The sequence below is a fragment of the Bradyrhizobium murdochi genome (assembly GCF_000472965.1).
Taxonomy (GTDB): domain Bacteria; phylum Pseudomonadota; class Alphaproteobacteria; order Rhizobiales; family Xanthobacteraceae; genus Bradyrhizobium; species Bradyrhizobium murdochi.
Genome location: NZ_AXAU01000033.1, coordinates 1 through 45,076 on the forward strand (window position 1 = coordinate 1; position 45,076 = coordinate 45,076).

Here is a 45,076-nt window from a genome sequence, read left to right on the forward strand (position 1 = left end):
GCTTCATCCAGACAAGCCTGCGCGAGTGGGCTTATGCCCGCGCTTACGACACCTCAGACGAACGCGCCGCCGAACTGCCACGCTGGCTTCACCGCTACAATTGGCACAGACCTCATGGCAGTATCGGATCAAAGCCACCCATCAGCAGACTCGGTCTAACCGGGAACAACCTGTTGAGGCTCCACACCTAGAGCCTTTTCGGTTCTGATTAAATCAGAACCGGGCTCTAGGTTTTTGTTTTGACGCGTTTTCTTGACGCGAACCGGTGTCCACTTCGCTGGAAAACGCTCTAGGGCATGATCCGGAAAAGTGCGAAGCGGTTTTCCGAAAAGATCATGCTCAAACAAAAAGATGAGATCATGATGCGATTCTACGAAATCGCATCATGATATGGACGCTTTCGGTGAAGACCGCAGACTATTTCGGCAGCACTGCGTGGAAGATGGACTTCGCAGTCGACAGCGCGTCCTCGGCAGCCGCCGTGGCGCGTTCGCGGACGGAAGGCGCCGCAACTTCGGCACGCAGATCGAGCGGGCGCGAGACTGGAATTTCGGCGGGCGGGACTGGGCGGTTCGGGTCGATGGCCTCAGCATAAGGCGGCCGTGGCTGCGCCGAAACCTGACCATTGGGTTCGCCAGCGGGTGGGCCCGAGACCATGACCGGCGGCGGCAGCGGACGAAGCGCGGGCGCATTCACGGCAGCAGGCGCATTTGCGACCCTGGATGTTTCGGGGGCACGGGGTGCTTCAGGAGCACGGGCCGTCTCGGGGGCGCGCGGAGACGTTTCGCCGTTGGCGCGCAGGCGTTCGATCGCGGCGCGCGCCAAATCGTTGGCATCGCGCCGTTCATCCGGCGTAGCCGCAGTCTCGACCGAGGCGGCCGGCGCAGCCACTACAACCGGAGTGGCCTGGGACGCCACAGGCTGCACGGGCGACGGCAGTATGACCCTGATCTTTTCCTTTTCGCGCGGCGCCGCTGCATGACGGCGCTGGTCGGCCGGATTGCTCGCAGCGTCAGCCGGGCTCTCGGCCGATTTCACGTCGGCCTTAGGATCTGAAGACTTGGAATCGGAGGATTTGGCATCGGCTTTGGCGTCAGCCTTCGCTTCGGACTTTTCTTCCGCTTTCGCTTGGGCCTTTTCAGCCACCGCCGGTCGTTCGGCAGCGGTCTTCTCCATGATGGCCTTCTCGGAGATACCCCTCGCCTTGACGCCTGCGGCCGGAATATTGCTCACGCTGGCCGTGGTCTCGGACGTCTTAGTATCGGACGTCTTGGTATCGGATGTCTTGGTATCGGATTTGGCTGCAGCCTTGCTGGGATTGGCGGCCGCCGACGCCGCCGCGGGAGCGTCCGCGCTGGGCTTTGTCACGATGTAGTGGTTGACGATGTACGCCCCGATGACCGTCGCGGCCACCGAGGGGAAGATGTCCACCGCAAATTTCTTGAGGTAATTCAGCATTCCGGCCACTCCCCGCGGCCCTCCAATTGCCGGAACTTTGAGGCACATTGAGGGATCAACTACGACGGATCGATGGCAATTCAGCAGTTCCTGTGCAGGTGCAGCGACATCTGCCAATCGCCCTACGGGTTCGTCCCAGAGCCGTAGGCGCGGCACCCGCGATCAAGCTGGAACCCGAGAGAGGCTCAGGGCTTCAGTTCAACCTCTAGAAACACAATCTCGCTTGCGGTCTCGTTGAGCACGTCGTGCTGGACGCCGGCCTTCCGGAAATAGGATTTGCCGGAGGCGAGCTGCGCCTTGGTGCGTTCGCCGTTCGGCGCGACGATCGTCATCTCGCCCGAGGTTATCGGCACGATCACGTAGTCCATTTCATGGGTGTGGTGGCCGGTGGCGCTGCCCGGCGCCAGCCGCCACTCGGTAACGCGGACTTCTGATGTATCGACCTGAACATCGGATTTGGCGGCAAGCATGTCGGCTTTACTCCAGTGGGATTACGGCACGAATACCAGGAACAGGAACACGGCGAATACCAGCATGTGCACGAGCCCAAACAGGATGTTGGTGCGGCCGGTGCCGAAGGTGAGAATGCTCAGGAAGAACGTGAGCAACAGCAACACCATGCCCTGACCGTTGAGCCCAAGCACAAGCTCCTTGTCGAGCACGTAGGTGGCTAGGCCGACGGCGGGAATAGTCAGCCCGATGGTCGCCAGCGATGATCCGAGCGCGAGATTGATGCTCTTCTGCAGATCGTTGTTGCGTGCGGCTGCGATAGCGGTGACCCCCTCCGGGAGCAGGATGAGGATCGCGACCAGCACGCCGGCGAACGCCGGTGGGGCGCCGATCATCGCGGTCACGACATCGACCACCACCGAAAATTTCTTGGCTAGAAGCACCACGGCGAGTAGGGAGACAAGCAGCAGCGCGATGCTGAGCGCCAGCATCCGGTTCGACAGGGATGATGTTTCGGCGGCAGAACCACCGGCGCCTCCCTTGATGAAATAATCACTGTGCCGGATTGTCTGGGTATAAAGGAACACGCCGTAGAGCATGAGCGTGACCAGGTCCACAAAGCCGAGCTGCGCCGCCGAATAGATCGGCCCCGGCGCCGTCAGCGTATAATTGGGCATGATCAGCGTAATGGTTGACAGCACGAACAGCACGCTGAGATAAAGGTTGGCGCCGGAGACCTGGAAATCCTGCTCGCGGTAGCGCAAGCCGCCGATGAAGATGCAGAGGCCGACGAGGCCGTTGCACACGATCATCACCACCGCAAACACGGTGTCGCGCGCCAGCGCCGGCTGCGGCTTTTCGCCGAGCATGATGGTGGCGATCAGCGCGACCTCAATGATGGTGACGGCGAGCGTCAACAGCAGCGTGCCATATGGTTCGCCGATCCGCTCGGCAATCACCTCGGCATGGTGCACGGCTGCGAACACGGTGCCGAACAGGATTGCGAGCAGCAGCACCGCAAACACGAACCCGCCAACTGACGGCGTGAAGTTGAGCCCGAGGCCGGTGGCCGCGGCAAACAGCACCATCGCCAGCGCGGGGAATATCCAGGCCGATCGCGGCATCGGTCCATGTGCGCTCATGCAGTCAAGTTCCCAACCGGTTGGTGGACGGAAGATATGCCCGTCCATGCTGCGACCATCCCTGCGCAAGATTGATAAAATTCCGCGCGATTTCAATCGCGCCGAAATTGTCCAGATCGTTGTGACTTCCCCGGGCGAGGCGGACAAACCGTTTCGGCTCGTTCGCCAGCGCGAACAGCCGTTCGCCAAAGGCAACGGGTATCGTGGGATCGAGCGCGCCATGCATCATGAGCAGCGGAACCCTGATCCGGGCGATGTGCCGGTCGGAGTGGAATTGATCGCGCATCAACAGCCGCACCGGCGCGAACCAGAACGCGGACGCGGCGACGTCCACAATGGAAGTAAAGGACGATTCCAGGATCAGCTTTCCGACCGGCTGCGCGCCCGCCAGCGCAACTGCGACGCCGGTGCCAAGCGAGAATCCCCACGCAACGATTCTGTCCGCGCTGTATCGCGCTGCCGTGAAAGCATAGGCCGCCGCGGCATCCTGCAGCAATCCCTGCTCACTCGGCTGCCCGCTCGAGCCGGCATAGCCGCGATAGGAGAGCGCGACGATTCCTATCCCGTCGGCGATCAGGCCGCGAAAACGGCCGAAGAAGCCGGCGAGATAATCGCCATTGCCGTGGAAGTAGAGGACGACCGGACGCCCCGGCTTGGCCGGAACATGCCAGACGATGACCTTCTCACCGTCGGCTGTGGCCAGGATGTGTTCTTCTGCTTCGGGAAAGCCCGCCGCTTGCGGTGCCGTGCGCGCGCCTGTCGGCGCAGGAAACAGCACGGCACGCTGCGCGAAGAACAGCGCGAGCAGGCCACAGATATAACCGGCTGAGATGATGATGAGCAGCCATTTCAAGGTCGTCATAACTCTGCGATGCTTACAGGCAACATTGCCTATCGGCCAGTGTGATCTCCCAGGTTATTACAAGATGCTCGCCAGCACGACTTCGCGGATTACTCGGATCGGCGGCATCCACTGATTCCCATCATTGTAGTTACCAGCCATAATTGCCACTGAAAGGTCGAGTTCGGGAAACACGAACAGTCTCTGACCCCCGTAACCGAATGCCCCGATCCAATGAGCGATCGGACGGTTTGGCGGTTTACCGTACTGGAGATCGCCAGCGTACCAGAAATAGCCATAGCGGCGCGTCTCGTCGACGGCGACGTAAGCCTTGAAAGATTGCTCGAGCCAATCCGCAGGGACGATCTGGCGTCCGTCCCATTCTCCGCGATTGAGAATGAGCTGGCCAATGCGCGCGAGATCGCGCGGCGTCATTCGCAGGCCCGAAGCGGGCGCGGGCGCGCCGTTGGAACCTTTGGTCCATTCGATCCGCCCAATGCCGATCGGGTCGAACAACGCTGTGCGGGCGAAATCGGGCAGCGATTGACCCGTGCCCTTGACGATGAGCCTGCCTATCAACGTGGTCGCGGCGGCGCCATAGATCCAGCGAGTGCCAGGCTCCGCAATGAACGGCCGACTGAAGATGTAGCGATAACGATCCGGCGAGGCTTCCATCAGCACCTCGCTGTTGTTCGGGTCTTCGTAGGGAATGTCCTCATTCCATTCCAGTCCGAGCGTCATTGTCAGGGCGTGCGCCACTGTCATGCGCTTATTCCGCGGGTCGGCAGCGAGATCCGCGCATTCGGGGAACGAGGCCAGTATCGGCTGATCGAGAGTCGGGACCTTGCCGGCCGCCAATGCTTGGCCGTACAGCAGGCCGAGAATGCTCTTAGTGACAGAGCGCAGGTCGTGCAGCGTGTCCGGCCCGAACGCGGTGTGGCCGATGGGGCTACCCCAGTTCTCGTCTTCGCCTTCGAAATAGCGCTCGAACACCAGCCTGCCGCGACGCGCGATAATAACACCGTGCAACCCCCAAATGCGCCGGTCGGCGATCAGTCTGTCGAGGCGCGATTCGATATCGGGCGCAAAGCCCGTCTCAGATGGCGGTACTTTGTTCCATTCGAATGCTAGTGTGGGGAGCGGACAGATGGCGGCGTTGCCGATAGTCGCCGCGGCGCCGATGATCATCTGACGACGCGCGAACATGGTGCCCCGATCCGTTACATCCCCTTGACGATGTTCTCGGTGACCTTCTTGGCATCACCGAGCAGCATCATGGTGTTGTCGCGATAGAACAGCGGATTGTCGATGCCGGCATAGCCCGATGCCAGCGAGCGCTTGATGAACATCACGGTGCCGGCCTTCCAGACCTGCAGCACCGGCATGCCGTAGATCGGCGAGGTCTTGTCTTCTTCCGCCGCCGGATTGGTGACGTCGTTGGCGCCGATCACGAAGGCGATGTCGGCCTGGGCGAATTCGGAGTTGATGTCCTCGAGCTCGAACACCTCGTCATAGGGCACATTGGCTTCGGCGAGCAGCACGTTCATGTGGCCGGGCATGCGCCCCGCGACCGGGTGAATGGCGTACTTCACCTCGACGCCTTCCTTCTTCAAAAGATCGCTCATTTCGCGCAGCGCGTGCTGGGCCTGTGCCACCGCCATGCCGTAGCCGGGCACGATGATGACCTTGGAGGCGTTCTTCATGATGAAGGCGGCGTCGTCGGCCGAGCCGAGCTTGGCGGGCTTCTGTTCGCCGGAGCCGCCGCCCGCGGCCGCCGTTTCGCCGCCGAAGCCGCCAAGGATGACCGAGATGAAAGAGCGGTTCATCGCGTGGCACATGATGTAGGACAGGATCGCGCCCGAGGAGCCGACCAGCGCGCCGGTGATGATCAGCGCGGAATTACCGAGCGTGAAGCCGATGCCGGCCGCGGCCCACCCCGAATAGGAATTCAGCATCGAGATCACGACCGGCATGTCGGCGCCGCCGATCGGGATGATCATGAGCACGCCGAGCACCAGCGCGATGATCGTGATCAGCCAGAAGTCGAGCGCGCTGCCGGAGCGGACCAGGCCAAAAATGAAGAACACCAGCGCAAGCGCGAGCGCGATGTTGATGATGTGGCGGCCGGGCAGTATGATCGGCGCGCCACTCATGCGGGCGGAAAGCTTCAGGAACGCGATCACCGAACCGGTGAAGGTCAGCGCACCGATGGCGACGCCGAGCGACATCTCGACCAGGCTCGAGGCGTGAATGGCACCGGGCTTGCCGATGTCGAAGGCTTCGGGCGCGTAGAAGGCGCCGGCGGCGACCAGCACCGCGGCCATGCCGACCAGCGAGTGGAACGCCGCGACCAGTTCCGGCATCGAGGTCATCGGCACGCGCCGCGCGATCACTGCCCCGATCGCCCCGCCGATGGCGATACCGAGGATGACCAGCACCCAGGCAACACCGTCCGCCGGCGGATGGCTCGCCAGCGTGGTGGCGACCGCGATCGCCATGCCGATCATGCCAAATAGATTGCCCTGGCGGGACGATGCGGGACTGGACAGCCCGCGCAGCGACAGGATGAACAGCACACCCGCCACGAGATAAAGAACTGCTGCCAGATTGGCGTTCATCTCAGGTCCCCATTTGACTTTGTCACCACGAGGTGCACGCCGCTCACTTCACCTTCTTCTTGTACATCGCCAGCATGCGCTGGGTGACAAGGAAGCCGCCAAATATGTTCACGCAGGCGAAGATCAGCGCGATGAAGCCGAAGCCGCGCGCCCAGCCCGAGCCGCTCGAGATCATGCCGACGCCGACCGCGAGCAGCGCACCGACCACGATCACCGAGGAGATCGCATTCGTCACCGACATCAAAGGCGTATGCAGCGCAGGCGTCACCGACCAGACCACGAAGTAGCCGACGAAGACGGCGAGGACGAAAATCGACAGCCGGAATACGAAGGGGTCGACGACTTGGGCGACATGCTCCATGGCTTCTCTCCTTAGGCTTTCGGCTGGAAGTTCGGATGGATGACGGCGCCATCCTTGGTCAGCGCGGTGGCTTTCACCAGTTCGTCTTCCCAATTGACCGCGAGCGCCTTGTTTGCCTTGTCGACCAGGGTCTCGATGAACGAGAACAGGTTGCGGGCGTAAAGGCTCGAGGCCGATTGCGCCACGCGGCCGGCGACATTGGTGTAGCCGACGATCTTGATGCCATCGACATCGACGACCTCGCCCGGCTTCGCGCCTTCGACGTTGCCACCGCGCTCGACGGCGAGATCGACCAGCACCGAACCCGGCTTCATCGATTTGACCATCTCGGTGCTGACGAGCCTTGGCGCGGGGCGGCCCGGGATCAGCGCGGTCGTGATCACGATGTCCTGCTTCTTGACGTGCTCGGCGGTGAGTGCGGCCTGCTTTGCCTGATACTCTTTCGACATTTCCTTGGCGTAGCCGCCGGCGGTCTGGGCGTTTTTGAACTCCTCGTCCTCGACCGCGAGAAATTTGGCGCCGAGCGATTCGACCTGCTCTTTGGTGGCCGGACGCACGTCGGTTGCGGTAACGACGGCACCGAGCCGGCGCGCGGTCGCAATTGCCTGCAGGCCGGCAACGCCGACGCCCATCACAAATACCTTCGCCGCCGGCACGGTGCCGGCCGCCGTCATCATCATCGGGAACGCCCGGCCAAAGGATTCGGCCGCCTCGATCACCGCGCGATAGCCGGCGAGATTTGCTTGGCTGGACAGCACGTCCATAACTTGTGCGCGCGTAATGCGCGGCATCAGTTCCATCGCAAATGCCGAGACGCCGGCATCCGCGATCGTCTTCAGCGCCGCCTCATTGCCGTAAGGGTCCATGATGGCGATGACCAGCGCGCCGCGCTTGTACTGCGCCAACTCGCTCGCTTCAGGCCGCTTCACCTTGATGATGATGTCGGCGTCCTTTAGCGCGTCGGCGCTGACGGTGGCGCCGACGGCGGTGAATTCGGAATCCGGCAGGCCCGACTTGACGCCCGCACCCGGTTCGATCGCGACTTCGGCGCCCAGCGCCTTGAATTTCTTGATTGTGTCCGGGGAAGCGGCAACCCGCGGTTCGGACGGATCGATTTCCTTGGCAACGGCAATTTTCATGAGGCCTCCCCGGCGCGGCGGGCGCGCGCAAGCAAACTAGCGTCTTTTTCGCTTAGTTGGATACCGGTTTCGCAACCGGCATGCGTGCGAATTTTCTGGCCACCGCCGGGGCCGGCGGTGCAGGCAGCGACGCGTCAGGTCAGGAAATAACCCATCAGGGCGACAATAATTACGACGGCGAGGGTGCCGTATTTGACCAGCATGATGAACCCTTCATAGGTCTGCTCATGTGCCGGATAGTCGTTGCCGTCAGCGGTCGTGTAGGCCACTTCGTTATGGTCTGCCATCGGTATCCCCAGTCAAAATCCGCGTTTCTCGCGTGCAATTACCGCAAAGCGTTTGGGAGGGCAACGGCCCCTTGCCTATCGGGTCATTCGGAAGGCCAATTATCCCGGATCCAGCGGGCCAGGCTTTCTTCGCTGACCTCGCCTGCGGCGAGGGACAGGATGATGGCGGTGGCGTGCGCCGGATCGGGCGCAAAGGGTATGTCGTTGACGCGCAAGAAGACCATCATGGCGTGGAACGCGATTCGCTTGTTGCCATCCACAAACGCGTGGTTACGGGCGAGACCGAACGCATAGGCTGCAGCAAGTGCAGCCATGTCCGTCTGCCCGTAACTCCACTGGTTGACCGGCCGCAATACCGCCGACTCGAGAAGACCCCGATCTCGAATGCCTTCCGGTCCCCCGAATATCGCGAGTTGCTCGGCATGCATGTCGATAACTTCATCGACGTCGAGCCAGACTGGCTCACTCATTTTGCAAGCGCGGCGAACGTATCGCGATACTCGTGCATGACCTTGCGCGCGATTTCCATGGTCCGCGCGTGCTTGGGGTTGAATGGCGAAAGCCGCAGACTGCCATCGGGTTGTTCGACCGGATAGAACTTGTCGCCCTCCTTGAGATTGAGCCGGGCAAGAAGCTCTTTCGGCAGGATCACACCGACCGAGTTGCCGATCTTCCGGATTTGAAGGGCGGTGTCCTCGAGTTTGTATTCGCGAGACGCCTCTTCCATTCCGCGGGGGGTTTTGTTCATGGCACAGCTCCGTTATACAATGTGTATAACACGCCGTCGCGGTCCGTTCAACAAATGTTTTACGGCTGGCTCTTATGAGCCGCCCGATCCCGGAAAGCGAGCCCGCCCCTTAGCCGATCACGAAATCGAAACGCCCCGCGAGCCAGCCGGCGTTCTTGGCCGTACGCATCAGCAATTCTTTGCGAAACAGGCCGTCGGTGCGGTTCAGCGATTCGCCGGGGAAATAGAGCTGCGTGGTCAGCACGCGGCCGCCGCGCGGCTGCACCTTCACGTGGATATGGCGTGTACGGCCGACATAGGCGCCAGGCACGATGCTGCGCAGCCGGTAGCGCCCTTCCGCATCGGAAAACTGATGGCCGCGCAGGCGAAAACCGGAATTGTCATAGCGGCCCTTGTCGTCGGCCTGCCAGAAATCCAGCAGGGCCCCGGCGACCGGCTTGCAGGCGCGGGTAAGAACGAAGCCGACCAGTTCGATCGGCTGTCCCGCCATGCCTTCTTCAATCAGCTCGACGCGCTCGGGCGAAGAGGGCTTGAAGAACGGCCCTTCGGTCTGCGCCACCGTTGCGGCGTCGCCGTCATGGCATTCGGGGGTGGGGGCTAGCGGGGCCTCCGCAATGCTGGCGTCAATCGTGAGCAGCGAACCGGCGGCGAAGACGCCCGCTCCAAGTACCGCGCGCCGTGTCGGGGTGTCGATCATGGGGCACTCCCCTCTTGTCGCCCCTATCATGTAGGGTGACAGCGGCGGAAATTGTATCCGCGCCCATCACAATTCCGTTTCGTGCCCGGGGCCGAACCCGTCAGCCCATCGCTTCCAGCTCGTCGATCATGCCTGCGATGACCGACAGCCCGCCGTCCCAGAATTTGGGATCCCTGGCATCGAGCCCGAACGGCTTGAGCAGCTCGGAATAATGCTTGGTGCCGCCGGCCGCGAGCATGGCGAGATAGCGCTCGGCGAAACCCTCGGTCGCGTTTTCGTAGACGGCGTAAAGCGAGTTCACCAGGCAATCGCCGAACGCATAGGCGTAGACGTAGAACGGCGAATGGATGAAGTGCGGAATGTACATCCAGAAATTCTCGTAGCCCGGACGGATGTCGATGGCCGGCCCGAGGCTTTCACCCTGCACGCTGAGCCAGATCTGGCCGACGCGCTCGGCGGTCAGTTCGCCGTTCTTGCGCTCGGTGTGCACGGCGCGCTCGAACGAATAGAACGCGATCTGCCGCACCACGGTGTTGATCATGTCCTCGACCTTGCCGGCCAGCAGCGCCTGGCGCTGCTTGGCGTTTTTGGTCTGCGACAATAGCCGTTTGAAGGTCAGCATTTCGCCGAACACGCTTGCCGTCTCCGCAAGCGTCAGCGGCGTCGGCGCCATCAGCGCGCCGTTCTTCGCGGCCAGCACCTGGTGCACGCCATGGCCGAGCTCATGCGCCAGCGTCATCACGTCGCGCGGCTTGCCCTGGTAATTCATCAGCACATAGGGATGCGCCGAGGGCGTGGTCGGGTGCGAGAACGCGCCCGGCACCTTGCCCGGCCGCACCGGCGCATCGATCCAGCGGTCGGTGAAGAAACGTTCCGCGATATCAGCCATCTCGGCGGAGAAGCCGCGATAGGCCGTCAGCACCATCTTCTGCGCCTCGGGCCAGGCGATCGTGCCGGCGGCCGCGAACGGCAGCGGCGCGTTGCGGTCCCAATGCGCCAGCTTCTTCTTTTTGAACCAGCCGGCTTTCAGATTGTAGTAGCGGTGCGACAGCCGCGGATAGGCCGCGCGAACCGAGCCGACCAGCGCATCGACGACCTCGCGTTCGACGCGGTTATTCAGGTGGCGCGAATCCGCGACGTCCTGGAAGCCACGCCAGCGATCGGAAATTTCCTTGTCCTTGGCGAGCGTGTTGGTGACGAGGGCAAAGGTCCGCTCATTCTCCTTGAACGTTTTCGCCAGCGCCTGCGCGGCGGCCTTGCGCTTTTCCGGCGCACGGTCCTGCAGCAGATTGAGCGTCGGCTCGATCGCGAGCTCCTTGGTCCCGACCTTGAAGCGCAGACCGGAGATGGTCTGGTCGAACAGCCGGTTCCAGGCAGCGTAGCCGCTCTGCGATTTCTCGTGAAACAACTGCTCGACGCGATCTTCGAGCTGATATGGCTTGTCCTTGCGCAGATCCTCTATCCACGGCCGGTAATGCGCGAGCTCGGGCGTTTGCATCGCGCGCTCGATCACGGCGTCTTCGATGCGGTTAAGTTCGAGCGCGAAGAACAAGAGATGCAGCGAGGCCGCCGTCAGCCGCTCGGAGACGTCGCCGTAGAATTTGGAAATCACGGGATCGACGCTGTCGCCGGCATGAACGAGGCCTGCATAGGAGCCGAGCCGGCCGGCCAAATCGTCAATCGCCTCGTAGCGCCTGACCGCCTCCGCTAGCCAAAGACCGCCCTCGTCGCGGGCAACGCCTTCCGCCAGCTTGCCCTTGTAGTCCGTTTCAAACTCGACGCAGTCGGTATCCATCTTCTGCAGATCGCGTGCGATTTCAGGCGCGTCGATGCCGGAATAAAGATCGGCGAGATTCCATTCCGGCAATTTGCCGGTTTTGGGTTTGGCTGCGCTCGCCTTGCTGCCCTTGACGGGCTTACGGGACGTCTTGACGGCTCGGGAGGTCGCAGATTTTGCGCGCATGACACTTTCAAAATTGCGAGGTGATCAGGAAATTGGGTGAGATCAGGCAAAAGCCGAAAGCTGCGGCGCCAATTGGACAAGCAGTTCCTCGCTTTCGGCGAGCATCGGCTCGACCTTTTCGTTCATCACGCTACGGACCGCGCACCACAACACAATCACGCGTACCATGAGCCACGACGTGCTCGGGACTGCCGCCCGCGCGTGCAGCGCGACGAGGTCGAGATTTCGGTGCTCGAACAGCAGCCGCCCCAATCCATCCTCGAGGATGTAACGTCCGCCGATTCGCGACACGCACAACTCGCAAGCCTGATCCGGAAGCGGTCCCAGCAGGTAGAACTGGGCATCGCGCTTCTCCGTCATGCCGGTTTCCCATTCGCGTCCGGTGCTCGGCGCAAGCGCTGCATTCAGAGCTGTGAGAATGGTGCTGAGTTCTCGCTCGCTCCACTCGCCGGCGTCCTGTTTGCGCTCGAACGCGACCACGCTCATGTGCTTTCCGCTCCGAACAGCAGCCGGTGCAATTCCGGCTCGTAGTACCTTAACAGATGCCTAGCGAAGACGGCCGGTTCAAGACCCAATTCGCCGGCCCAAGCTCCCATAATTTCAGTTGGAACTCGACTGAATCCGTTCTCGACCTGAGAGATGAACGTGTAATATTTCAGGCCTAGGCGAGCAGCGAGATCCGCCTGCGACAATTCGGCATCCGCCCTTCGCTGCTTCAGCCAATCCCCGGCCAGTTTCCGCAGCTGCTTGGCGTCCGGCGCAGCCTTAGCCGGCTGACGTTCAGCGGAACCGTCTTGATGTTTTACTCGTTTCATGATTACTAAACTATCTGGAATGAATGACCGGGTAGGTAATGTTCCCTACCACATCTCAGCTCGCGAATAAGAATCCGATGGCCTTCTTGGACCGCAGTCAGATTGTTGAAACGACCGCCCGCACCCCTGCGGCTCGCGGCAAGGAGTTGTTCGCCGGCATCCTGCTCGTGGCGCTGATTGCGACCGCGGGAATTCGGAACGTGGTGCCGGCGGAGGCGCTGGCGCCCGCGATCGTCACCCTACTCTTTGGCGTCGCCGCATTGACGGCCGGCTTCGCGCTGCTCTGCCGGCGCGACCGATTCCGCATCATGTGGTTCGACCTCGCCGGAAGCCTGACGTTCATCGGCGTCGTCCTGTCCGTTCTGATCGAACCGGATCAACTCGTCGAGCTCTTCGCCCTTTCCGACCAACCTGAATAACGGAAGCAGTTTTTCGCAGCCTGACTGCGCCCTTTTACATGTGTTCGTCCAAGCCCGGGCCCCTCTGGCAGTTCACCGCGAACTGCGATGTCGGATTGGACACTTCAACGGAGTGGCCCAAATGCTGGAACTAATCTCCTCGCAACACCTGACAGCGCTTTTCCAGGTCATCATGATCGACCTGGTGCTCGCCGGCGATAATGCGATCGTCATCGGACTTGCGGCCGCGGGTCTTCCTGAGGGCCAGCGCAGGAAGGCGATTGTGATCGGCATATTGGCCGCCACCGCCCTGCGCATCGGCTTCGCCTCCGTAACGGTCCAGTTGCTACAAATCATTGGACTTCTGCTCGCCGGCGGCGTTCTGCTGCTTTGGGTGTGCTGGAAGATGTGGCGCGAGTTGCGTACATCGCATCACGATGAACCGAAATTGCAGAGTCTCTCAGCCGCAAGCACGATCGATGCGTCCGCCCCTGAACGTCATCGAAAAACGCTTGGCCAGGCCGTCTGGCAGATCACGCTCGCCGACGTCTCGATGTCGCTCGATAACGTGCTCGCCGTCGCGGGCGCAGCGCGCGAACATCCGATGATTCTGGTTTTCGGGTTGGCGCTCTCCATCGCGCTGATGGGGCTTGCCGCTAACTTCATCGCGCGCCTGCTGGAGAAGCAGCGCTGGATCGCCTATGTCGGCCTCGCCATCATACTCTATGTGGCTCTCGACATGTGCTATCGCGGCGCGCTCGAAGTGTGGCCACACCTTAACGTCTGACCGCTTCTCAACAACGCCGTTTTCAACGTTTAAGAGAACGTTAATCGGCATCGGCGAAATTGCCCCGATTCGGTACAATACAGTAGCGTGCGGGGAGAGCCATGGCTGCCACCATTTTGATTGCCGACGACGACGCCGTACAGCGCCGTTTGGTTGAAAACATGGTGCAGAAGTGCGGCTATGAGCCCCTGGTCGTCGACAGCGGCGATGCGGCCGTGGCCTTGCTGACGGCTCCGGATGCGCAAGCGATCGACGCGGTCGTGCTCGACCTCGTAATGCCCGGCCTCGACGGACTCGGCGTGCTCGCAAAAATGCGTGAGGCAGGCCTGACCATACCCGTCATCGTGCAGACCGCGCATGGCGGCATCGACAACGTGGTTTCGGCGATGCGCGCCGGCGCGCAGGATTTCGTGGTCAAGCCGGTCGGCTTCGAACGGTTGCAGGTGTCGCTGCGCAACGCGCTCAACACCTCAGCGCTCAAGGGCGAATTGCAGCGCATCCGTCACAGCCGCGAGGGACGGCTGACCTTTGCCGACATCATCACGCGCAGCGAAACCATGGCAGCCGTGCTGCGCACCGCGCAGAAGGCGGCAGCTTCCAGCATTCCGGTGCTGATCGAAGGCGAATCCGGCGTGGGCAAGGAATTGTTCGCCCGCGCCATTCACGGTTCCGGCGAACGCAAGGCAAAACCCTTCGTCGCGGTCAATTGCGGTGCCATTCCCGACAATCTCGTGGAGTCGATCCTGTTCGGCCATGAGAAGGGCGCCTTCACCGGCGCCACCGAACGGCACATGGGCAAGTTCGTCGAAGCTTCCGGCGGCACGCTGTTTCTCGACGAGGTCGGCGAGCTCCCGCTCGCGGCGCAAGTAAAGCTTTTGCGCGCGCTACAGGAAGGAACCGTCGAGGCGGTCGGAGGCCGCAAGCCGGTGAAGGTCGACGTCCGCATCATTTCCGCGACCAACCGCAAGCTGCTTGATCTCGTGAAGAGCGGCGCGTTCCGCGAGGACCTGTTCTACCGGCTGCACGTGCTGCCGCTGACCATTCCGCCGCTGCGGATGCGGCGCGAAGACATCCCGCATCTGTTGCGGCATTTCCTGGCGCGCTTTGCCGCCGAGGAGAACCGCACCATCACCGGCATCAGCGGCGAGGCCGTGGCCCATCTCGCGCAGCTCGATTGGCCCGGCAACATCCGCCAACTCGAAAACACGGTGTACCGCGCCGTCGTCATGAGCGAGAGCGATCAGCTCGGCCTGTCTGATTTCCCGCAAGTCCTCGGCCAGGGCGTACCGGACGGCCAGCTAACGCACAGCGAGCCGCTGGTCGTCGCGCCATCGACGGCGCCTGCCATGGTATCGGGTAGCGAAATACCAATTGCCCCGCTCGCCACTGCCGGCAACCTTTCGATGCTGACCGCCACCGGCGAGGTGCGGCCGCTCGAAGACATGGAAAACGAGATCATCCGTTTCGCGATCTCGCATTATCGCGGCCAGATGTCGGAAGTCGCGCGCCGGCTCAAGATCGGCCGTTCCACGCTCTACCGTAAGCTCGATGAAGCCGCCGCCAGCGATCCGGCCGAAGGCGGCGCACAGGACGCCGGTTGAGACGCGAGCAACGGGCGCTTACGCGATTACGGCGCCCGCGTGGCAAAGATCGTGGCAAACCAAGGACGTCGGTCGTTCGGAAGCTTTTGAACCGTGGCTTGGCGGTGACAGACAAATGACGGGTCGCGTGGCAAAACCGCGTGACCCGAATGCAAACGGGTAGTTTGAGGTCAGTTTGTCGTGAGTGGTCCCGCATGGCGCTGGCTGCATGAAAGGGGCACATGTATCGTCTGCGTTTGAATCGTGGCGTGCAGGCGTACGACAGAGAAACCGACCGAAGCCGGCGCTTTCCCGCGCAAGCTATGAACCATTCCAACGACTGTTCCAAGCCGGGGCAGTTTCGCCCAAGGGGGTGTGACGATGCGTGACTGTTCGAATCGTGCAGGATTTGACCGCGTGCTGATGGCCGTCGCGGCAACCTTCCTCACGGTATCAGCGACCTCAGCACTGGCGGCGCCGTCGGATACGCCGCGCGCCAGTGCCGCCGAACTCGCGATCGACGCAGCCATTCCCCGTCCCGAGCCCGCCAACGTTCCGCCTCCCACCATCGGCGATTTCAAGATGGACTCGACCGGCGCAGTGCCCGATGCGGCCAAGGCCATAGAGAAGCCGGCCGAACTGGGGACAGCCCCGAAGGCGGCTGAACCCAAGACGGATATCAAGCCGACGGAGAACGTCACCGCGCCGGCGGCCAAGCCGAACGACGCCGCCACAACCACGCCTCCGGCTGCGACAGCCACCGCGCCCGCCCCCGAACCCGCCAAGGAGCCGGTGAAGGTCAGCACCGTCGCGCCGGCCGACCAACCGGTCGCCGATCGGTTGCGCGACATGCTCGGCGCCAAATCGCTGCGCTATTTCGACCGCAAGAACGAGCGCGCTGCCGTCGAGAAGTTCTACTCGACGCGGGACTATGCGCCGCAATGGACGCAAGCCGGCAAATTGACCGACAGCGGCAAGGGCGTGATCGCCCGCCTGAAGGACGCCGCCGCCGAAGGCCTCAATCCGGCCGACTATCCGGTACCAGATTTTGCCGCCGCTACTTCGCCGGACCAGCTCGCCGAAGCCGAACTGAAACTGATCGCGAGCATGCTCGACTATGCGCGGCAGGCCCAGAGCGGCCGGATGCACTGGTCGCAGGTCGCTGCCGACATCCAGTACCCCGAGCACCCGACCGATCCGGCCGAAGTGCTCGCCAACATCTCGACCGCCAAGGATGCTTCCGCGGCGCTCGACGGTTACAACCCGCCGCACAAGCTCTACAAGGATCTGAAGGCCAAGCTCGCCGAACTGCGCGGCCACGGCGACGGACCGATGATCCACATCGCCGAGGGTCCGGCGCTGGCGTACAAGGCGGCCACCAAGAAGCAGGGTGAGGTCGCGCCGGAGGACCCGCGCGTGCCGCAACTGCGCGCCAAGCTCGGCGTCACCGAAAATCCCGACGGCACGCATTACGACGCGAAAGTTGCCGCCGCCGTACGCAAATTCCAGGAGAGCGTCGATCTCAAGCCCACCGGCGTGCTTGACGACCGCACGGTGAAGGCGATCAACAGCCCGAAGCGCGACCGGCAGATCGATACGGTCCTCGTCAATCTGGAGCGCTTGCGCTGGCTGCCGCGCCAACTCGGCGCTGCCTCGCTCGGCAACGCCTATGTCATTCTCAATGTGCCCGACTTCACGCTGAAGGTGATGCAGAACGGGGCCCCGGTGTGGACCACCCGCGTGGTGACCGGAAAGCCGGGCAAGCATGCCACGCCGATGCTGACGGAGACGATGAAGTTCATCACCGTCAACCCGACCTGGAACGTGCCGCCGTCGATCATCTACAACGAATATCTGCCAGCCCTGCAGCAGGATCCGACGGTGCTGGATCGCATGGGTCTGAGGCTCGAGCGCCGCCGCGACGGCAGCATCCACATTTCGCAGCCGCCCGGCGAAGCCAATGCGCTCGGCCGCATCCGCTTCAACTTCCCGAACAAGTTCCTGGTCTATCAGCACGACACCCCGGACAAGCATCTGTTCGCGAAGGAAGAGCGCGCTTTCAGCCATGGCTGCATGCGGGTGCAGAATCCGGATCAATACGCCGCCACCCTGCTCAACATCACCATGCCGAACGAGCGCTATACGCCGGAAAGAATTCGCAGCATGTACGGCCGCAGCGAAATCGACCTGAAATTCCCGACGCCGATTCCGGTCAACATCACCTACCAGACCGCTTTCGTGGACGATGCCGGCAAGCTGCAGATCCGCAAGGACATCTATGGCCGCGACGCCACGATGATCGCCCTGCTCAAGAACGGCCGCAGCAGGGATTTGGAGGCCATGGTTGCCCATGCGCAGCCGAGCTATTCGCGCCCGGCCGGCTCGAGCCTGCCGGCCGGCGTCAACTTCGCCAGCGACAACACTTTCTCGTCCGGCCCGTCATTCTTCGAGCGCCTGTTCGGCGGTCCGTCGCCCATGACGCCGCCGGCACCGATCGGCCGGCGACCGCAACCGCGGTTCACCCGGTAGTCCGGAGCACTGCCGCCTGAGGGCTGAATTTCCGAAGAAAATCAACAATCTCTCCTCGCCGGAGAGATTGTTTACGTTAACCACTATCCATCCGGATTCGACACCGGCACTTTTTCGCCACAGTCAACGCGTTAGGTTAAGGCTTGCTTGGGGGCAGGACGGTAAACCTCGGTTAACCCTCCTGCTTTAAGAAAGCGTTCATCGTCTTTTGCCGGGGGTCTGCAAAAGAAACACCGTGAACGCTCGTCGACTGGGTGGGCTCATACGTGCTGGCTGGTTTCGCGCGCCAATTCAATCCGCTTGCTCTGCCAAAGGCCGGATGTCGGATCGGCTTGACGTCGCTTTTGCTGCTGGCCGGCGCGGGCACTGTGCATGATGCGACGGCGCTGAACGAAACCCGCACCCTCTCCTTCCACCATACACATTCCGGCGAAGATCTCACCGTCACCTTCAAGCGCGACGGGCGCTACGACGAAGAGGCGCTGAAGAAGCTCAATCATTTCCTTCGTGACTGGCGCAGCCAGGACTCTACCACGATGGATCGGCACCTGTTCGATATCATCTGGGAAGTTTACCGAGACGTCGACGGCAAGAAGCCGATCCAGGTCATCTCCGCCTATCGCTCCCCCGCCACCAACTCCATGCTCCGCCGCCGCTCCTCCGGCGTGGCGCGTTTCAGCCAGCACATGCTTGGCCACGCCATGGACTTTTACATCCCGGACGTGCCGCTGGAGCAGATCCGCGCCGCCGGTCTCCGCTTGCAGCGCGGCGGCGTCGGCTTCTACCCGACCTCCGGATCGCCTTTCGTCCACCTCGATACCGGCAGCGTTCGTCACTGGCCGCGCATGACCCACGATCAGCTTGCCAGGGTATTCCCGGACGGACGCACAGTGCACCTGCCGTCCAATGGCGGTCCGATGAAGGGCTATGAACTGGCCCGCGCCGACATCGAACGCCGCGGCAATGGCGACAGTGCCGCAACCATCAAGATGCCGAACCTGTTCGCAGCCCTGTTCAGGGGCGGCAAGTCGACTGAAGAGGATGACGAGGCCGTCAGCGCCCCCGTCAAGAACGAGAAGCCTGCACCGACCAGTGTGGCTGCTGTGAAATCCGCCGAACCGGTCCCGACCCCGCGCGCAAAGCCGGTTGGTGCGACGATCCAGCTCGCCTCGGCCGACGCCCAGATCGTGTCGGCGCCCAAAGCTCGAGCCGAGCCCAAGCCTGAGACGAACAAGCCTGAGACGAAACAGGTTGCGCAGGCGTCCGCCGACAAGGCCGAGCCGAGGCCGCAAACGCCGGCCGATATCATCAATTCCCGCGGCTTCTGGGACGACGTACCGACCGCGGCGAACCAGGCAACCCCGGCGCAGGTTGCGGCCCTCCGCGCCCGCCAGGCGCTCGCCGCCGCCACCGATCCGCAACCGACCGCCACCGTCAGCGACGCGTTCAACAAGGCAATGGCCTATGCGCCGGCCGCTTCTTCGCCGCTCGATCGCTCCAACATCGTCGCCGCCTCCGCAGCTATCCCACGCCCTGCCCGCCCGACACGCAACGCCGGCGCCGCTGCGACCGAAATCAACACCGTTGTCGCCAAAGGCACCCAGGGTCAGGACAACGTGGTCGCCACCTCGACTCGCCTTGCCGCTGCCCAGGGCAACAATATCTGGATGCGGGTGGTGATGCTGGCGCCGAGTGCCAGCAGCGCAATGTCGACGACCGTGCTCGGCGACACCGAGATGACCCAGATGCGCGCCCACTTCGTCAAGCCGCAGGCCGCGGTCTCCATGACTTTCTCGGAAGATCCGATGATGGGCATGACCTGCGATCGCTTCACCGGATCGGCAACCGTGCAACTGCCGACGCAGTCGTTCGTGCTGCGCACCGCCGCGCTGCGCTAAGCGCTCCCTATCCGCAAATTCCGTCGTCCTCGCGAACGCGAGGACCCATAACCGCAAACGTTGCCTTAGAGCCGGCTGCGGCCCCAGCTTTGCGCAACATTACCATTTGTGATTATGGGTCCCGGCTCACTTCGTTCGCTTGGCCAGGACGACGGAAACCTCACAGCATTCCGAGCGCCTGCATGTAGGTTTCCAAAATGGTTTCCTGCTCGGCGCGCTCGTTGGCATCCTGCTTGCGCATCCGCACGATGGTGCGCAGCGCCTTGGTGTCGAAACCGTTGCCCTTGGCTTCGGCATAGACGTCACGGATGTCGTCGGAGATCGTCTTCTTTTCTTCTTCCAGACGCTCGATGCGCTCGATGATGGCCTTGAGCTGGTCTTTGGCGAATCTTGTCGCGGGCTCGTCCTGGACGGCTGCGGCGGCGGAGGTGGCCATCGGGTACTCCTGAGTGGAACTGATGGTGATGCTCGAAGATCAAGCGCCGCACGCGTTACCGCACGGCGCTTTTTCGCAAATGACCCTCAAGATCGGGGGGCCTCGCGTCAAGGCAGCATCGCGCTCATCCACAGCGCGCCCACAGGAGATGAGGGCACGCGACTGCCGCGTCATGGCCGGGCTGACTCGGCCATCCACGTCTTCCTTGCAAAGAATCGTAGCCCGGATGAGCGCAGCGACATCCGGGACTGCGGCAGCCATGATTCCCGGATATCGCTGCGCTCATCCGGGCTACGATGCAACGCGTGTACGCTCAATGCCCGGGATGAACCTTCTTCATCGCGGCTAGCTGCTCGGGCGTGGCGGTGCCCTGATATTTCGCCTTCCACTCCTCATAGGGCATGCCGTAGACCGCCTCGCGGCTCTCGTCCTTGCTGACGGCAACCCCCTTGGCGTCGGCCTCTTCCTTCATCCAGTTGGACAGGCAGTTACGGCAGAAACCGGCCAGATTCATCAGATCGATGTTCTGGACGTCGGTGCGGGCACGCAGGTGGCCGACCAGACGCCGGAAAACGGCGGCTTCCAGTTCTGTTCTGGTTTTGTCGTCGATCGTCATCGTCTTGCATCCCGCGTCACTTGTGCCAAGCATATTGATATCAGGTGGGAATTGTCACAGATTTTGCCATATCTGCGCGCAAAATTGGCAATCTCACAAGGAGCCCCGGTTTCCCATAGCGCGGGAAAGGCGTTCCCCTGCCGTTGACAGGCCCCGCCGGGTCACGCGAAATCGTCAATGATTTGATATAGCTTCGCTGCATGATCGGAAAAGATTCGCGCTGCTTGTCTCCCCTCCCCGCTCGCGTGACCGCCGCCGGCCTTGCGCCGCTGCTTGCACTGGCGGCGGCGTGTCTGTGGAGCAGTCCAGCGGCGGCCGATTTCCGGCTTTGCAACAACACGTCCAGCCGGGTCGGCATCGCGCTGGGCTACAAGGATGCCGAGGGCTGGACTACTGAAGGCTGGTGGAACGTGTCGTCACGCAGTTGCGAGACACTGCTGCGCGGAACTCTTGTTGCGCGCTACTATTACATCTACGCGCTCGACTACGACCGCGGCGGCGAATGGTCGGGGCAGGCCTTCATGTGTTCGCGTGATAAGGAATTCACCATCAAGGGTACCGAGAACTGCCTGGCGCGTGGCTATGACCGCACCGGGTTCTTCGAGGTCGATACAGGCGAACAGCGAGCGTGGACCGTGCAATTGACAGAAGCCAACGAGCAGCCAGCGCAGCGCGTGCCGGGAATTCCAGGAACAATGGGACCGGGGGGCCCCGGCGGAGTTCCCGGCCTGCCCAATCCGCCGGGCGGACCGGGTCTGCCGCCAGCCCCGGCGCCCAAGCAATGAGACGGCTCCGTCGCATCAAGATTCTCGCAACCCTCGGCCCGGCATCGTCCGACAGCGCGATGATCCGGAAGCTGTTCGAGGCCGGTGCGGACGTGTTCCGCATCAACATGAGCCACACGCCGCACGACAAGATGCGCGAGCTGGTCAATACCATCCGCAATGTCGAGAGCAGCTACGGCCGTCCGATCGGCATCCTGGTCGACCTGCAGGGACCGAAGCTGCGGCTCGGCGCGTTCACCGAAGGTTCGACCCAGTTGAAGAACGGCCAGAGCTTTGTGCTCGATTCCGACAAAGCGCCGGGAGACAACAACCGCGTGCAGTTGCCGCATCCGGAAATCCTCGCAGCACTTCGGCCGGGCCACGCGCTGCTGCTCGACGACGGCAAGGTGCGGCTGATCGCCGAGGAAACTTCGTCCGAACGCGCGGTGACGCGCGTGGTGATCGGCGGCAAGATGTCGGACCGCAAGGGCGTCAGCCTGCCCGATACGGACCTGCCGGTGTCGGCAATGACGCCGAAGGATCGGGCCGATCTCGAAGCAGCCCTGGTGACCGGTGTCGACTGGATCGCGCTCTCCTTCGTGCAGCGCGCTGAGGACGTCCATGAAGCCAAGCGGATGATCCGCGGCCGCGCCGCTGTCATGGCCAAGATCGAAAAGCCGCAGGCGATCGACCGGCTCGCCGAGATCATCGATGCTTCCGACGCGCTGATGGTGGCGCGCGGCGATCTCGGCGTCGAGCTGCCGCTGGAGCGGGTGCCGAGCCTGCAGAAACAGATGACGCGGATGGCGCGTCGCGCCGGCAAGCCGGTGGTGATCGCAACCCAGATGCTGGAATCGATGATCCAGGCGCCGGTGCCGACGCGCGCCGAAGTCTCCGACGTCGCGACCGCGGTTTATGAAGGTGCCGACGCCATCATGCTGTCAGCGGAGTCCGCTGCCGGCAAATTCCCGGTCGAAGCGGTTTCGACCATGAATCGCATCGGCGAAGAGGTGGAGCGCGATCCGACCTATCGCTCGGTGCTGTCGGCACAGCGGGCCGAACCGGAGAATACGGTCGGCGACGCCATCGCGGACGCCGCGCGGCAGATCGCCGAGACGCTGGAATTATCCGCGATCATCTGCTGGACCTCATCGGGCTCCACGGCGATCCGCGTGGCCCGCGAGCGGCCAAAGCTGCCGGTGGTGGCGATCACGCCGAACCTTGAAACCGGCCGCAAATTGTCGGTCGTCTGGGGCGTGCATTGCGTGGTGGCGGAAGATGCGCACGACCAGGACGACATGGTCGACCGCGCCGGCTCGATCGCGTTTCGTGACGGCTTCGCCAACGCAGGCCAGCGCGTGATCATCGTCGCCGGCGTGCCGCTTCGCATCCCCGGCACCACCAACATGGTGCGCATCGCCACTGTCGGTGGGGAAGGCAAGCCCGATAAGTGACGCGGCCGTTGCAGTCCTTCCGGGGCGCGCGCACGCGCGAACCCGAAAATCCAGAGCCTGTGGCGCGAGACATTCTCAGGTGCGCAATTGCGCACCATAGTTCGCCGCTTCGCGCCGCCCCGGAATGACGGAGAACTACTGCAGCTTCGCGTCCAGCGTGATCTTCGTGTTCAGAAGTTTCGAGATCGGGCAGCCGTCCTTGGCCTTACCCGCCAGCTCCTGAAATTTCGTGTCCTCAGCGCCCGGAATCTTCGCATTCAGGGTCAGATGAATCGAGGTGACGGCGAAACCATCGCCCTGTTTTTCCAGCGTCACGTCGGCCTTGGTTTCCATGTGCTCGGCGGTGAGCTTGGCTTCACCTAGAATCAGCGACAGCGCCATGGTGAAGCACGCGGCGTGCGCCGCGCCGATCAGCTCTTCTGGATTGGAGCCGGCTTTGCCCTCGAAGCGGCTCGAAAAGCCGTAAGGATAATCTTTCAGCGCGCCGCTCTTGGTCGAGATCGCGCCCTTGCCGTCCTTAATGCCGCCCTGCCATTTGGCGGACCCTGATGTTGTGCTCATCGCATGCTCCTGATCACAGGTTGGACCGTCGATAAGCCGCGGCGTGGCAAATGGTTGCGACACAAATGGTTGCGACAAAGGGCGCGTCGCAAGGGCGGGAAGTTCCTAGGCCCCGACCAGCGCCTTGGCCGGCAACACTGCCTGCACCACGAGGCCACGGGCGCGGGCGTCCATCACGCCAACGGCGCGGAGCGCCAAGAGCGTGACCGTCTGCACGGCGTCGCGCAGCTTCGCGGGGTCATCCAGATTCTCGGGCGCCAGCGGGCCAACCAGCGATTCATGCAGCGCACCGAGCAGCGCGGTGGCAGCAAGCGCGGTATCCTGCGCCGGCAGATGGCCGGCACGCACCGCAGCTTCAATTCTGGCAGCGATCTCGCCAGAGATTTCGCGGCGGCTGGCAAGCCGCGACACCGAGACGTCGACATCGACAGGTTCGGCCAGAATGCCCCAGGCGAGCTTGCGCTGCGACAGCACATGCACGGCAACCGTGGTGACGGCGGCGGCGAGCGCCGAGGACGGTCCCGGCGCCGCATCCGCCGCGCGGCGGATCGCGGCCAGTTCATCCCGCGAGACCTCGGCGATCAGTTCGGAAATCAGTTCGGCCTTGGAGGGGAAGTAACGATAGACCGTGCCGGCCGCGACATTGGCGCGGACCGCAACCGGGGCGATCTGCACCGCCGCCATGCCGCCTTCGGCCGCAGCATCCCGCGCCGCCGCCAGGATGGCGCTACGCCGCGCCGCCAGCCGCTTTACGACCTGATGGGTTCGCCGATAGACCATGGCGCGTTTTCCGTCCCCGGCGCGCCCTCGAGCCCCGCGGAGCCTGCCAGAACGCGCACACCTTCAATGTCTTGAGCGATAAGGCTATCGCTTTGAAGAAGTGAACAACTATTCACGGCGGATGACAAGACGGTTTTGCAACGCGGATCGGAAGAGTGTTTGCCGACGTTACCTCGGGCCGTTCACGCGCCTGCCGCAGCCAATGCCGGCGCCGTCTCGCGCCGCCACCAGGGACCGGCGCGGCGCAGGAGCAGACCGCCGACGATCAGCGTGGCGCCGAGTCCCGTCGGAATGCCGGTGAACATATAGCACACGATGAGAGCGACGATGGCGCCCAGCGCCGGAAGCTCGTAGGGGCGAAAGCCGCTCTGCAATCCAACGCGGACCAGGAAGGCGATCGGGATCGCCAGCACCATCATGTCGTACATGAAGAGATAGGGCGTGGTCAGCAGCGTACCGGCGGCAAGCGCTGCCGCCTTCAAGGTGTAGGGCACGCGGCTTCGCCATATCAGCGCCAGCACCACGGCAACGGAGGCGGTGAGAACCCACTGGAATGCCCAGCCGAGCGGCTCGCTGCCGCCGAAGTAACGCACCAGCGAGAAGATGCTCTGCAGCTTCCACCATGTGGCTTTGCCCTCGGTCAGGAAAGCTTGCGAGAATCTCGGCATCCAGTGGAAGAACGCCAGCCAGCTCTCGATACCGAAGGCAAGCCATGAGGCAAAGGCCAGCACGATCGCCGTGACGGCGGCGCTGATGAAGACCCGCCATTGGCCGGCCGCGATCAACGCGATTGGAAACAGCAGCCCATATTGCGGCTTGTAGGTCAATAGCCCGAGGCAGATGCCTGCGAGCACCGGCCGTACCGGGATCAGATAGAGCGTGCCGCCGATCAGCGCCGCGGTGAGGAAGCCGTTCTGTCCGACCAGCGCATTGATGAACGCCATCGGAATGGCAAGCGCGAGCAGATAGCCGAAGGGGTGGCCGACGATCGCACGTATTGCGACGAGGAAGGGCAGGAAGCTGACCACGACCCAGCCGATAAAGGCTAACTGATAAGGAAGCCGCGCCAGCAACGATGCGACGAACAGAAACGGCGGCGGATAGTGCCAGGCAAAATAGCCGACAAAATCCTTACCCAGCTTGGCGACCTCGATCTGCTTCTGGATGTCCCAGTCATAGGCCTGCGCCGGAACGCCATCGAGCACCAGACGGCCGGCGGCCCAGACGTTGATGAAATCAGTCGGAATACCGAGGCCGTTGGTATCGTACACCCACCAGTGCGAGAAATACGCCGCTCCGCAAAGGCTCACATTTGCAACCGCCAGTAACAGGCAGACCCTGACGAGCCATTCGGGAATTGGAGCTTGGTCGCAGTTTGGTTTGGGGGTGGAAAGAGAGGCGGTCATGCGCGGTCCTTGCCTGGGCGCGCCCTGTCCGCACGCGCACACCCTCAAGCATTAGGCCGGACTGAATTGAGGAAATCTTAAGTTTTCGGGCGCTAGCAGCGGGATTTTACGTCGTCCCTGCGAACGCAGGGACCCATAACCACCGGTGCTGTTTTCAAGGACGTCCACCCAAGTGCCTCATTGAGAATCACGCGGTATGGGTCCCCGCGTGCGCGGGGACGACGAGCGGAGAGAGCATCCGCGTCCCCTACTCCCAGCTCAATGCGCCGCCGTTCTGGTACTCGATCACGCGCGTCTCGAAGAAATTCTTCTCCTTCTTCAGGTCCATCGCTTCCGACATCCAGGGAAACGGATTCTCGGTCTCGTCGAACACCCGTTGCAGCCCGAGCTGCGCGCAGCGGCGATTGGCGATGAAGTGCATGTAGCTCTCGCACAGCGCCGCATTCAGCCCGAGAAATCCGCGCGGCATGGTGTCTCGCCCGTAGGCCGCTTCCAGCTCGGCCGCCTCGCGCACCATGGCGCGGACTTCGTCCTGGAACGCGTTGGTCCATAGATGCGGGTTTTCGATCTTGATCTGGTTGATGACATCGATGCCGAAATTCAGGTGAATGGACTCATCGCGCAGGATGTACTGGTACTGCTCGGCGATGCCGACCATCTTGTTGCGGCGGCCGAGCGAGAGGATCTGCGCGAAGCCCGTATAGAATCACATGCCTTCGAATATGACGTAGAAGGCGACGAGATCGCGCAGGAACGCCTGGTCGGCTTGCGGCGTGCCGGTCCTGAAATCCGGATCGTCGAGATGCTGCGTGTGCTTGAGCGCCCAGGCTGCTTTGTCGGTAATCGATGGCACCTCGCGATACATGTTGAACAGCTCGCCCTCGTCCAGCCCCAGGCTTTCGACGATGTATTGAAAGGTGTGGGCGTCTCGTCCGGCGAGAACAGCGTCCATTCGCCGTCGGCCTCGACGCGCTGCATGAAGAGGTCCGGCACCCAGCTTGCGGTGTTCATGTCATGAGTGCGGCGGCGGTCGTCACCGGTGTTCTTGCGCAGGTCCAAAAATTCCTCGATGTCGATGTGCCAGGTTTCGAGATAGGCGCAGACCGCGCCTTTGCGCTTGCCGCCCTGGTTGACGGCGATCGCGGTGTCATTGGCCACCTTTAGAAACGGCACCACACCCTGGCTTTCGCCATTGGTGCCCTTGATGTGCGCGCCGAGCCCACGCACGCGGGTCCAGTCGTTGCCGAGCTCGCTGCGCATCAAGGCAAGCTCGACCTGGTCCTGCACGTCCTCGATATGAAAGGTACGGCCCTCGCTCATCCGGCGCGACAGCGCGCCGACGACGTCCGAGGTCAGTTGCTCGACAATTTCATGCACGCGGCGAGATGCCGCCGCGCCATGCCCCTCGACCGCGAGAAACGCTTTGGTCATCGCGACCGAAATCTTGCTCGCGTCGAATTTCGAAACCGTGCCGTTGCGGCGAATCACCTGCATCGGCGGCTGCGCTTCCGAAGCGGCAAGCGATTCGGGGCGCAGTCGGATGAATGGAGCGACGTTGGCTTCGCGATCGAGAGAGAGTGACATCAAGAGACCCCGTGATGGTGTTGGGGCCGGATGTCTGAGAAGACGCTACAGCTTTAGCCTACGCGAAAACGCGGGCATGAACCTGCAAGCGCCGCCGGGACACCCCGCCCGTGGACGTTTTTTCGGTGTCGCGGCAGGTCTCCTGGCTCGCAGGTCGCTGTTGTCCCCGTGTCTTCCCGATGCGATGCCGCATCAGTGACGTCAGATTCGGAAACAACTCACTGCTTACAGTTGCGGGGGCAGCGCCGGATTTTCGCGGCTTTCGCGCGATACACCGGCTTCCCTCTTAGCCACCATGTGTTGGGCCATGGCGGACCGTGACGGCTATATCTCGTGTTATTCGGGTGCGGCTGTCAATGGGCGAGCGGGCCATGCGCAAGAATTTCGGCGACGGAACCCTTCGGCTGTGAACAACAGTGATAACGCGCCGGCGAATGTCGTCGAGTTGACGCGCCTGCCGCGTTGCCGATAAGTGGACCCGTCGTGGTTCTTCGGCAGACGTTCTTCCGAAGCTAAGAGGGAAGCCGGTGCGGCCGAAAAGCCAAAGCCGGAGCTGCCCCCGCAACTGTAAGCGGCGAGCCGCTGTCCAACAAAGTCACTGAGACCTCACGAGGTTTCGGGAAGGCCGGACAGCAGCATTGACCCGCGAGCCAGGAGACCTGCCTCGACAACATACACGTCCTCGGGCGGGGTGTCCCGGTGGTGCGGTTGCGATTTTCCGCGCGCGCTCTGCCGTTCGCGAAAATCCAGACGTGTCACTTCGGCCTTTGCCCCCAACTTTTGGGGTTAAGCCAATGTCTTCTTCCACCATCTCCACTTCTTCACTTCCCGTTGCTTCCCTCGGCACGCCGCGCATCGGTCCGCGCCGCGAGTTGAAATTCGCGCTGGAGAGTTTCTGGTCCGGCGCAACCGACGAGAAGGCGCTGATAGAAACCGGCGTCGGGCTTCGCGCCGCCAACTGGGCGCGCCAGAAAAAGCTCGGCGTCACGGTGATTCCGTCGAACGATTTCTCGTTCTACGACCAGATGCTCGACACATCCGTCATGGTCGGCGCAATCCCTGAAATCTATCGCTGGAACGGCGGGCCGGTCTCGCTTGCGACTTACTTCGCGATGGCCCGCGGCGCGCAAGGCAAGCCGCATGAGACGAGTTGCGGCCATGCCGGTCACGGGCATGACGATGCGCATGGCGTGCCGGCGCTGGAAATGACAAAATGGTTCGACACCAACTACCACTACATGGTGCCCGAGCTGGCGAAGGATCAGCAGTTCAACCTCGCCTCGCGCAAGCCGATCAAGGAATACGAGGAAGCCAAGGCGCTGGGCTATCAAACCCGCCCCGTGCTGGTCGGCCCCGTCACGTTTCTCAAACTCGCCAAGAGCAAGGATGCCGGTTTCAATCCGCTGTCCCTGCTTGATCGCTTGCTGCCGGTTTACATCGAGGTGCTGCGCGAACTTGTTTACCGGGGCGCGGAATGGGTACAGATCGACGAGCCGTGTCTCGTGCTCGACCTCGATATCGTCGCCCAGCAGGCGCTGCACTACGCCTATGCGGAGATCGCGAGCGCAGTGCCGCAGCTCAAGATCATGCTCACGGCCTATTTTGGCGGGCTCGGCGCCAACCGCGACACCGCGCTATCCCTGCCCGTCGCCGGCCTGCATCTCGACCTCGTGCGCGCGCCGGAGCAGATCGACGAGCTTGCAGGCTTCCCTGGTGACCGCGTGCTGTCGCTCGGAATCATCGATGGCCGTAACATCTGGCGTGCGGATTTGAGCCGGCTTCTCGACCGGCTCGAGCCCGTGATCGCCAAACTCGGCAGGCATCGTGTGCAGATCGCGCCCTCCTGTTCGCTACTGCATGTCCCGATCGATCTGGCGCTGGAGACTGGGCTCGATCCCGAAATCAAGAGCTGGCTCGCGTTTTCGATACAGAAGCTCGAGGAGCTGACCGCGCTCGGAACAGCGCTGGCCAGTGGCCGCGCAGCGGTCGAGGCCACGCTGAAAGCCTCGGACCAGGCGGCGACCTCCCGCAAGGCCTCGCCGCGCATTCACAATGCGAAGGTAGCGGCACGCGTTGCCGGCATCAATGAACCGATGCGCTTCCGCTCCAGCATCTTTGCAGAACGCGCCACCGTTCAGCGCAAGCGCTTCAACCTGCCGGCGTTCCCGACCACGACCATCGGCTCGTTCCCGCAAACCGCCGACGTCAGGAATGCCCGCTCCGCTCACGCCAAGGGCGCCCTCACGGACGAAGCCTATAAGCTCTATCTGCAGAACCAAACCGCCCGCACCGTGCGCTGGCAGGAAAATATCGGACTCGACGTGCTCGTGCATGGCGAGTTCGAGCGCAACGACATGGTGCAGTATTTCGGCGAACAGCTCGCAGGCTTCGCTTTCACCGCGCACGGCTGGGTGCAATCCTACGGATCGCGCTACGTTCGCCCGCCTGTGCTATTCGGCGATGTCTCCCGGCCGAAGCCGATGACCGTCGAATGGTGGCAATATGCCCAGTCGCTGACGAAGAAGCCGATGAAGGCGATGCTCACCGGCCCCGTCACCATCCTGAACTGGTCGTTTGTCCGCGACGACATTCCGCGCAGCGAAGCCTGCCGGCAGATCGCGCTCGCGATCCGCGACGAGGTTACCGATCTCGAAGCCGCCGGCGCCGGCATGATCCAGATCGACGAGGCCGCGCTGCGGGAGGGCCTGCCGCTGCGCAAGTCCGAATGGAAGGTCTATCTCGACTGGGCCGTCGACGCCTTCCGCCTCTGTTCGTCCGGCGTGCGCGACGAAACGCAGATCCACACCCACATGTGCTACTCGGAGTTCAACGACATTATCGGCGCGATCGGCGCGATGGACGCCGACGTGATCTCGATCGAAACCTCGCGTTCGAAGATGGAGTTGCTCGATGCGTTCAGGGATTACCGCTATCCGAACGAAATCGGCCCCGGCGTCTACGACATCCATTCGCCGCGGGTGCCCGAGATCGGCGAGATGACCGGCCTGCTCAAGCTGGCGCGAGAGCGGCTCTCCGACACCCAGATTTGGATCAATCCGGATTGCGGATTGAAGACCCGCAAATGGGAGGAGGTCCGACCCGCGCTCGCCAACATGGTCGCCGCGGCCCGCGAGTTGCGCGCCACCGTGTAGCGCGAAATTGCTGCCGCGTAGGGTGGGCAAAGGCGCGCTTCGCGCCGTGCCCACCATTTCTCCGGGATCTTCGATGTGATGGTGGGCACGCTTCCGCCTTCGCTCATTGAGCTACGGCGGACAAGTCGCTTTGCCCACACTACAGCTTTATGATCACCGCGGCAGATCGAAGGAGACCGCAATGCGCTTCTGGATTCAATGCACGAGGTTCGAGACGGGGCAGCCCATCCATATCAACATCGCGCTCGTCGGCAGCATGTCGCGCGACGGCGAGCGCACCGTGCTGGCTTTTGTCGGCGGCGATGGGCAGACCATCGAGGTGACGGAGACGCCGGAACACATTCTGGCTGTACACCTCGGGGCACCAGCCGCGGCGCCTTAGCACAAAAAAACGCGGCGTCACCGCCGCGTTTTCGTTGTTCAGAACCGACCGCCGCTTACGCCTGGGGCTGCGGCTCCAGACCCGGGTCGGGATCGGGACGCGGGCGCGGCTTGCCGGCGGGCGGCACGGCGGAAGCGCGCGGCGTGCTCGGCTCCAAGACCGACTCGCGGTTGGGCTTCTTGCCCTTCAAGAGGTCGATGATCTCCTCGCCCGTGAGGGTCTCGAATTCGAGCAGGCCCTTGGCCAGCATCTCGAGGTCATCGCGCTTCTCGGTGAGAATTCGCGTCGCCTCGTTGTAGCCTTCCTCAACCAGCCGCTTGATCTCCTTGTCGATCTTCTGGACGGTGGCTTCGGATGCGTTCTGTGTGCGCGACACCGACATGCCCAAAAACACCTCGTCCTGGTTTTCGCCATAGGACACGGTGCCGAGCTCTTCCGACAGGCCCCAGCGCGTCACCATCATACGTGCCAGCCGCGTCGCCTGCTCGATGTCGGAGGCCGCGCCCGAGGTGACTTTCTCGCGGCCGAAGACCAGCTCTTCGGCAACACGGCCGCCCATCATAATGGCGAGGCGCGAAGTCATCTGCTCCAGCGACATCGACAGCTTGTCGCGTTCGGGCAACTGCATCACCATGCCGAGCGCGCGGCCGCGCGGGATGATCGTGGCCTTGTGGATCGGATCGGTCGCGACGACGTTGAGGCCGACGATGGCATGGCCGCCCTCGTGATAGGCCGTCAAGAGCTTCTCTTCCTCGGTCATGACGAGCGACTTGCGCTCGGCGCCCATCATCACCTTGTCTTTGGCTTCCTCGAATTCGGCCTGCGTCACCATGCGCTTGTTGCGGCGGGCAGCCGTCAGCGCGGCCTCGTTGACGAGGTTCATCAGGTCGGCGCCGGAGAAGCCCGGGGTGCCGCGCGCGATGGTCTTGAGGTTGATATCGGGCGCCAGCGGCACCTTGCGAACGTGAACCTTCAGTATCTGCTCGCGGCCGACGACATCCGGGTTCGGCACCACCACCTGGCGGTCGAAACGGCCGGGACGCAGCAGCGCGGGATCCAGCACGTCGGGCCGGTTGGTCGCGGCGATCAGGATCACGCCTTCATTGGCTTCAAAACCGTCCATCTCGACCAGCAACTGGTTGAGCGTCTGTTCGCGCTCGTCATTGCCGCCGCCGAGGCCCGCGCCGCGATGACGGCCGACCGCGTCGATTTCGTCGATGAAGATGATGCAGGGCGCGTTCTTCTTGGCCTGCTCGAACATATCGCGGACGCGACTTGCGCCGACGCCGACGAACATTTCGACGAAGTCAGAACCCGAGATCGTGAAGAACGGCACGTTGGCTTCGCCCGCGACCGCGCGCGCAATCAGCGTCTTGCCGGTGCCGGGAGGGCCGACCAGCAGCACGCCGCGCGGAATCCGTCCGCCGAGGCGCTGGAATTTTCCGGGATCGCGCAGGAACTCAACGATCTCCTGCAGGTCCTGCTTGGCTTCATCGACACCCGCGACGTCTTCGAAAGTGACGCGGCCATGGGCCTCCGTCAGCATCTTGGCGCGCGACTTGCCAAAGCCCATCGCCTTGCCGGCGCCGCCCTGCATCTGGCGCGACAGGAAGATCCACACGCCGATCAGCGCGATGAAGGGCAGCCAGGAAACCAGCAGCGACACGAACCACGGCACGTTATCGCCGGGCGGCTTGGCGGTGATCGAAACCTTGCCGTCATAGAGACGCTTCACCAGCGTCGGATCGTTCGGTGCATAGGTCTGGAACGAGGATCCGTTGGTAAAGGTGCCGTGGATTTCCGGCCCCTGGATCACGACATCGCGCACGCGGTTCTGATCGACCTCGCTCAACAACTGCGAAAAGGTGATGTCCTGCGAGGACGTGCGCTGACCCGGGTTCTGGAAAAGCGTGAACAATGCCAACAGCAGCAAGACAATGATGACCCAGAGGGCGAAGTTGCGCAGATTGGCGTTCATTGATCTTCCTTCGTGGTCGCGCGGATCGCGGCCCTATGTCCTTGGTAGTAACCCTAGAATATTCCTTGGGTAGTGAGGCGAGAATCCCCGGTCCACTGCACCCAATCTAGGTGGCGCCCGGGTCAATGCCAAGGGAACCACACGGGACTATTTAACGCATCTTAACGCGATTCCCGGTCAAAACATGGCGCAAAAGGCCGGGGTTTTTCCGGGTGGTTAAGGCTCTCGGTCCCGATACTACCGCATATTGGGAGATAGGAACGCTTCTCACGCCCGGCTACCCCGCGGCGGCGCTGCATCGATATAAATTCGGCCTCCGGTAAGACTGATTGCGGCCCCGGCAAGCGTCTTTTTCAGTCTTGATTGCTTTTGGCCGTTCGCAATGGCGTTGTCCAGTACTGTTAGCAGCGCCTCGACCTTGCCAAGTTCCGCGGGTCCTTCGTGACCGACCCGATCAATCGCGCGCTTGAGCAGCCGAAGCCGGATTTCCTCGGGCAGACCGGCAAACGCCTGGGCATCGAACCCGAAGCGCGTGGCATCATCACGATCTCTCACCGCGAGATAGCGCTCGGCGCCATCAGCCAGCACTTCAATCGCGGCATTCGCCCGCGCCAGCCTTGAAGCCAGCCGCGCCAGATTTCGGCTGTCACCGCCCTCCTCTGCCAAAGCCGGCATCAATGCACGCAGCCGCGGCCGCGTGAAGCTCACGTCGCGATTGGTGGGATCGTCGGCAAAGGCGATCTTTGCCTTGTCCAGCGTCGCGACGAGCCGGGATTTCGGGATATCCAGCAGCGGCCGCGCCAGCCACACGCCCTCGCGCTCGCTCTCGCGCGCCATCGCCGCGAGACCGGCGATGCCGCTGCCGCGCAGCATCCGCATCAACAGTGTCTCGGCCTGGTCGTCGCGGGTATGCGCGGTCAGGATGTGCGTCGCGCCGCTTGCCCGCGCAGCTTTCGCCAGCAGGCGATAGCGCGCCTCCCGCGCTGCAGCCGGCAAGCCGGTTTTCGGCTTGGCGCCGGTCCAGCGCAGCGTGCGATGGGGCAGATCAAGCGAGCGCGCGACGCGCTTGACGCCGCGCGCCTCGCGCGCGGCCTCGGGCCGCAAGCCATGATCGACAGTGACGGCGATCAACCGCGGCCCGCGTGACAACGCACGGCGCCAGCGGGCGGCAAGCCACATCAGGGCAAGGGAATCGGGCCCGCCAGACACCGCCAGCACGAGCGCGGGCGCGACCTTCCAGTGCGCGAACAGCTCTTTCGCTTGCTGTACCGAGATCGGCGCGTGGTCGTCGTCAGGCATGGCATCGCCAGTCTATTCGAGACCGATTGCGGCCTCGACCGGCTTATGCTTTAGCACTTAACCCGCTTTTGCTCACGATCGACGGCGGCCTTGACGCCGGCAGATGCGCGCGGATATTTCCGCGTCACCTCGCCGAGCGCCGCGCAGGCGGCTTCCTTTTCCTTCAGCGCCGCCAGCGACTGCCCGAGCCGCAAGAGCGCGTCTGGCGCCTTGCCTGATTTGTCGAACTTGGTGGTCACGCCGAGGAACGCTTCGGCGGCGTCGCGATATTGCTGGCGCTGGAAATAGCTTTCGCCGAGCCAGTATTGCGCATCTCCAATCAGCGGATCGCTCGGATATTTCTGCGCAAAGTTCTTCATGGTCTCTTCGGCCAGCGCATAGTCCTTGCGCTGCATGTAGCCGATGCCGAGATCGAACTCGTCCTTCGACGTGGCCGAGGGCGGCAACGGGGTCAGCGCGGCACTGGCGCCGGGCCCCGGGCCGCGTGGCGGCGGTGCGGCTGCAGCGGGCGGCGGCAAGGCGCCACCGGGATCGCGCGGACCGCCGAGATTGAGCGGCTCACCGGGTCCGCGTCCGCCGGGCGCGCCGACCGAAGCTTCATTCGAGATCGGCAATTGGCCGCCGCCGAGTGCACGCGGCGCACCGGGAGCGTTGGGATTCTGGCTGGGGTCGAACGCATCGCCACGGCGGCGGCCGCCGACCGCCGGGGCCGGCTCCTGCACGGTCGGCGCCGGTGATGCGATCTGCGGTTGCCGGTCATAGCCGGGTTGGGCCTGCGGATAGCCCTGCGGCTGACGAGCCCCCTGCTGCGGATAGGCTTGTTGGGGATAGCCCTGTTGCTGCGGGGGGCCGGGCTGAACTGGAGGCGGTGCGGCAGCCACGCTGGGCTGCGCCGCCGGAGGCTGGCCGCCTTGTGCCGGCGGCGCGGCGCCGAGCTGGCGCAGCCGCTCTTCGAGCTGGCGGTTGCGGTACTGCAGTTCCTCGTTCTGGCCGGTCAGTTGCCGGAGCTGGTTTTCCAGCCGCTGGATCCGCATCTCCAGATCAGCGTCGTCGGACTGCGCCTGGACTTGCGGGGAGCCTTGCGGGGAACGCTCCCACGGGAACGTGATCTGTGCGGCCGAGGGCTGCACAGACAAAGCCAGCATCGCGGCAATCGCCGCGGCGCCGGCAGCATTGAGGAATCTGAGTGACATTTTGCCCCGACGACGAAAATCACGTGTCAAACGAAAGCAGAACACATTGAGAGAGGGAGTACGCCAGAATTGTGACTGGCATTTCCGAATCGGTTCGCTGCAGCCCGGTATGGTTTAGTATCCCCTTCAAGACAAGCCGCCCGACGCGGCCGACCGTTCACAAATCGAGGGAGACCCGCCGATGCACGTGTCCGTGAACGGGGTGCGGCTGTTCTTTGATGTCGAGGGCGCGAAATTCGTCCCCGACGGCCCCACGATGCGGGAAAAACCGGTGCTGCTAATGCTTCACGGCGGTCCGGGTTTCGACCATTCGATCTACCGGCCGGCCTATTCCGCCCTGTCCGATATCGCCCAGATCGTCTACCTCGACCACCGCGGCAACGGCCGCAGCGAGGACGGCCCGCGCGAGCGCTGGACCTTGGCGCAATGGGGCGACGACGTGCACGCGTTCTGCGAGGCCCTTGGCATCGTCGATCCGATCGTCTTGGGCGCGTCGTTCGGCGGCATGGTCGCACTCGCCTATGTCACGCGCCATCCGGATCACCCTTCCAGGCTGATCCTCATCAGCACCGAGGCCGCCGGTGGTTCCTATCGGGAACGGCGCGTAGCGCTGTTTGAGCGCTTCGGTGGGCCGGAAGTGGGTGCGCTGGCTCGGCGACGGTTTCTGGAGCCCGAAGGCCCCCTGGACCAGGCAGAGCGCGACGCCTGGCTGCGGCTAGCCATGCCGGTCTATACGCGAATGCCGCGCGATCCGGACATGGCGAGACGCGCGGTCAATCGCCGGGAGGTGGCGCTGCACTGGTTTGCAAGACCCGATGGCGAGAGCGACAGGTTCAACCTGTTTCCGGATCTCGGTCGCATCCGCTGCCCAACACTCGTGCTCGGCGGCGAGGACGACCCGATACATCCGATCGAGAGCCAAGCGGATATCGCCGCCGCGCTGCCGCCGCACCTCGTGCAGTTCGAGCGCTTTGCCGGTTGCGGCCACGGCGTGGTCAATGATGCCCCCGAACGCACGCTGGCCGTCATCCGCGATTTCATCCTGCGCCCAAAAGTAAAGCCGGCGCCCGAGGGCGCCGGCTTCGAAACTCTGCAAAAGGCCTGACGGCTCAGGCGCCGGCGTTCAGCACCGTGACGGCGCGGCGGTTCTGCGACCAGCAGGAGATGTCGTTACAGACCGCGACCGGGCGCTCCTTGCCGTAGGAGATCGTGCGCATGCGGTTCGGGTCGATGCCGCGCGAGGCGAGATAGCTGCGCACCGACTGGGCGCGGCGGGCGCCGAGCGCGATGTTGTACTCGCGGGTGCCGCGCTCGTCGGCATGGCCTTCGATGGTGAAGGAGTAGCGGTTGTAGGTCTGCAGCCACTGCGCCTGCTTCTCCAGCGTGGCGATCGCCTGCGGGCTCAGATCGGTCTGGTCGCTCTCGAAGAACACGCGGTCGCCGACATTAACCACGAAATCCTGCTGGCTACCCGGGCTTGCCGCGCTGGCCATCGCGCCATCGGCGCCGACGTTGTTCTTGGCGCAGGCGCCCATCGACAGCGCCACAGCGACCACGGCCGCCAGCTTCCATCCCTGGAGGATACGCATCTGGTATTTCATTCCGGAGCCTCCAACGCTCACGTTTTTCGACTGTTATCTGGTCTACAGGTCGATGGTTAAGCAAACATTCCGTCAACCTTGATGGAACCTTGCCAGACCCGATCAAATGCCGACAAACCGTGAAAAGCGACCGCGATAGTTAATGGTTTGTAAATGTGGCGCGAGGGTGAAGGCAAGTGCGCATGGGCCGAAATCACCGGATTTGCGGTGTTTAGGCAACGGTGACCCAGGAATGACAAGTCGCGGAATTTGGATAGGAGCCCTGTGGGGCCGGATGGTCTGGTCCGTCGTTGTCCGGCCGGTTCAGGAAATCGGAACGATCGAGGCCTGCTCGAAGGATCTGACGACCCCGCGCGGCGAGGAATGGCGCTCACCGGCGCGCTGGAACAGCATCCGCCGCTCGACGGACGTCGAACGCATGATGGGAAAACGGGTCATGACCTTTTCCCGCACGGCGCGGTAATCGGACGCCATCAATGCCACCTTGGGCAAGAAGCCCGGAAACGAACGCGGTTCGGCGATGACCTCCGACATGAAGACCCGGCGATAGAACGCCTGGTGCTCGGCACGAACGAGCGCGAGCCCGGTATCGGCGTTGAAATGCTCGCATGCCATATAGGCCAGCCGCACCGTCAGATAGGGAAGGTCAGGGAACCGCCTCGCCTTTTCGGGGAGCGCAGCAAGACGAAGCGGATCGATGAAAACTTCACCTTGATCGAGCCGCGGGTGAAGAACATCGCCGAACAAATCAACTGAACCGGAAATCCGACATTCCGACGTCACGACGTTGAGGCGGAGCGAACTGCAGAGTTCTCCGTCAACATAGACTCCGAACATCCAGGCGTTGGGGGCATCGTCGTAATGATCGCTGACGCGCTGAGACTCTGACGGCGCGGTTACTCCGCCATGCAGATAGGCTTTGTACCGCATCAAATAGATGCAATCTTTTTCCTCGGGAGTTTCCATCAGTCGGTAATCGACCCGATCGGACAACCCTGACTCCGGCCCAAAGAGCGAAGTGCGCGGTTCGGCTCCGGCCTTCATCTGTACTCCTAACCTCCACAACAACTTCCACGAGTGTGAAAGATTAACGGCTCCTTAACAAAATTGCAAAGGCTTAGACACGTTAGGGTTAACCCCTGCCACCCGCAAAGCCGGGGGTAGCCATGTCGAGAGCACGAACAGGGGGACTGATTACGCTGAAGTCAGGCGATCGACCGCGAAGAAACAGCGATGAGCTGGTCGTCAGGCATGCGGCGACCGTGCGACGCATTGAGCAACTGCCGGACGCGTACGGCCGGGACCGGCGGGCTGAACAGATAGCCCTGCGCTTCCGTTACCGCCCCGTCGGCGCTGATCAATTCGAGTTGCTCGTTGGTCTCGATGCCCTCGACCACGACCGACATTCCAAGATCGGCGGACAGCCGCGCCACGCCGCGTAGCAGCGTCAGCGGACGGTCGCTGTCGATCCCTTCCAGGAAGGAGCGGTCGATCTTCACCTTCTGCAATGGGAAGTTGTGCAGGTAGCTGAGGCTCGAATAGCCGGTGCCGAAATCGTCGAGCGAGATCCGCACGCCGAGCGAATGCAATTGCGACAGCACGTCGTGGGTCGACTGCGTGTTACGCAGCAGCGAGGATTCGGTGATCTCGATTTCGAGCCGGTTCGCCGGCAGGCCGGAGACCTCGAGTGCATAGCGGACTTCGCTGAGCACGTCGCGCTGATGGAACTGCTGCGGCGAGAAGTTGACGGCAACGCTGACGGCTTCGGGCCATTTCATGCATTCCATGCAGGCCTTGCGCAAAATCCAGCGGCCGAGATCGACGATCAGGCCCATATCCTCGGCGATTGGAATGATATCGGTCGGCGACACCGTGCCGCGGACTGGATGATTCCAGCGTATCAGCGCCTCGCAGGTCGATATCCGGCCCGACTTGAGGTTGACCAGCGGTTGGAAGAACAGCTCGAACTCCTCGTTGGCCAGCGCCTTGCGCAGGTCCAGTTCGAGGATACGGCGGGACTCGACGATTTGCGCCATCTCCTCCCGGAAGAAGCAGAAGGTGCCGCGGCCGTCGGCCTTGGCGCGATAGAGCGCCATGTCGGCATTCTTGAGCAGTGTGTCGGCGCTGATGCCGCGCGAGGTCATGGCAATGCCGACGCTGGCGCCGATCTCGACCAGATGGTTGTCGATCTTGTAGCGCTCGCTCAGGCGATCGACGATGCGCCGCGCAAGACCGGCGGCATCGTCGGCGGAGTGGATGTTCTGCTGGAACACCACGAACTCGTCGCCGCCGAAGCGCGCCACGAAATCCTCGGGCCGCAGCATCTCGCGCAGGCGAGCGGCCACCGCGCACAGCAACTGGTCGCCGCAGGGATGGCCGAGCGTGTCATTGACCTGCTTGAACTGGTCGAGGTCGACGAACAGCAGCGCCGACAACTGTTCGGCGCCCTGCTGGGCTGCCAGAAGATGTCCGATCTCGTCGCGGAAATTGACCCGGTTGGGGAGCTCGGTGAGTTCGTCGTAGCGGGCCAGATGGCTGATCTTGGCTTCGGAGTTGCGCCGCTCGGTAATGTCTTCCAGGAGCACCACTGCGCCGCCGCCGGCCATCGGCTGGAAGGTCCACGATAGCGAACGGTTTCTGGTGATGTCGGGGTCGGCGGTGATGACGTCCTTGGCCTGTGAATTCTCGATTTCGGCGAGAATCATTTGCCCACTCGCCGCCGAGATCGATCCGGCGATCACGCAGGCGGCGATGATGTCGGGCGCGCTCGCGCCCTGCTGCACGAGATCTTCGGACAGATCCATCATTTCGCAGAAGCGGTGATTCATCACCGCAAGCTGTCCGTCGCCGCGGAACATGCACAGACCGTGGGGCATGTTGTTCAAGGCGGTATCGAACTGTCCGGCGAGCGCCGCCTCGCGCTCGCGCGCCAGAAGCGCCCGCAAGAATATGCCGTGCAAATTGGCCGACATCTGCATGACAACGATAAGGAATGCCGCGGTGATAACCGACATAGCGACGTAATAGGGCGTGCCACGCAGCGCCAGCGCGATCACGGTTGGACCGAAGGCAAGTACAGCCTGCAACTGGAACGTCCATTGCCGTCCATAGGCCCTGCCCGCGCCTCCCGATAAGACCCCCGTAATGACGGACAAACAAATCATATGGGCGACGGCATCGTCGCTGCTCAGCATGGTGACGGCGCCCCATATGCCGATTGCAGCGGCCTGGATAATCGCCCCGATCTGATATCGCTTTTTCCATCGCTCAGCTTCGTCGGCCGTCAGGTTCGCTTTACACGCTTGGTAGCGTTGCAAATCGAAAGCCCGGATCGCACCAGCAAACAGCAGAAGCCCGACGCACACCCAGATCAGATTTTCGCCGGTCTTCAGCGCCGTCAGGCTCGACGCGACGGCCAGGAAGAAGATGCCGACATGCACCGGACCTTGGGTTTCGAACAGCGAATCGATCAGCGCCGCCGCAATCTTCGGCGATATCTGTCGCTGATCTGGCTCTCCGCTCTGATTTGCGAGCTGCATGTGGGGTGTACTGGCGTCCTGTCGGTTGCGCAGTCTTACCCTCTGGAGATGAAGTCTTTCTGAGGGAACATCGTTACCAAGATGTTGCCGCGGGTTTCCGGTTGTGGAAATCTGCCTGAAAAATCAGCAGGCTAGGCAATGTTTGCCTGACAACGATGGGCCGCCGGCGCGGCCGGGTTCCATTATGACAGGAGCGGAGACCACGCCGGGTCGGAGGCGAAACCGGGCGTTGGTACGCGCAATTCGTTGCGACCGGAGATATCGACCGTGTACAGCGACGGCCCGCCGCTGCCGCCGGGGTCGCGGAAGAACATGACGACCCGGCCATTCGGCGAAAAGGTCGGACCTTCGTTGTGGAAGCCGGAGGTAAGAATTCGTTCGCCCGAGCCGTCGGTCTTCATGATGCCGATGGCAAACGCGCCGCCGCCCTGCTTGGTGAAGGCGATGTAGTCGCCGCGCGGCGACCACACCGGCGTCGAATAGCTGCCCTCGCCGAACGAAATGCGCTGCGCGCCGCCGCCGGTGGCTGGCATCACGTAGATCTGCGGCTTGCCACCACGGTCGGATTCGAAACAGATCCGGCTGCCGTCGGGCGAATAGGACGGCGAGGTGTCGATCGCCGGCGTGTCGGTCAGCCGCGTCGTCGATTTCGAACGCAAATCCATCACGAACAGGTTGGAGTTGCCGCCCTGCTGCAGGCTCATGATGATGCGCTGGCCGTCCGGCGAGAACCGCGGCGAGAACGACATGCCGGGGAAATTGCCGACGATCTCGCGCTGCCCGGTCTCGACGTTGAACAGATAGACGCGCGGATCGCCCTGGCCGAATTCCATATAGGTGATCTCTTGCGTCGACGGCGAGAAGCGCGGCGTCAGCACCAGATCGGAGCCCCTGGTCAGATACCGGACATTGGCGCCGTCCTGGTCCATCAGCGCCAGCCGCTTGACGCGGCGCTCTTTCGATCCGGTCTCGTCGACGAACACGATGCGGCTGTCGAAATAGCCCTTCTCGCCGGTCATGCGTTCGTAGATCTGGTCGGAGATGATGTGCGCGATCCGCCGCCAGTATTCCGGCGAGGTGAAGTATTGCTGGCCGGTGAGTTGCTGGTTGGTGTTGATGTCCCAGAGGCGGAATTCCGCTTTCAGGCGGCCGTCGCCCTGCCGCGTCATCCGGCCCGTCACCAGCGCCTGCGCGTTGATCTGCTTCCAGCTCTGGAATTGCGGCGCGACGTCGATATTGGCGATGCGCTCGATATGAGCAGCCTGATCGATCGGCGCGAACAGCCCGCTGCGCTTGAGGTTGTTGGTGATGACCTGCGCCACGCCGACGCCGACCTCGGCATCACCAGGCGTGCCCGCCACGAAATTCGGGATCGCGATCGGCAGCGGAACGAATTCACCCTCGGGAATGGGGATCCGCTTCGGCGCCTGCGCGAAGGCATTGCGACCGCCGGCGACCGCGCCGAGCGCAGCCATTCCGGTAATGATCTGCCGACGGTTCAGGCGGAATGGCATTGTTGGCAATCCATCTTTGTCAGTCATCGCTTCGATCTTGCTCATGTGTGATCGCCAACGGGCGAGCGCAATCAGACTTTTTCTTTGAACACCGGCGCGAAGTATTTCCATTCGTCATAAAATGCCGCCGGCAGCTTGTACGGCTGGCACTCGATGATCGCGCGTAGCGCGCTCTCCTGGTAGACCCGAAGATAGGGCGTCGCCGGAACGCCTTCCGGAACCGGCGTGCCTTCGAGCGTGCCGTCGCGCTTCAGACGGATCGCGAACGCGACTTCAGGCTTCTGCGATTCTATCCCGCCATACGGCTTCTTCCAGCAGCGCTCGACCTGCCGCTGGAACATCGAACCCCAGGTTGCGGAATTGTCCGCGGCTGCGCCCTTCGCCGTGCCGAGCGCGGCATTGGAATTCAGCGTGTCGCCGGTCGTGGCCTGGCGCGACGGATCGCGCTTGTCGAGCAGGGCCGCGATCTGGTTCTGGTCGAAGTGCCGTTCCACGATCCTCTGCTTCTGCGGCTCTGGCGGCTTGGCGGCCTGCACCGGCGGCTTCGGCGGCGGCTTCTTCTCTTCCTTCTTGATGGTGTCGCCGATCTGATCGACCTTCGGCGGATCGGGCTTTTTCTCGACCTGCTTCGGCTCTTCCTTCGGTTTCTCGACAACCTTCGGCGGATCGGGTTTCTTCTCGACCGGCTTTTCCTCGATCTTCGGCTGCGGAGGCGCTGCGGTCTCGGTCACAACAGGCGCTTTCTCGGTAATTTTGCCGACAGCGTCATCGACCGGCTTGGCTTCGGCGACTTTCTCGACCAGCGGCTTCGGGTTTTCCTTCTTGCCGGTCTTCATGCCCGCCATCACCTTGGCAAGCTGGTCGGACGAAACGACATCGACCGCCACCGAATCTTCCGGCGGCATTTCGAGCGCCTTGGTCGAGAACGACAGCATCACCCACCCCAGCACGAGGACGTGCAGGGCAACCGACGCCATCACAGTCTTGTCGACCTTGATCTTCACCTGCGCTTTTCCGCTCCGCCGTCAATCACCGCGCGCCGCTGCATGGCTCAGGAGCCCTGCTCCGGCGCGATGACGATATTCGCCTTGAACCCCGCCGTCCGAATATACCCCAATAATTTCATCATATCCGTGTAACAGACGTCCTTGTCGCCCCGCAGGTATACCACCCTCTCGGCCTCCGACCGGGTCTCCTTGATCGCCGTTATCTTGGGCAGGAGCTCATTGGCCGGAATCAGCGTGTCCCCGAGATAGAGCTCGACGTTGGAATTGCAGGCACCGCCGGTGCGCTTGACCGACAGCGTCAGCGGCGGCGCGTTGGCTTGCAGTTGCTTGCCGCCGCCGGCGACGGGCAGATCGATATCGATGGTCGAGGTCATCAATGGCGCGGCCACCATGAAGATGATGAGCAGCACCAGCATCACGTCGACCATCGGCGTGACGTTGATCTCCGCCATCACCGCGGCGCGACGCCGGCCGCGACGGCCACCGCCGCCTCCGGCCGAACCTGCCATGTTCATCGCCATGATCTTGATCTCACGATGCGCTCGTCATTGGCCGCCCTCACGCCCGCTCGTCGATCTGGCGGGACAGGATGGCTGAAAACTCGTCGGCAAAACCTTCCAGCCGCTGCGCCTGCCGGTTCACCTCGGACGTGAACTTATTGTAGAAAATCGTCGCCGGGATGGCGGCGATAAGACCGATAGCGGTCGCAAACAGCGCCTCCGCGATGCCGGGCGCAACGACCGCGAGCGAAGTGTTTTTCGAGGCCGCGATCGACTGGAAGCTCGACATGATGCCCCAGACGGTTCCGAACAGGCCGACGAACGGGCCGGCGGAGCCGACGGTTGCCAGCACCAGGAGCCGCCGCTCCAGCCGCTCGACTTCGCGCGCGATCGAGACGTTCATCACCTTCTCGATCCGCATCTGCAATCCGGCAAAGGAGCGCGACTGGCTCTCGAACGAGCGCTTCCACTCGCGCATGGCGGCGACGAAGCACGCCGCCATCGACTGCGTCGGTTTCGCCGAAAGCGCGCGATAGAGCTCCTCGATCGATTGTCCCGACCAGAACGCCTGTTCGAAGCGGTCCATCGCCCGCTTGGTGCGCGAATAGAGGAAAATCTTGTCGATCGCGATCGCCCAGACCCAGACCGAGCAGGCGAGCAGGCCCAGCATGACTGACTTCACGACCCAGTGGGCCTGCCAGAATAGCGCGATCAGCGACACGTCGGCCGAGACGAGCGGCAGAGCTGACGGAGCCACGTCGGCGGGATTCATGAGTAGTATCCTCTCAACGCAAGTGTCCCTAATTCCTCCGGGAGCAAATGGCCGCCGGGTTCACAACCGCGCGTCGGGCGCGGCGATTTGCGCCAGCGCGAGAGCCTGTTTCCTGTCGCATGGGGGGCCCGCCGAAAGCCGGGCATTGCTTCCCCTGCCAACATGTCAAAACGAGGGCTGCCAGCGCGTCATTCCGTCCCTAACCAGACGCTAAGCTTAGTTAACTTTCGGTTACCAATAGGGAATTCCACTGCCGGAAGTCCAGTGCGGCCGGGCGGTTACGGGGGCCGGGGGCCCCGGGTTCCAGGCCCTCCCGGAGGTTGCGGGGCGGCCGGTGGCCCCGCCATTCGAGACAGCCGCTCCGCGGTCTCCTTAGGGCGAGGCGGACAAGATCTGTCCGCGTCATGCAATCCTGTAGGATGGGTGGAGCGAAGCGATACCCATCAATGCCGGCGCAGAAGGTGATGGTTTCGCTTCGCTCTACCCATCCTACGATAGACGCACATTCGCGATCTCGCGACGCATTGCGCCCGAGGTTTGCATCTTCGCTTGGCCCTCTCACATCTGAGGGCGCAGGGAAGACCGGGTGCTGGCTGCACCCGCGGTCTCGTGTGCGATTTGCGCAAAAGAAAATGCACACGAGCATACAGGTACAGCGGGAGCATCCCGGCCTTCCCTGCGCAATGGCTTTACGGCTTACTTCGTACTCTTCCCGGAGAACGGCTCTTTTGCCTCCGTCGCTGCGCAAATAGTTTCACGCAGCTTAACGCCAGCACCGCGGCGCCCGAACCACACGACTTCGCCGTACGCTTCCTGCGCCTACGTCT

Annotated in this window: 41 protein-coding genes, 2 pseudogenes and 2 riboswitches; of the genes and pseudogenes, 11 read left to right on the top strand and 32 right to left on the bottom strand. The window is 62.8% G+C overall.

Features of this window, described 5'->3' with window-relative positions:
• Positions 1-191, top strand: a 191-nt coding sequence (locus YUO_RS45565) for an integrase core domain-containing protein (protein WP_156908895.1), incomplete at its 5' end; no start/stop codon positions are given.
• 226 nt (positions 192-417) lie between these two features.
• Here the strand turns inward: YUO_RS45565 and YUO_RS0134590 are convergent.
• From YUO_RS0134590 to YUO_RS42720, 15 genes are all read right to left on the bottom strand, one after another.
• Entirely contained in the window at positions 418-1,458 is a 1,041-nt protein-coding gene (locus YUO_RS0134590; protein WP_028351302.1) for a hypothetical protein, read from the bottom strand.
• A gap of 185 nt (positions 1,459-1,643) precedes the next feature.
• On the bottom strand, positions 1,644-1,928 hold the full coding sequence (locus YUO_RS0134595; RefSeq protein ID WP_028351303.1) for a cupin domain-containing protein: 285 nt from the start codon (positions 1,926-1,928) through the stop codon (positions 1,644-1,646).
• A 21-nt stretch (positions 1,929-1,949) separates the two neighbouring features.
• The gene (locus YUO_RS0134600) at positions 1,950-3,050 is read right to left on the bottom strand and encodes a calcium:cation antiporter (protein ID WP_028351304.1); all 1,101 of its coding nucleotides are present in this window, start codon (positions 3,048-3,050) and stop codon (positions 1,950-1,952) included.
• A gap of 4 nt (positions 3,051-3,054) precedes the next feature.
• Positions 3,055-3,912, bottom strand: coding sequence for an alpha/beta hydrolase (locus tag YUO_RS42710; protein ID WP_051379801.1), 858 nt, complete (start codon positions 3,910-3,912; stop codon positions 3,055-3,057).
• Between the two features lie 57 nt (positions 3,913-3,969).
• The gene (locus YUO_RS0134610) at positions 3,970-5,079 is read right to left on the bottom strand and encodes a serine hydrolase domain-containing protein (protein ID WP_083754846.1); all 1,110 of its coding nucleotides are present in this window, start codon (positions 5,077-5,079) and stop codon (positions 3,970-3,972) included.
• Between the two features lie 32 nt (positions 5,080-5,111).
• On the bottom strand, positions 5,112-6,509 hold the full coding sequence (locus YUO_RS0134620) for an NAD(P)(+) transhydrogenase (Re/Si-specific) subunit beta (RefSeq protein WP_028351306.1): 1,398 nt from the start codon (positions 6,507-6,509) through the stop codon (positions 5,112-5,114).
• Between the two features lie 43 nt (positions 6,510-6,552).
• The gene (locus tag YUO_RS0134625) at positions 6,553-6,870 is read right to left on the bottom strand and encodes a proton-translocating transhydrogenase family protein (protein WP_018453812.1); all 318 of its coding nucleotides are present in this window, start codon (positions 6,868-6,870) and stop codon (positions 6,553-6,555) included.
• A gap of 11 nt (positions 6,871-6,881) precedes the next feature.
• Entirely contained in the window at positions 6,882-8,009 is a 1,128-nt protein-coding gene (locus YUO_RS0134630) for a Re/Si-specific NAD(P)(+) transhydrogenase subunit alpha (protein ID WP_028351307.1), read from the bottom strand.
• A gap of 134 nt (positions 8,010-8,143) precedes the next feature.
• On the bottom strand, positions 8,144-8,296 hold the full coding sequence (locus YUO_RS0134635) for an aa3-type cytochrome c oxidase subunit IV (protein WP_028351308.1): 153 nt from the start codon (positions 8,294-8,296) through the stop codon (positions 8,144-8,146).
• A gap of 83 nt (positions 8,297-8,379) precedes the next feature.
• The gene (locus YUO_RS0134640; protein WP_028351309.1) at positions 8,380-8,766 is read right to left on the bottom strand and encodes a type II toxin-antitoxin system death-on-curing family toxin; all 387 of its coding nucleotides are present in this window, start codon (positions 8,764-8,766) and stop codon (positions 8,380-8,382) included.
• The gene (locus YUO_RS0134645) at positions 8,763-9,023 is read right to left on the bottom strand and encodes an AbrB/MazE/SpoVT family DNA-binding domain-containing protein (protein WP_051379805.1); all 261 of its coding nucleotides are present in this window, start codon (positions 9,021-9,023) and stop codon (positions 8,763-8,765) included. Before YUO_RS0134645 ends, YUO_RS0134640 begins: the two co-directional genes overlap by 4 nt.
• A gap of 130 nt (positions 9,024-9,153) precedes the next feature.
• Positions 9,154-9,741: a dioxygenase family protein gene (locus YUO_RS42715; RefSeq protein ID WP_035728273.1), complete on the bottom strand. Its 588-nt coding sequence runs from the start codon at positions 9,739-9,741 to the stop codon at positions 9,154-9,156.
• A gap of 100 nt (positions 9,742-9,841) precedes the next feature.
• Positions 9,842-11,704 carry a M3 family oligoendopeptidase gene (locus YUO_RS0134655; RefSeq protein ID WP_028351311.1) on the bottom strand — a complete coding sequence of 621 codons (1,863 nt, stop codon included), beginning with the start codon at positions 11,702-11,704 and terminating at the stop codon, positions 9,842-9,844.
• 42 nt (positions 11,705-11,746) lie between these two features.
• On the bottom strand, positions 11,747-12,184 hold the full coding sequence (locus YUO_RS0134660; RefSeq protein ID WP_156908896.1) for a hypothetical protein: 438 nt from the start codon (positions 12,182-12,184) through the stop codon (positions 11,747-11,749).
• Between the two features lie 2 nt (positions 12,185-12,186).
• Positions 12,187-12,519, bottom strand: a complete 333-nt coding sequence (locus tag YUO_RS42720) for a helix-turn-helix domain-containing protein (protein ID WP_051379803.1) — start codon at positions 12,517-12,519, stop codon at positions 12,187-12,189.
• 77 nt (positions 12,520-12,596) lie between these two features.
• On the opposite strand from YUO_RS42720, the gene YUO_RS0134675 reads away from it, so the two are divergent.
• The 5 genes from YUO_RS0134675 (at position 12,597) to mepK (ending at position 19,711) form a co-directional block, all read left to right on the top strand.
• Entirely contained in the window at positions 12,597-12,938 is a 342-nt protein-coding gene (locus tag YUO_RS0134675) for a hypothetical protein (protein WP_028351313.1), read from the top strand.
• A gap of 121 nt (positions 12,939-13,059) precedes the next feature.
• Positions 13,060-13,704: a TerC family protein gene (locus YUO_RS0134680; RefSeq protein WP_035728275.1), complete on the top strand. Its 645-nt coding sequence runs from the start codon at positions 13,060-13,062 to the stop codon at positions 13,702-13,704.
• Positions 13,705-13,805: 101 nt separating this feature from the next.
• Entirely contained in the window at positions 13,806-15,305 is a 1,500-nt protein-coding gene (locus tag YUO_RS42725; protein WP_035728276.1) for a sigma-54-dependent transcriptional regulator, read from the top strand.
• A gap of 360 nt (positions 15,306-15,665) precedes the next feature.
• A complete protein-coding gene (locus YUO_RS0134690) occupies positions 15,666-17,813 on the top strand; it encodes a L,D-transpeptidase family protein (protein WP_035728277.1) in 2,148 nt (715 codons plus the stop codon).
• Positions 17,814-18,067: 254 nt separating this feature from the next.
• Positions 18,068-19,711 carry a peptidoglycan L,D-endopeptidase MepK gene (gene mepK / locus YUO_RS0134695; protein ID WP_028351316.1) on the top strand — a complete coding sequence of 548 codons (1,644 nt, stop codon included), beginning with the start codon at positions 18,068-18,070 and terminating at the stop codon, positions 19,709-19,711.
• A gap of 160 nt (positions 19,712-19,871) precedes the next feature.
• Here mepK and YUO_RS0134700 read toward each other — a convergent pair whose 3' ends face one another.
• Both YUO_RS0134700 and YUO_RS0134705 read right to left on the bottom strand, forming a co-directional pair.
• Positions 19,872-20,147 (bottom strand): DUF2312 domain-containing protein, encoded by a 276-nt coding sequence (locus YUO_RS0134700; protein WP_028351317.1) that lies wholly within the window; start codon positions 20,145-20,147, stop codon positions 19,872-19,874.
• 313 nt (positions 20,148-20,460) lie between these two features.
• Positions 20,461-20,763 (bottom strand): DUF1244 domain-containing protein, encoded by a 303-nt coding sequence (locus tag YUO_RS0134705; RefSeq protein WP_028351318.1) that lies wholly within the window; start codon positions 20,761-20,763, stop codon positions 20,461-20,463.
• Between the two features lie 200 nt (positions 20,764-20,963).
• Here YUO_RS0134705 and YUO_RS0134710 point away from each other — a divergent pair, with 200 nt between their 5' ends.
• Both YUO_RS0134710 and pyk read left to right on the top strand, forming a co-directional pair.
• Positions 20,964-21,548 (top strand): DUF1036 domain-containing protein, encoded by a 585-nt coding sequence (locus YUO_RS0134710; RefSeq protein ID WP_028351319.1) that lies wholly within the window; start codon positions 20,964-20,966, stop codon positions 21,546-21,548.
• Complete coding sequence (gene pyk, locus YUO_RS0134715) at positions 21,545-22,981, top strand: pyruvate kinase (RefSeq protein ID WP_028351320.1); 1,437 nt, start codon at positions 21,545-21,547, stop codon at positions 22,979-22,981. Before YUO_RS0134710 ends, pyk begins: the two co-directional genes overlap by 4 nt.
• Positions 22,982-23,116: 135 nt before the next feature.
• Here the strand turns inward: pyk and YUO_RS0134720 are convergent, their stop codons facing one another.
• The 5 genes and pseudogenes from YUO_RS0134720 to YUO_RS45570 all read right to left on the bottom strand — a co-directional run.
• The gene (locus tag YUO_RS0134720; protein ID WP_028351321.1) at positions 23,117-23,542 is read right to left on the bottom strand and encodes an OsmC family protein; all 426 of its coding nucleotides are present in this window, start codon (positions 23,540-23,542) and stop codon (positions 23,117-23,119) included.
• Between the two features lie 105 nt (positions 23,543-23,647).
• A complete protein-coding gene (locus YUO_RS0134725) occupies positions 23,648-24,322 on the bottom strand; it encodes a TetR/AcrR family transcriptional regulator (RefSeq protein WP_028351322.1) in 675 nt (224 codons plus the stop codon).
• A 182-nt stretch (positions 24,323-24,504) separates the two neighbouring features.
• Positions 24,505-25,728, bottom strand: a complete 1,224-nt coding sequence (locus YUO_RS0134730) for a glycosyltransferase family 87 protein (RefSeq protein ID WP_028351323.1) — start codon at positions 25,726-25,728, stop codon at positions 24,505-24,507.
• 247 nt (positions 25,729-25,975) lie between these two features.
• Positions 25,976-26,650 (bottom strand): annotated as a pseudogene (locus YUO_RS42730) (ribonucleotide-diphosphate reductase subunit beta); the annotation flags it as partial.
• Positions 26,650-27,312 (bottom strand): annotated as a pseudogene (locus YUO_RS45570) (ATP cone domain-containing protein); the annotation flags it as partial. The pseudogenes YUO_RS42730 and YUO_RS45570, both read right to left, overlap by 1 nt.
• Positions 27,313-27,427: 115 nt before the next feature.
• Positions 27,428-27,647, bottom strand: a riboswitch (cobalamin riboswitch).
• A gap of 132 nt (positions 27,648-27,779) precedes the next feature.
• A riboswitch (cobalamin riboswitch) is annotated at positions 27,780-27,993 on the top strand.
• A gap of 113 nt (positions 27,994-28,106) precedes the next feature.
• On the opposite strand from YUO_RS45570, the gene metE reads away from it, so the two are divergent.
• Together metE and YUO_RS0134760 are read left to right on the top strand one after the other, a co-directional pair.
• Positions 28,107-30,464 (top strand): 5-methyltetrahydropteroyltriglutamate--homocysteine S-methyltransferase, encoded by a 2,358-nt coding sequence (metE, locus tag YUO_RS0134755; RefSeq protein ID WP_035728278.1) that lies wholly within the window; start codon positions 28,107-28,109, stop codon positions 30,462-30,464.
• A 181-nt stretch (positions 30,465-30,645) separates the two neighbouring features.
• Positions 30,646-30,846 (top strand): hypothetical protein, encoded by a 201-nt coding sequence (locus YUO_RS0134760; RefSeq protein ID WP_028351328.1) that lies wholly within the window; start codon positions 30,646-30,648, stop codon positions 30,844-30,846.
• A gap of 55 nt (positions 30,847-30,901) precedes the next feature.
• Here the strand turns inward: YUO_RS0134760 and ftsH are convergent, their stop codons facing one another.
• The 3 genes from ftsH to ybgF all read right to left on the bottom strand — a co-directional run bounded on the left by ftsH (position 30,902) and on the right by ybgF (position 35,316).
• Positions 30,902-32,824 carry an ATP-dependent zinc metalloprotease FtsH gene (ftsH, locus tag YUO_RS0134765; RefSeq protein WP_028351329.1) on the bottom strand — a complete coding sequence of 641 codons (1,923 nt, stop codon included), beginning with the start codon at positions 32,822-32,824 and terminating at the stop codon, positions 30,902-30,904.
• A gap of 267 nt (positions 32,825-33,091) precedes the next feature.
• Entirely contained in the window at positions 33,092-34,123 is a 1,032-nt protein-coding gene (tilS, locus tag YUO_RS0134770; RefSeq protein WP_028351330.1) for a tRNA lysidine(34) synthetase TilS, read from the bottom strand.
• 50 nt (positions 34,124-34,173) lie between these two features.
• Entirely contained in the window at positions 34,174-35,316 is a 1,143-nt protein-coding gene (ybgF, locus tag YUO_RS0134775) for a tol-pal system protein YbgF (RefSeq protein WP_028351331.1), read from the bottom strand.
• Positions 35,317-35,497: 181 nt separating this feature from the next.
• On the opposite strand from ybgF, the gene YUO_RS42735 reads away from it, so the two are divergent.
• Positions 35,498-36,421, top strand: coding sequence for an alpha/beta fold hydrolase (locus YUO_RS42735; protein WP_051379804.1), 924 nt, complete (start codon positions 35,498-35,500; stop codon positions 36,419-36,421).
• A gap of 4 nt (positions 36,422-36,425) precedes the next feature.
• Here YUO_RS42735 and pal read toward each other — a convergent pair whose 3' ends face one another.
• From pal to tolQ, 7 genes are all read right to left on the bottom strand, one after another.
• Positions 36,426-36,917: a peptidoglycan-associated lipoprotein Pal gene (gene pal, locus YUO_RS0134785; protein ID WP_028351332.1), complete on the bottom strand. Its 492-nt coding sequence runs from the start codon at positions 36,915-36,917 to the stop codon at positions 36,426-36,428.
• Positions 36,918-37,220: 303 nt separating this feature from the next.
• Complete coding sequence (locus YUO_RS0134790) at positions 37,221-37,961, bottom strand: N-acyl amino acid synthase FeeM domain-containing protein (protein WP_028351333.1); 741 nt, start codon at positions 37,959-37,961, stop codon at positions 37,221-37,223.
• Positions 37,962-38,122: 161 nt separating this feature from the next.
• Positions 38,123-40,456: a putative bifunctional diguanylate cyclase/phosphodiesterase gene (locus YUO_RS0134795; RefSeq protein WP_028351334.1), complete on the bottom strand. Its 2,334-nt coding sequence runs from the start codon at positions 40,454-40,456 to the stop codon at positions 38,123-38,125.
• 182 nt (positions 40,457-40,638) lie between these two features.
• Positions 40,639-41,970 (bottom strand): Tol-Pal system beta propeller repeat protein TolB, encoded by a 1,332-nt coding sequence (gene tolB / locus YUO_RS0134800; protein WP_035728283.1) that lies wholly within the window; start codon positions 41,968-41,970, stop codon positions 40,639-40,641.
• A gap of 71 nt (positions 41,971-42,041) precedes the next feature.
• The gene (locus tag YUO_RS0134805) at positions 42,042-42,968 is read right to left on the bottom strand and encodes a cell envelope integrity TolA family protein (protein ID WP_028351336.1); all 927 of its coding nucleotides are present in this window, start codon (positions 42,966-42,968) and stop codon (positions 42,042-42,044) included.
• A gap of 53 nt (positions 42,969-43,021) precedes the next feature.
• Positions 43,022-43,498 (bottom strand): biopolymer transporter ExbD, encoded by a 477-nt coding sequence (locus YUO_RS0134810; RefSeq protein ID WP_028351337.1) that lies wholly within the window; start codon positions 43,496-43,498, stop codon positions 43,022-43,024.
• Positions 43,499-43,535: 37 nt separating this feature from the next.
• Complete coding sequence (gene tolQ / locus YUO_RS0134815) at positions 43,536-44,249, bottom strand: protein TolQ (protein WP_028351338.1); 714 nt, start codon at positions 44,247-44,249, stop codon at positions 43,536-43,538.
• Between the last annotated feature and the right edge of the window lie 827 nt (positions 44,250-45,076).

Bases quoted from the DNA above. Each gene is read 5' to 3' on its own strand.
- YUO_RS0134590 (WP_028351302.1), bottom strand. From the start codon at position 1,458: ATGCTGAATTACCTCAAGAAATTTGCGGTGGACATCTTCCCCTCGGTG.
- YUO_RS0134595 (WP_028351303.1), bottom strand. From the start codon at position 1,928: ATGCTTGCCGCCAAATCCGATGTTCAGGTCGATACATCAGAAGTCCGC.
- YUO_RS0134600 (WP_028351304.1), bottom strand. From the start codon at position 3,050: ATGAGCGCACATGGACCGATGCCGCGATCGGCCTGGATATTCCCCGCG.
- YUO_RS42710 (WP_051379801.1), bottom strand. From the start codon at position 3,912: ATGACGACCTTGAAATGGCTGCTCATCATCATCTCAGCCGGTTATATC.
- YUO_RS0134610 (WP_083754846.1), bottom strand. From the start codon at position 5,079: ATGATCATCGGCGCCGCGGCGACTATCGGCAACGCCGCCATCTGTCCG.
- YUO_RS0134620 (WP_028351306.1), bottom strand. From the start codon at position 6,509: ATGAACGCCAATCTGGCAGCAGTTCTTTATCTCGTGGCGGGTGTGCTG.
- YUO_RS0134625 (WP_018453812.1), bottom strand. From the start codon at position 6,870: ATGGAGCATGTCGCCCAAGTCGTCGACCCCTTCGTATTCCGGCTGTCG.
- YUO_RS0134630 (WP_028351307.1), bottom strand. From the start codon at position 8,009: ATGAAAATTGCCGTTGCCAAGGAAATCGATCCGTCCGAACCGCGGGTT.
- YUO_RS0134635 (WP_028351308.1), bottom strand. From the start codon at position 8,296: ATGGCAGACCATAACGAAGTGGCCTACACGACCGCTGACGGCAACGAC.
- YUO_RS0134640 (WP_028351309.1), bottom strand. From the start codon at position 8,766: ATGAGTGAGCCAGTCTGGCTCGACGTCGATGAAGTTATCGACATGCAT.
- YUO_RS0134645 (WP_051379805.1), bottom strand. From the start codon at position 9,023: ATGGAAGAGGCGTCTCGCGAATACAAACTCGAGGACACCGCCCTTCAA.
- YUO_RS42715 (WP_035728273.1), bottom strand. From the start codon at position 9,741: ATGATCGACACCCCGACACGGCGCGCGGTACTTGGAGCGGGCGTCTTC.
- YUO_RS0134655 (WP_028351311.1), bottom strand. From the start codon at position 11,704: ATGCGCGCAAAATCTGCGACCTCCCGAGCCGTCAAGACGTCCCGTAAG.
- YUO_RS42720 (WP_051379803.1), bottom strand. From the start codon at position 12,519: ATGAAACGAGTAAAACATCAAGACGGTTCCGCTGAACGTCAGCCGGCT.
- YUO_RS0134675 (WP_028351313.1), top strand. From the start codon at position 12,597: ATGGCCTTCTTGGACCGCAGTCAGATTGTTGAAACGACCGCCCGCACC.
- YUO_RS0134680 (WP_035728275.1), top strand. From the start codon at position 13,060: ATGCTGGAACTAATCTCCTCGCAACACCTGACAGCGCTTTTCCAGGTC.
- YUO_RS42725 (WP_035728276.1), top strand. From the start codon at position 13,806: ATGGCTGCCACCATTTTGATTGCCGACGACGACGCCGTACAGCGCCGT.
- YUO_RS0134690 (WP_035728277.1), top strand. From the start codon at position 15,666: ATGCGTGACTGTTCGAATCGTGCAGGATTTGACCGCGTGCTGATGGCC.
- YUO_RS0134700 (WP_028351317.1), bottom strand. From the start codon at position 20,147: ATGGCCACCTCCGCCGCCGCAGCCGTCCAGGACGAGCCCGCGACAAGA.
- YUO_RS0134705 (WP_028351318.1), bottom strand. From the start codon at position 20,763: ATGACGATCGACGACAAAACCAGAACAGAACTGGAAGCCGCCGTTTTC.
- YUO_RS0134710 (WP_028351319.1), top strand. From the start codon at position 20,964: ATGATCGGAAAAGATTCGCGCTGCTTGTCTCCCCTCCCCGCTCGCGTG.
- pyk (WP_028351320.1), top strand. From the start codon at position 21,545: ATGAGACGGCTCCGTCGCATCAAGATTCTCGCAACCCTCGGCCCGGCA.
- YUO_RS0134720 (WP_028351321.1), bottom strand. From the start codon at position 23,542: ATGAGCACAACATCAGGGTCCGCCAAATGGCAGGGCGGCATTAAGGAC.
- YUO_RS0134725 (WP_028351322.1), bottom strand. From the start codon at position 24,322: ATGGTCTATCGGCGAACCCATCAGGTCGTAAAGCGGCTGGCGGCGCGG.
- YUO_RS0134730 (WP_028351323.1), bottom strand. From the start codon at position 25,728: ATGACCGCCTCTCTTTCCACCCCCAAACCAAACTGCGACCAAGCTCCA.
- metE (WP_035728278.1), top strand. From the start codon at position 28,107: ATGTCTTCTTCCACCATCTCCACTTCTTCACTTCCCGTTGCTTCCCTC.
- YUO_RS0134760 (WP_028351328.1), top strand. From the start codon at position 30,646: ATGCGCTTCTGGATTCAATGCACGAGGTTCGAGACGGGGCAGCCCATC.
- ftsH (WP_028351329.1), bottom strand. From the start codon at position 32,824: ATGAACGCCAATCTGCGCAACTTCGCCCTCTGGGTCATCATTGTCTTG.
- tilS (WP_028351330.1), bottom strand. From the start codon at position 34,123: ATGCCTGACGACGACCACGCGCCGATCTCGGTACAGCAAGCGAAAGAG.
- ybgF (WP_028351331.1), bottom strand. From the start codon at position 35,316: ATGTCACTCAGATTCCTCAATGCTGCCGGCGCCGCGGCGATTGCCGCG.
- YUO_RS42735 (WP_051379804.1), top strand. From the start codon at position 35,498: ATGCACGTGTCCGTGAACGGGGTGCGGCTGTTCTTTGATGTCGAGGGC.
- pal (WP_028351332.1), bottom strand. From the start codon at position 36,917: ATGAAATACCAGATGCGTATCCTCCAGGGATGGAAGCTGGCGGCCGTG.
- YUO_RS0134790 (WP_028351333.1), bottom strand. From the start codon at position 37,961: ATGAAGGCCGGAGCCGAACCGCGCACTTCGCTCTTTGGGCCGGAGTCA.
- YUO_RS0134795 (WP_028351334.1), bottom strand. From the start codon at position 40,456: ATGCAGCTCGCAAATCAGAGCGGAGAGCCAGATCAGCGACAGATATCG.
- tolB (WP_035728283.1), bottom strand. From the start codon at position 41,970: ATGCCATTCCGCCTGAACCGTCGGCAGATCATTACCGGAATGGCTGCG.
- YUO_RS0134810 (WP_028351337.1), bottom strand. From the start codon at position 43,498: ATGGCGATGAACATGGCAGGTTCGGCCGGAGGCGGCGGTGGCCGTCGC.
- tolQ (WP_028351338.1), bottom strand. From the start codon at position 44,249: ATGAATCCCGCCGACGTGGCTCCGTCAGCTCTGCCGCTCGTCTCGGCC.